Annotated in this window: 48 protein-coding genes (1 of these 48 running past the window's edge); 33 read left to right on the top strand and 15 right to left on the bottom strand. The window is 40.6% G+C overall.

The features are described 5' to 3' along the window. The 5 genes in view from H5162_RS14375 to H5162_RS14355 are tightly spaced (at most 31 nt apart) and all read left to right on the top strand, a layout consistent with a single transcriptional unit that may run on beyond the window. A protein-coding gene (locus tag H5162_RS14375; protein ID WP_182759594.1) for a sigma-54 dependent transcriptional regulator crosses the window boundary here: on the top strand, positions 1-1,067 show its 3' portion. 274 nt of this gene lie to the left of the window's left edge; only the last 1,067 of its 1,341 coding nucleotides appear in the window; its start codon lies beyond the left edge, outside the window; it ends in the stop codon at positions 1,065-1,067. A 31-nt stretch (positions 1,068-1,098) separates the two neighbouring features. Beyond that, positions 1,099-1,308, top strand: coding sequence for a histidine kinase (locus H5162_RS14370; protein WP_145241196.1), 210 nt, complete (start codon positions 1,099-1,101; stop codon positions 1,306-1,308). 21 nt (positions 1,309-1,329) lie between these two features. Beyond that, positions 1,330-2,814 (top strand): ATP-binding protein, encoded by a 1,485-nt coding sequence (locus H5162_RS14365; protein WP_182734618.1) that lies wholly within the window; start codon positions 1,330-1,332, stop codon positions 2,812-2,814. Continuing rightward, a complete protein-coding gene (locus H5162_RS14360) occupies positions 2,815-3,276 on the top strand; it encodes a response regulator (RefSeq protein ID WP_145241192.1) in 462 nt (153 codons plus the stop codon). It abuts the gene before it with no gap. A 19-nt stretch (positions 3,277-3,295) separates the two neighbouring features. Beyond that, positions 3,296-5,257 carry a hybrid sensor histidine kinase/response regulator gene (locus tag H5162_RS14355; RefSeq protein ID WP_182731821.1) on the top strand — a complete coding sequence of 654 codons (1,962 nt, stop codon included), beginning with the start codon at positions 3,296-3,298 and terminating at the stop codon, positions 5,255-5,257. Here H5162_RS14355 and H5162_RS14350 read toward each other — a convergent pair. From H5162_RS14350 to H5162_RS14340, 3 genes are read right to left on the bottom strand one after another with little or no spacing between them, the layout of a single operon-like run. Further along, positions 5,244-6,248 carry a LacI family DNA-binding transcriptional regulator gene (locus H5162_RS14350; protein ID WP_182778832.1) on the bottom strand — a complete coding sequence of 335 codons (1,005 nt, stop codon included), beginning with the start codon at positions 6,246-6,248 and terminating at the stop codon, positions 5,244-5,246. The two genes, H5162_RS14355 and H5162_RS14350, sit on opposite strands and share 14 nt — an antisense overlap. Before the next feature lie 11 nt (positions 6,249-6,259). Next, positions 6,260-7,591: a glycoside-pentoside-hexuronide (GPH):cation symporter gene (locus tag H5162_RS14345; RefSeq protein WP_182731822.1), complete on the bottom strand. Its 1,332-nt coding sequence runs from the start codon at positions 7,589-7,591 to the stop codon at positions 6,260-6,262. 20 nt (positions 7,592-7,611) lie between these two features. Next, positions 7,612-8,958, bottom strand: a complete 1,347-nt coding sequence (locus H5162_RS14340; protein WP_182731823.1) for a GH1 family beta-glucosidase — start codon at positions 8,956-8,958, stop codon at positions 7,612-7,614. A 278-nt stretch (positions 8,959-9,236) separates the two neighbouring features. Here H5162_RS14340 and H5162_RS14335 point away from each other — a divergent pair, with 278 nt between their 5' ends. The 3 genes from H5162_RS14335 (at position 9,237) to H5162_RS14325 (ending at position 13,693) form a co-directional block, all read left to right on the top strand. After that, positions 9,237-10,451 carry a sugar MFS transporter gene (locus H5162_RS14335; protein WP_259397251.1) on the top strand — a complete coding sequence of 405 codons (1,215 nt, stop codon included), beginning with the start codon at positions 9,237-9,239 and terminating at the stop codon, positions 10,449-10,451. Positions 10,452-10,467: 16 nt separating this feature from the next. Beyond that, a complete protein-coding gene (locus H5162_RS14330) occupies positions 10,468-12,975 on the top strand; it encodes an exo 1,3/1,4-beta-D-glucan glucohydrolase (protein ID WP_182734620.1) in 2,508 nt (835 codons plus the stop codon). Between the two features lie 121 nt (positions 12,976-13,096). After that, a complete protein-coding gene (locus H5162_RS14325; RefSeq protein ID WP_149981213.1) occupies positions 13,097-13,693 on the top strand; it encodes a fumarylacetoacetate hydrolase family protein in 597 nt (198 codons plus the stop codon). Here the strand turns inward: H5162_RS14325 and H5162_RS14320 are convergent. From H5162_RS14320 to H5162_RS14310, 3 genes are all read right to left on the bottom strand, one after another. Continuing rightward, complete coding sequence (locus H5162_RS14320; RefSeq protein ID WP_182734622.1) at positions 13,632-14,573, bottom strand: ABC transporter substrate-binding protein; 942 nt, start codon at positions 14,571-14,573, stop codon at positions 13,632-13,634. The two genes, H5162_RS14325 and H5162_RS14320, sit on opposite strands and share 62 nt — an antisense overlap. Positions 14,574-14,781: 208 nt before the next feature. Continuing rightward, the gene (locus tag H5162_RS14315) at positions 14,782-15,834 is read right to left on the bottom strand and encodes an aldo/keto reductase (protein WP_182778830.1); all 1,053 of its coding nucleotides are present in this window, start codon (positions 15,832-15,834) and stop codon (positions 14,782-14,784) included. Between the two features lie 15 nt (positions 15,835-15,849). Beyond that, positions 15,850-16,281: a thioesterase family protein gene (locus H5162_RS14310; RefSeq protein ID WP_145241172.1), complete on the bottom strand. Its 432-nt coding sequence runs from the start codon at positions 16,279-16,281 to the stop codon at positions 15,850-15,852. 146 nt (positions 16,282-16,427) lie between these two features. Here H5162_RS14310 and H5162_RS14305 point away from each other — a divergent pair, with 146 nt between their 5' ends. The 3 genes from H5162_RS14305 to H5162_RS14295 all read left to right on the top strand — a co-directional run bounded on the left by H5162_RS14305 (position 16,428) and on the right by H5162_RS14295 (position 19,449). Beyond that, positions 16,428-16,631 (top strand): hypothetical protein, encoded by a 204-nt coding sequence (locus H5162_RS14305; RefSeq protein ID WP_182778828.1) that lies wholly within the window; start codon positions 16,428-16,430, stop codon positions 16,629-16,631. A 66-nt stretch (positions 16,632-16,697) separates the two neighbouring features. Continuing rightward, positions 16,698-17,750, top strand: coding sequence for a DNA polymerase IV (gene dinB / locus H5162_RS14300; RefSeq protein ID WP_182778826.1), 1,053 nt, complete (start codon positions 16,698-16,700; stop codon positions 17,748-17,750). A 175-nt stretch (positions 17,751-17,925) separates the two neighbouring features. Continuing rightward, a complete protein-coding gene (locus H5162_RS14295; protein ID WP_182718306.1) occupies positions 17,926-19,449 on the top strand; it encodes a leucyl aminopeptidase family protein in 1,524 nt (507 codons plus the stop codon). Between the two features lie 70 nt (positions 19,450-19,519). On the opposite strand, the gene H5162_RS14290 is transcribed toward H5162_RS14295, so the two are convergent. Further along, entirely contained in the window at positions 19,520-21,157 is a 1,638-nt protein-coding gene (locus H5162_RS14290) for a methyl-accepting chemotaxis protein (protein WP_182734626.1), read from the bottom strand. Positions 21,158-21,334: 177 nt separating this feature from the next. Beyond that, the gene (locus H5162_RS14285) at positions 21,335-23,560 is read right to left on the bottom strand and encodes a S9 family peptidase (RefSeq protein WP_182759591.1); all 2,226 of its coding nucleotides are present in this window, start codon (positions 23,558-23,560) and stop codon (positions 21,335-21,337) included. A gap of 116 nt (positions 23,561-23,676) precedes the next feature. On the opposite strand from H5162_RS14285, the gene H5162_RS14280 reads away from it, so the two are divergent. Together H5162_RS14280 and H5162_RS14275 are read left to right on the top strand one after the other, a co-directional pair. After that, positions 23,677-24,072, top strand: a complete 396-nt coding sequence (locus tag H5162_RS14280; protein WP_145241160.1) for an HIT domain-containing protein — start codon at positions 23,677-23,679, stop codon at positions 24,070-24,072. Between the two features lie 135 nt (positions 24,073-24,207). Further along, positions 24,208-24,951, top strand: a complete 744-nt coding sequence (locus H5162_RS14275) for an ABC transporter substrate-binding protein (protein ID WP_182778824.1) — start codon at positions 24,208-24,210, stop codon at positions 24,949-24,951. Between the two features lie 67 nt (positions 24,952-25,018). Here H5162_RS14275 and H5162_RS14270 read toward each other — a convergent pair whose 3' ends face one another. Further along, positions 25,019-26,719 (bottom strand): dipeptidyl-peptidase 3 family protein, encoded by a 1,701-nt coding sequence (locus H5162_RS14270; protein ID WP_145241155.1) that lies wholly within the window; start codon positions 26,717-26,719, stop codon positions 25,019-25,021. A gap of 283 nt (positions 26,720-27,002) precedes the next feature. On the opposite strand from H5162_RS14270, the gene H5162_RS14265 reads away from it, so the two are divergent. Beyond that, a complete protein-coding gene (locus H5162_RS14265) occupies positions 27,003-27,842 on the top strand; it encodes an HDOD domain-containing protein (protein ID WP_145241153.1) in 840 nt (279 codons plus the stop codon). 74 nt (positions 27,843-27,916) lie between these two features. On the opposite strand, the gene rdgC is transcribed toward H5162_RS14265, so the two are convergent. Together rdgC and H5162_RS14255 are read right to left on the bottom strand one after the other, a co-directional pair. After that, entirely contained in the window at positions 27,917-28,828 is a 912-nt protein-coding gene (rdgC, locus tag H5162_RS14260; RefSeq protein WP_145241151.1) for a recombination-associated protein RdgC, read from the bottom strand. Positions 28,829-28,949: 121 nt separating this feature from the next. Beyond that, positions 28,950-30,713: a HAMP domain-containing sensor histidine kinase gene (locus tag H5162_RS14255; protein ID WP_145241149.1), complete on the bottom strand. Its 1,764-nt coding sequence runs from the start codon at positions 30,711-30,713 to the stop codon at positions 28,950-28,952. Positions 30,714-30,996: 283 nt separating this feature from the next. On the opposite strand from H5162_RS14255, the gene H5162_RS14250 reads away from it, so the two are divergent. The 14 genes from H5162_RS14250 (at position 30,997) to H5162_RS14185 (ending at position 47,353) form a co-directional block, all read left to right on the top strand. Next, the gene (locus tag H5162_RS14250; RefSeq protein WP_182731831.1) at positions 30,997-31,362 is read left to right on the top strand and encodes a response regulator; all 366 of its coding nucleotides are present in this window, start codon (positions 30,997-30,999) and stop codon (positions 31,360-31,362) included. 230 nt (positions 31,363-31,592) lie between these two features. Continuing rightward, positions 31,593-34,010, top strand: coding sequence for a bifunctional aspartate kinase/homoserine dehydrogenase I (gene thrA / locus H5162_RS14245; RefSeq protein ID WP_182778822.1), 2,418 nt, complete (start codon positions 31,593-31,595; stop codon positions 34,008-34,010). A 9-nt stretch (positions 34,011-34,019) separates the two neighbouring features. Continuing rightward, positions 34,020-34,946, top strand: coding sequence for a homoserine kinase (gene thrB, locus H5162_RS14240; protein ID WP_145241144.1), 927 nt, complete (start codon positions 34,020-34,022; stop codon positions 34,944-34,946). A gap of 18 nt (positions 34,947-34,964) precedes the next feature. Beyond that, the gene (gene thrC / locus H5162_RS14235) at positions 34,965-36,248 is read left to right on the top strand and encodes a threonine synthase (protein WP_182778820.1); all 1,284 of its coding nucleotides are present in this window, start codon (positions 34,965-34,967) and stop codon (positions 36,246-36,248) included. A 735-nt stretch (positions 36,249-36,983) separates the two neighbouring features. After that, positions 36,984-38,240: a serine hydroxymethyltransferase gene (glyA, locus tag H5162_RS14230; protein WP_145241140.1), complete on the top strand. Its 1,257-nt coding sequence runs from the start codon at positions 36,984-36,986 to the stop codon at positions 38,238-38,240. 102 nt (positions 38,241-38,342) lie between these two features. Next, complete coding sequence (gene nrdR, locus H5162_RS14225; RefSeq protein WP_016708083.1) at positions 38,343-38,792, top strand: transcriptional regulator NrdR; 450 nt, start codon at positions 38,343-38,345, stop codon at positions 38,790-38,792. A gap of 1 nt (position 38,793) precedes the next feature. Then, the gene (ribD, locus tag H5162_RS14220; protein WP_182759587.1) at positions 38,794-39,936 is read left to right on the top strand and encodes a bifunctional diaminohydroxyphosphoribosylaminopyrimidine deaminase/5-amino-6-(5-phosphoribosylamino)uracil reductase RibD; all 1,143 of its coding nucleotides are present in this window, start codon (positions 38,794-38,796) and stop codon (positions 39,934-39,936) included. Between the two features lie 12 nt (positions 39,937-39,948). Continuing rightward, positions 39,949-40,602 carry a riboflavin synthase gene (locus tag H5162_RS14215; RefSeq protein ID WP_145241136.1) on the top strand — a complete coding sequence of 218 codons (654 nt, stop codon included), beginning with the start codon at positions 39,949-39,951 and terminating at the stop codon, positions 40,600-40,602. A 29-nt stretch (positions 40,603-40,631) separates the two neighbouring features. After that, on the top strand, positions 40,632-41,744 hold the full coding sequence (gene ribBA, locus H5162_RS14210; protein WP_145241135.1) for a bifunctional 3,4-dihydroxy-2-butanone-4-phosphate synthase/GTP cyclohydrolase II: 1,113 nt from the start codon (positions 40,632-40,634) through the stop codon (positions 41,742-41,744). A gap of 101 nt (positions 41,745-41,845) precedes the next feature. Then, the gene (gene ribE / locus H5162_RS14205; protein WP_145241133.1) at positions 41,846-42,310 is read left to right on the top strand and encodes a 6,7-dimethyl-8-ribityllumazine synthase; all 465 of its coding nucleotides are present in this window, start codon (positions 41,846-41,848) and stop codon (positions 42,308-42,310) included. 15 nt (positions 42,311-42,325) lie between these two features. Further along, positions 42,326-42,736 carry a transcription antitermination factor NusB gene (gene nusB / locus H5162_RS14200; RefSeq protein WP_145241131.1) on the top strand — a complete coding sequence of 137 codons (411 nt, stop codon included), beginning with the start codon at positions 42,326-42,328 and terminating at the stop codon, positions 42,734-42,736. 44 nt (positions 42,737-42,780) lie between these two features. Then, positions 42,781-43,755 (top strand): thiamine-phosphate kinase, encoded by a 975-nt coding sequence (thiL, locus tag H5162_RS14195; protein ID WP_145241129.1) that lies wholly within the window; start codon positions 42,781-42,783, stop codon positions 43,753-43,755. Further along, positions 43,752-44,237, top strand: a complete 486-nt coding sequence (locus H5162_RS14190; RefSeq protein WP_145241127.1) for a phosphatidylglycerophosphatase A — start codon at positions 43,752-43,754, stop codon at positions 44,235-44,237. Before thiL ends, H5162_RS14190 begins: the two co-directional genes overlap by 4 nt. A 29-nt stretch (positions 44,238-44,266) precedes the next feature. After that, positions 44,267-47,353 carry a ligand-binding sensor domain-containing diguanylate cyclase gene (locus tag H5162_RS14185; RefSeq protein ID WP_182731835.1) on the top strand — a complete coding sequence of 1,029 codons (3,087 nt, stop codon included), beginning with the start codon at positions 44,267-44,269 and terminating at the stop codon, positions 47,351-47,353. A 59-nt stretch (positions 47,354-47,412) separates the two neighbouring features. Here H5162_RS14185 and dxs read toward each other — a convergent pair whose 3' ends face one another. From dxs to H5162_RS14170, 3 genes are all read right to left on the bottom strand, one after another. Beyond that, the gene (gene dxs / locus H5162_RS14180) at positions 47,413-49,275 is read right to left on the bottom strand and encodes a 1-deoxy-D-xylulose-5-phosphate synthase (RefSeq protein WP_182759586.1); all 1,863 of its coding nucleotides are present in this window, start codon (positions 49,273-49,275) and stop codon (positions 47,413-47,415) included. Between the two features lie 105 nt (positions 49,276-49,380). Then, on the bottom strand, positions 49,381-50,268 hold the full coding sequence (gene ispA / locus H5162_RS14175; RefSeq protein WP_145241121.1) for a (2E,6E)-farnesyl diphosphate synthase: 888 nt from the start codon (positions 50,266-50,268) through the stop codon (positions 49,381-49,383). Positions 50,269-50,271: 3 nt separating this feature from the next. After that, entirely contained in the window at positions 50,272-50,514 is a 243-nt protein-coding gene (locus H5162_RS14170) for an exodeoxyribonuclease VII small subunit (RefSeq protein WP_145241119.1), read from the bottom strand. Positions 50,515-50,815: 301 nt separating this feature from the next. Between H5162_RS14170 and pomA the strand changes: the two genes are divergently transcribed. The 4 genes from pomA (at position 50,816) to H5162_RS14150 (ending at position 55,111) form a co-directional block, all read left to right on the top strand. Beyond that, entirely contained in the window at positions 50,816-51,583 is a 768-nt protein-coding gene (gene pomA, locus H5162_RS14165) for a flagellar motor protein PomA (protein ID WP_145241117.1), read from the top strand. Between the two features lie 2 nt (positions 51,584-51,585). Next, a complete protein-coding gene (locus H5162_RS14160) occupies positions 51,586-52,506 on the top strand; it encodes a flagellar motor protein MotB (protein WP_145241115.1) in 921 nt (306 codons plus the stop codon). A 139-nt stretch (positions 52,507-52,645) separates the two neighbouring features. After that, positions 52,646-53,128 (top strand): hypothetical protein, encoded by a 483-nt coding sequence (locus H5162_RS14155; RefSeq protein ID WP_182734635.1) that lies wholly within the window; start codon positions 52,646-52,648, stop codon positions 53,126-53,128. Between the two features lie 72 nt (positions 53,129-53,200). Beyond that, positions 53,201-55,111, top strand: coding sequence for a DNA topoisomerase III (locus tag H5162_RS14150; RefSeq protein WP_145241111.1), 1,911 nt, complete (start codon positions 53,201-53,203; stop codon positions 55,109-55,111). A gap of 16 nt (positions 55,112-55,127) precedes the next feature. Here H5162_RS14150 and H5162_RS14145 read toward each other — a convergent pair whose 3' ends face one another. Continuing rightward, the gene (locus H5162_RS14145; RefSeq protein ID WP_182778818.1) at positions 55,128-56,438 is read right to left on the bottom strand and encodes a M20 family metallopeptidase; all 1,311 of its coding nucleotides are present in this window, start codon (positions 56,436-56,438) and stop codon (positions 55,128-55,130) included. A gap of 100 nt (positions 56,439-56,538) precedes the next feature. On the opposite strand from H5162_RS14145, the gene H5162_RS14140 reads away from it, so the two are divergent. Further along, on the top strand, positions 56,539-57,396 hold the full coding sequence (locus H5162_RS14140; protein ID WP_145241107.1) for a tetratricopeptide repeat protein: 858 nt from the start codon (positions 56,539-56,541) through the stop codon (positions 57,394-57,396). Positions 57,397-57,671 lie beyond the last annotated feature (275 nt).

Here is a 57,671-nt window from a genome sequence, read left to right as displayed (position 1 = left end):
TGTGTGAGCCTAACGTTGGTCATCTAGTTAAGCCCTTGCAGCGCGAAGATATTGAGCGCCTTCTCAACCCTAAAAAAACCACGGCTAAGAAAAAAGCCGAGCCAAGTATTAAAAAGCATTTTGGTACCTTAATAGGTGAGTCGCCGCAAATGCAGCACTTGTATACCATGATTGAGCGCGTCGCTAACACCAACGCCAACGTAATGTTAATGGGTGAAAGTGGTGCTGGTAAAGAAGTTGTCGCACAAGCGATTCATAATGCTAGCGCATGTACAGGACCTTTGGTGGCTACTAACTGCGGTGCGTTATCGAAAGAACTTATTGGTAGCGAATTATTTGGCCATGAGAAAGGCGCGTTTACTGGCGCTATTGTCCGTAAAGATGGGGTGTTTGAACAAGCAACCGGCGGAACATTATTTCTAGACGAAGTGACTGAAATGCCAATAGATATGCAGCCTAATCTATTGCGCGTGTTAGAAACTAAAAAAGTAACCCGAGTAGGTGGCAGTAAAGAAAGTGCGGTAGATTGCCGAGTTATTTCTGCGACTAACCGCTCATTAGAAGATTTAGCGCAAAATAATGTTATTCGTGAAGATATCTACTTTCGGTTAGCGGTATTTCCTATTGATATTCCACCATTGCGTGAAAGAAAAGAAGATATTGCCTTATTAGCCAATGCTTTTTTAAATCAATTAAACGAAGAAAACAACACTGACTTTCAATGGCAGACGGCACAATTAAAGTTACTTGAAAGCTATGATTGGCCAGGTAATGTTCGAGAACTGCGCCACGGTATTCACCGTGCTTTTATTATGAGTGATCCAAAAGGTAAAGCGATTACTTTGCCAGATAACTTAGAGTCACCATTTTCACGAGTGAATAAGCAAACTCAAGCAAATCAAGTGACTGCAGGGCAAACTATTGAAGAAGTTGAAAAAGAGCTGATCCACGCTACGTTGGAGAAAGTACAAGGCAATAAAACGCTTGCAGCACAAATGCTAGGTATAAGTACTAAAACTTTATACAACCGTCTAAATGCCTATGGTGGCATTGGCGAATATAGCTAAATTAAACTCAAGTAATCAACAAAGGGGTAGCATGGCTAATAACGATAAAATCAATAAGTTGATTCATGATGCACGCGGACCACTGAATCGTATATCGATGAATGCAGAATTGATCAAATTAGTGCTAGAAAATGATATGCCAAAAGAAAAAGCATTGGCAGCACTTGATAAAATAATAAGTAATTGTCAGCAATGCAGTGACAGCTTGGAACAAATATCGAATCTCGGCGTCGTTGAATAAGATAATATAAAAGGATTATAAATGAAGCTGCAAAAGCAACAAGGTAAGGTCAAGGTAACCTGGGCCAGTTTTATCGCGGTGCTGCTGTGTATTGTGGTGGGGAATGCGATTTTGGCAATGAATACCATTCAAAGCCTGACTCAAACCCAACAGCGTTTAGATGATACTAATATGTTAAACACCGCAATTGAGAAGCTTCACCTTTCAATTGTGCAGGCAGAATCAGGACAACGTGGTTACTTATTAACGGGCGATAAAGATTATTTAGCACCCTACAACGACGCTATTATGCAGCTCAATTCACAAGCTACACTGGTTAAAAATTTACGTACTGAAATTGCAGGCCAAGCAGATAAAGTAGCGCGTTTACTATTTTTGGTTGATGATAAAGTTGCGGTATTAACCAGAACCGTTGATTTAGCGTTAGCAGATAAAGAACGACGTGCCCATTATTTACTAGAGACGCATCAAGGCCGTAAGCTTTACGAACAAATTAGAGTGTTAGCTGATGAAATTCAAGATGCGGAATCTGCTTTTAAAACTGTGCAGTTTCGAAAGTTAGGGCAAATTAAAAAAGAAGCTAAACTCACTTTTGCAATTACTGCCGTAACCAGTGCTTTATTGATCCTTGGTATGTTTATGCTCACGCGTATTAACTTACATACAGCGGCAAAATATCAGCAGGAACTTGAATATCAAAACGAAACACTGGCTAGTAAAGTGACCGAGCGTACACAAGAGCTGACCTTGTACTCTGATGAACTAAGTCGCAGTAACCGTGAGCTTGAAGAGTTTGCCTTTGTAGCGAGTCATGATTTGCAAGAGCCACTGCGCAAAATTCAAGCATTTAGTGATCGCTTAGAAACCATGTTTAAAGACGAATTGGGTGAAAAAGGTGTTGATTATATCGCGCGTATGAAAAATGCAGCGCAAAGAATGTCTAATTTAATTAATGACTTGTTAGAGTTTTCGCGAGTGACAACACGTGGTAAAGACTTTGCCGATACGGATTTAAAGCAAGTACTTGATGATGTGCTAAGCGATTTAGAAATTGCGATTAAAGAGTCAAATGCGCAGGTCAACGTGGGTGAAATGCCAGTAATACAAGCTGATCTGAGCCAAATGCAGCAGCTATTTTTGAATTTGATTTCAAATGCGGTGAAATTTAGACGTCCAGATGTGGCACCAATTATCACTATTGAGTATCAGCATCATACTGAATTTAATGATGATTATAATACAGAGCTGGAATGGCAAATCATTACAGTGAAAGATAACGGTATTGGTTTTGCGCCAGAATATACCGACAAAATTTTTGTTCCGTTTCAACGTCTGCATGGGCGTTCGCAATATAAAGGCACGGGGATTGGTTTATCCGTGTGCCGACGTATTGTAGAGCGTCACGGCGGTACGATAGCGGCACAAAGTGAAACCGGTGAGGGAGCAACCTTCATCATAAAACTACCTGTGGAAAGCGAGCTTTTCACATTGCAAGGAGAGGCTTAAATGCCATTTTCTAAAGTAAAGCCAATCACCATTTTAATGGCTGATGATGATGAAGATGATCGTTTATTAACGCAAGACGCACTCGCTGAAAGCCGTGTATTAAACGAGTTATACTTTGTTGAAGATGGTGTGGAGCTTTTGGAGTACCTAGAGCGTAAAGGTAAGTTTGAAGACAAAAACTCATCGCCACGACCTGGGTTGATTTTATTGGATTTGAATATGCCACGCATGGATGGACGCGAAGCGTTGCAAGCGATTAAAGGCAATTCAAACTTAAAAGGTATTCCTGTAGTTATTTTAACCACGTCTAAGCAAGAGGAAGACATGGTTAAGGGTTACGATTTAGGCGCGGCTTCATACATTACTAAACCAGTTACGTTTGATGGCTTAGTTGAACTAATGAAAACGTTAGGTAAGTATTGGGTGGAGTTTGTAGAGTTACCTAGTACGTTTAATGACTAAATAAAAAACTGGAGACGCTATGTTAGATAAGGCAACCAGACTGTTACTTGTTGAAGACGATGAAGATGATTATATTTTAACCTGTGATTATCTAGAGCAGCTGAGTTCGCATACATTTGATATAGAGTGGATCAGTGATCCCAAGCAGGCAGTTAAGGTACTGAGTAAAAATCAGCACGATATTTGCCTGCTTGATTACCGCTTAGGGGCTTCAGACGGCTTAGCAGTTTTAAAGCAAGCTGTAGAAAATGGTTTTAATGGCCCTATCATTATGCTCACAGGGCAATCAAACGACGCCCTTGATTTAGCCGCTTTGGATGCCGGAGCTGTTGATTACCTCGTAAAAAGTGAAATGAGTTCAAGTCGCTTTGCCCGCTCTATTCGCTACGCATTAGCCCGACGCGATGTTGAAGATGAACGCCTTGAACGACTCAAAGCAGAAGCCGAAAATCGTTCTAAAGACCGCTTTTTAGCACATTTAAGCCATGAGCTACGCACTCCGTTATCGTCAATCTTGGGCTATACCGAGTTGCTTATGCAAAGTGAATTTAACAATCATGCCAATAATGAGTTAGGGGTTATTTATCGTAATGGTAAGCATCTACTTAGCTTGTTAAATGATGTTCTCGATTTATCAAAAATAGCTGCCGATAAACTGGAGCTCAGCTGCAGTGATGTCAACCTTGATAGTTTAATGGCTGATGTGTTTACCTTAATGCGAGTATCTGCGCTGGATAAAGGGCTGTCGCTGCGTTTTGAGTCATTACAACCTTTGCCCCTTGTAATTAGTATTGATGCGACACGGTTTCGGCAAATTTTAATTAATATCATCAATAATGCGATTAAGTTCACCGAGCAAGGCGATATCATTGTTCGCGCATGGACAAAAGTTATTGATGGCCGTGAAATGCTGTTTTTTAGTATTAAAGATTCTGGAATGGGTATTGCCCCTGAGAAACAAGCACTTATATTCAAACCATTTGAACAAATAGCCGATGTAGAATCGCGCTCAGTTGGCGGCGCGGGGTTAGGTTTAGCTATTTGCTCTGAATTGTTGAGTCGTATGCAGGGCGGGATCACATTAGAGTCTGCTATCGGTCATGGATCTGAATTTACTATTTCAGTGTATCCGGGCAATATTCAATATGTAGAGCGCAGTGTATTAAAGCTCGATTTGACACCTAATATGCAGCAAAAAATGGCCCCCTGTAAAGTCAGTGGCCGAGTATTGGTGGTGGATGATTTACGAGATTTACGGGTGTTAGTTGGGCATATGATTTCTTCTGCTGGTGCAAAGGTTGATTATGCTGAACACGGTAAGCAAGCACTTGATAAAGTAACTAAAGCACAACAGCAAGGTGATCCGTACGACATTATATTTTTAGATATTCATATGCCGGTGATGGGGGGCAAAGAAACCACGATTGAACTTAGAAAAATGGGTTTTAAGGGGGCGGTAATAGCGCTTACTGCTGCCACGATGAAAGGTATACATAGCGAGTTATTGGCGCTGGGTTTTAACGATGTGATAGGCAAACCTGTTGATTCAAGCTTACTTTATCAGTGCTTAACTAATTACTCTATGGCGGCTAATAAGCCCGTTGATAAATTAGCGCAACCAGCGCGAGTAAAAAGTTGTGCGCGTTTTTTATTGGTTGAAGATGATGCAGATGCGGCGCAAATCACCCAGTTATTACTGGAAAGTTTAGGGGTTGAAACCGTTGTTGCAACTAGTTATGAGCATACTTTAGCAATTCTAAAAAATGACTCTCAATTTGATAAAGTGTTATTAGATATGCATTTGCCTGATGGCAGTGGCTTGGATTTAGCTCGTTATACAAAGCAGTATTATCCAGATCTAAAGCGAGTAATCGTCAGTGGTATACAGCCAGATCCGAAGCAAATTGAACTCCTTGAGATAGAGCAAGTATTACTTAAACCGATTAATTTAGCATTACTAACCCAACTTATTGAGGGTTAGTAATAATTGATTGACGCACCACTAATTCAGGTTCAAAAAGAGTTTGTAAAGCTGGGGTGGTTTTTTTATACACCTCACTTAAAATCCAGTTAGCAGCCATTTGGCCCATTTCGTTGATTGGGTAATTGACGGTACTAAGTGGTGGATACACATGACGGGTAAAAAATACGTTATCGTAGCCCATAATAGAAAGTTGCTCAGGCAAGATTAATGATGACTCACGAGCACTGGCCATAGCGCCGGTTGCCATTTCATCATTGGCACAAATTAGCGCTGTAAATTTTGAATTACCGTTATATAAATGCTGAAAGCCTGCGGTGCCGCTGTCTTCCATAAAATCACCTTGATATAGTAATTGCTCATTAAAACTAATGTTGTGCTCTGCTAGAGCTTGTTTGTGCCCTGCAAGGCGATCTTGAGCATCTTGTTTCCACAGTGGGCCGCTGATATAAGCGATATTCGTATGGCCTTGCTCTAATACGTGTTTAGCCGCTAAATAACCGCCTTTTACGTTATTTAAAATAATGCAGCGCGATGCTAGTTCGCGAATGTATCGGTTGATCAGTACAAAAGGAGTTTTCCCTTTGCTCAACTCTATTAAGTAGTCATCACTAATTGCTTCAACATGCAAAATTAAGCCATCACAATTACGACTAATTAAAAACTCGATTGCTTGTTGTTCACGTTCTTCGTCACTGTGACCTGCAGCAATGATCACATGCTTGCTTTGTTTACGAAAAGCGGTCTCAATGCCGCTCATCATTGGGCCATAGAAAGGGCCTTGTAGTTCGGAAACTAATAAACCAACACTATTTGAACAGTTAGATGCGAGAGATTGTGCAATGGAATTAGGCCGGTAACCAAGCTGTGTCATCGCAACGGTTACCTTTTTTCGCGTTGCTTCACTGACATTAGTATTATTATTCATTACCCTTGAAACGGTCGCTAATGAGACCCCAGCAAGTTTTGACACCTCATAAATGGTCGCCATGATATTCCTTGTTAAGTACTACTTCTTTGGGCTAAATCAGCGTTTATTTTCTCTAAGGTATTATTATCAAGAATATACCTTTTCATGATCAACGCGACAAGTACACTACCAATTGCAGGAAACAGTGTAAACGAGGTTAAAATACCGGCTTTAGTTGCTTCATTAAGCTCAGTGTTAGCCTGATAGCCATAGTAAGCCAGTAACCAACCAGCAATAGCTCCGCCCAGTGCAAGGCCTAGTTTAATAAAGAACACCACGCTTGCATAGACCAAGCCAGTTAGCCGATGGCCATTTTGCCATTGTCCGTAGTCAATTGCATCTGCCATTTTTGCCCATAACAATGGAGTTGCCATTTGGGTGAAAAAACACCATAAAAAATAGACTGCAAACGCGAGCACTAATTGGTCGTCAGATAAGAAAAATGCAAAACAGCTTATGGCCGCAGAGATGTATTGGAGATATATATATGCTGCTTTTTTATCAACCCGTTTACTCAGTGGTTGTGCGCAGGCGCAGCCAAGGATATTACCGATCATTCCCAAGGTAACAAATTGCGTAACTAAGTCGGCTTCACCAAGAACATATTTTACGTAATAAATTGCTAAAGTCGTACGCAGCACCATACTCGTGAGCAGCATAATGGCAGCACCACAGAGTATTTTAAAAGGACCGTTTTGCCACAACGTTGCCATTTGTGCTTTAAGGCTAAGGGTTTGTTGCTGTGGTGCAACCACGCGTTCTTTAGTAAAGCGAAAGCAGGTCAAAAATAATATCACACCGAAACAGCTCATCAGTATCATAGTAAGCTGATAGCCAAGAGCATTATCGCCTTTACCAAACCAGCTTACTAATGGCAATGTGCAAGCACTGACGAGTAAGCCACCGAGCATACCAAATACAAAACGATAAGATTGAATGGATACGCGTTCACTCGGATCGCGACTTAGTACTCCACCCAAAGCTGAATAAGGAATATTAATTGCGGTATAAACCAGCATTAATAGCGTATAGGTGACAAACGCGTAGATGACTTTTCCTGTCGCGTTTAAATCTGGTGTGGTAAAAGTAATTACACTAACCAGCCCAAACGGGATCGCGAGCCACAATAGGTAAGGCCGGTAGCTACCATATTTGGTTCGGGTTGCATCGGTGAGCGCCCCCATTAACGGATCGGTGATTGCATCAATAACTCGCACCACTAGGAACAGAGTACCAACGATGGCCGGAGAAATACCAAATATATCGGTATAGAAAAAAGTTAAAAATAGCATCACGGTTTGAAAAATGATGTTACTTGCAGTATCACCTAAGCCATAGGCTATTTTTTCTTTTCTAGTTAGCATAATTGGCACTCATGTTGTTATTATTTTTTGCGCTGTGTGAGCAATGCGCGATATTGTATTGCGCTCTCTTTTAGTATGCGTTGCTGGTTTTCATAATCAACATAAACGAGACCAAAGCGTTTTTCATAGCCGTATGCCCATTCAAAGTTATCCATTAAGCTCCATGCAAAATAGCCTTGTATATCAACCCCTTGCTCAACTGCGTCATGCACTGCATTGAGGTGGGTATGATAATAACTAACGCGCTCTGTATCGAGTACTTGGCCATCTCGTAGTGTATCTGCCATGGCCGCACCATTTTCAGTTACATAAACTTTAGGTAGTTGGTATAGCTCATTTAATGATACTAACAACTCAGTTAAACCTTGTGGATAGACTTCCCAGCCCATGTCAGTCACAGCTATGTTGTTGATTTGTGCTTCGGCAAACCAGTTATCATCAGTGTTTTTGTAGTGTATGCGGGTATAGTAATTAACGCCAATAAAGTCGATTTTTTGACTGATTATCGCCATATCATTAGCAGCTATATGGGGTTGCACTTCACTACTGAGGCTATTTAAAAGCGCCGGATACTGACCTTCTAAAACTGCTTTGATATACCACTGATTGTGATATTGATCGGCTAATAATGCTGCTTGTGTATCGTTTTCTGTCATTGGATAAGCTGGGCTGAAGTTAAGAACAATACCAGCTTCTATATTAGGGCAATTGGCGCGCAGTACTTGCATGGCAAGACCATGGGCTAACAATAAATGATGAGCCGCCTGACGACCTGCTTGTTGGCTTTTAATACCGGGTGCATGTACACCCACTTCATAGCCTAAATAGGCACTGCAAAAAGGTTCATTTAAAGTCGCATAAGAGTCAACTAAACCTGTCAACTGCTTGGTAACTAAATCAGTATAGTGAGCAAATGCATAGGCGGTGTCACGGTTTAACCAGCCACCGTTATCTTCCAAGTGTTGGGGTAGATCCCAGTGATATAAGGTGACATAGGTCTTGATATTGCGTGCTTTTAAAGCCGTTAATAAATCACGATAAAAGCCAATGCCTTGCTGATTAATACTGCCATCTTGATGCAATACGCGCGGCCATGAAATTGATAATCGGTACGCATCAACGGCTAAGTCAGCAATCATTGCGATATCTTGTTGCCATAGTTCAACATGGTTACAGGCTGTATCGCCATTGCTATTGTCGGTGATAGCCCCTGGTTGGTCACAAAAAGTATCCCAAATAGATGTCAGGCGTGCGTTGCGAGCTCCCTCAATTTGAAATGAGGCTGTGGCTACACCAAAGGTAAACTGAGGTTTAAGTAGCGCAGAGCTAGGCGGCAGAGAAATAGTTTTAAACACGATTAGGTGCATCCTTTAACATTCAGTTTTGGCAATTACTTTTACATTAAGCGCAGCATAGTTATTAAAATGGAAGCGCTTACAGAATATTTGTAAATAAATTGCTAATTTCGATTTATATGATATAAATGTAAGCGCTTACATTTTATGTTGCAACTATTATTTGCTTTTTTTAAGTAATGAAAAAGTACTTTAATAAACGTAACGAACTGATAATTAAAATAATTAGAGAGTTTAATATGGCAAACGTCACACACAATTTGGCAACGAATGAACATAGCCTACAACCAATGGGCAAACAAACGTTTGCTTTAACGTCGTTGACCACCTTATTTTTTATGTGGGGGTTTATTACGTGTCTAAACGATATTCTGATCCCCTATTTAAAAGGGATGTTTTCACTCAATTATACCCAAGCGATGTTAATCCAATTTTGTTTCTTTGGGGCTTATTTTGTGATGTCGATACCCGCTGGTAAGTTGGTGAGTAAAATAGGTTATCAATTTGGTATTGTGGTGGGCTTGGTGGTGGCAGCGGTTGGTTGTGCATTATTCTATCCCGCAGCCGTAGCGCATGTTTATGAGCTGTTTTTATTGGCGCTATTTGTACTGGCCTCGGGGATTACCATCTTACAAGTGTCAGCCAATCCATACGTAAGCGTACTTGGCGCTGCAAAAACAGCGTCGTCGCGTTTAACCATGACCCAAGCATTTAATTCGTTAGGTACTACGGTTGCGCCAATCTTTGGTGGCTGGCTTATTCTAACCGAAGTCAGCCAAGCAACCGCAGAGCAAGTTAAACTTCCTTATCTAATGCTTTCAGCAAGCTTGCTGGTACTTGCGGTTATTTTTGCTTTTTTAAAATTACCTAAACTTGGCAAAGCAGCAGATGCTGAGAGTGAAAATCAATATGTTGAGAACTTTATTGATTTAGGTAGTGTTTGGCAGTATCGCCATTTAATTTTAGGAGCCATTGGCATTTTTGTTTATGTCGGTGCTGAAGTCGCAATCGGCAGCTTTTTAGTAGGCTTTTTAACCTTAGATCATATTGCGGGTTTTACTGAGCAGCAAGCAGCACATTATATTAGTTATTACTTCGCTGGCGCCATGATAGGTCGCTTTATTGGTGCTGCCATCATGCAAAAACTCAATGCAGGTAAGGTATTGGCATGTCATGCACTACTTGCCATGGTACTGGTGTTAATGGCGATGACAGGACAAGGGGCATTAGCAATGTGGGCTATTTTGTTGGTCGGATTATGTAACTCAATTATGTTCCCAACCATCTTCAGTTTAGCCCTACAAGGCCTTGGCAAATATACCTCTCAGGGTTCAGGTATTTTATGCTTAGCTATTGTCGGTGGTGCAATTATTCCATTATTACAAGGCGTCCTAGCTGACAATTTTGGTGTGCAATTAGCACTATTACTGCCGATCGGCTGCTATTTATATATTACTTACTTTGCGCTATTTGGCTCAAAAGTAACAACCTCAACTCGTCATTGATAACTAGGTGGACAACATGACAATAACAAAACCACGTACTCTTTTGGTAATGATGATTGCAGCAATGGCGATGAATGGCTGTTCGCAATCAGAACAAACAGCAGCGACCAATGATATTTGGCCGATGATCAAAAGCGGTGTTAAAGACGATGCCAATATGGAGAAAAAAATTGCTGACTTGCTCGGCTCAATGAGCTTAGAACAAAAAATAGCACAGATGATCCAACCTGAAATTCGCGATATTACAGTGGAAGATATGCGTCAATATGGTTTTGGTTCTTACCTTAATGGCGGTGGGGCTTTTCCTAATAATAATAAACATGCCACGGCTGCTGATTGGATTGAACTAGCCGAAAAAATGTACCAAGCATCAGTAGATGATTCCCTTGATGGTAGCCGTATCCCAACTATGTGGGGAACCGATGCAGTTCATGGTCATAATAATGTTATTGGTGCGACGTTATTTCCACACAATATCGGTTTAGGTGCGGCTAACAATCCACAATTGATTGAAAAAATTGCTGCAGCGACCGCGCAAGAAGTGATGGTAACCGGTATAGATTGGGTGTTTGCACCTACCGTTGCTGTGGTACGAGATGACCGCTGGGGCCGCACTTATGAAGGGTATTCAGAAGATCCACAAATTGTTAGAGATTATTCAGCCGCAATAGTAAAAGGCTTACAAGGCGCAGTTGATCAAGACTTTTTATCAGATAAACGGGTGATCAGTACGGTTAAGCATTTTATTGGTGATGGTGGTACACAAGGCGGTGATGACCAAGGTAATAATATTACCAGCGAAGCAGAGTTATTTACCATTCATGCGCAAGGTTATGTGGGAGGCTTAGGTGCTGGAGCACAAACAGTTATGGCGTCGTTTAATAGCTGGCATGGCGAAAAAATCCATGGCAGTAAATATCTCTTAACTGATGTGCTAAAAGGCAAAATGGGTTTTGATGGCTTTGTTGTGGGTGATTGGAATGGTCATGGACAAATTCCTGGTTGTACCAATGGAAACTGTGCACAAGCCGCTAATGCCGGCCTTGATGTATACATGGTGCCTACTGATGCATGGAAGCCACTTTATGAAAACCTTATCGCACAAGTTAACAATGGCACAATTGCGCAATCACGAATTGATGATGCGGTAACGCGTATTCTGAGAGTAAAAATGCGTGCGGGTTTATTTGATAAACCAAGTCCTGCAAATCGTCCACTTTCAGGAAAAACAGAGGTCATTGGTAGTGCTGAACATCGTAAAATCGCAAAACAAGCAGTTCGCGAATCTTTAGTACTCCTAAAAAACAAACAACAGTTACTGCCGCTTTCGCCAAAAGCAAATGTGTTAGTAGCCGGTCTAGGTGCTGATAATATCGGTATGCAATCTGGCGGTTGGAGCATTACTTGGCAAGGTACGGGGAATCAAAATAGCGATTTCCCAGGTGGCACGTCGATTTTGGATGGTATTGAACACACTGTTAAGCAAGCGGGCGGGCAAGTTCAGCATGACTTAAACGGTGAGTTCAATACTCGTCCAGATGTCGCTATTGTAGTATTTGGTGAGCAACCTTACGCAGAAGGCAATGGGGATTTAGATAATCTTGAATATCAGCGGGGTAATAAAACGGATTTAGCGCTACTGCGAAAATTAAAGCAAGCCGGTATTCCCGTTGTATCATTATTTATTAGCGGCCGCCCAATGTGGGTAAACGCAGAACTTAATGCCAGTGATGCGTTTGTCGCGACGTGGTTGCCAGGTAGCGAAGGGGATGCAATTAGCGATGTGTTATTTGCAAATGTAGATGGCTCAGTAAATCATGATTTTAAAGGCAAGCTGTCGTTTTCTTGGCCGAATAACCCAGTTGATAACGAAAATCGTGGTGATAAAGATTATTCGCCATTATTACCGTATGGTTTTGGCTTAACTTATTCAGATAAAAACACCTTGCAAGATGATCTTGTTAAGCAAACAGGAATATCACAGCAGCTTGATGATTTAGTATTGTTTGAGCGCGCGGTTAAAGCGCCATGGAGTCTGCATTTACAAAGTGGTGAGCAGCAAAAAGTGATGGCAAGTAGTCGCGAATCAATCGGAGCTGTTAGCGTTAAAACCTTTGATAAAGACGTTCAAGAAGATGCGCGTGCAATTACCTTCAGCGGCGATGAACTAGCAGCAGTGCGTTTAAGTGCGGCATTCCCATCTGATTTACGTTCGTTTGTTGAAAAAGCAGGGCAATTACAAATGCAAATTAAGGTTGAGCAAAGTGCCGATGCCCCGCTTTGGCTTGGTATGCAATGTGGTGATGATTGCCAAGGTAAATTGGATATTGCTAAGCAGCTAAATGCAACCAACGAATGGCAGACTTTAAACATTGATTTACGGTGTTTTGCACAGCAAGGTGTTAATTTAGGTCAAGTATTTTCACCTTGGCAGTTAAGTACAGCTGCGCCATGGCAGGTATCGATTGCGAAACTCAACATCACCAGCGAGCATGTATCTACTGAGGTTATTTCATGCCAGTAATGCCTTTGTTGATCTTAATACCAGTGACATCGATCTAGATAAATAGCAATACGAAGTTAATTGCCAATAAACGTCATAAAAAGTAGTCTAGGCTGCTTTTTATTGAATAGGAAAGATCGAAATGAAACCAGTGAATCCATCAAAAGTCATTTGTATTGGTCGTAACTATGCTGCGCATATTGCTGAGCTTGGTAATCAAGAGGCAGACGAAATGGTGGTGTTTTTAAAGCCGCCAAGCGCGATAACAAATACCTTAATGTGTACTCATAAGGATGAGCAATTACATTTTGAGACTGAAATTTGTTTTCAAGTTAACAATGGCTGTTTAGCTGCTGTGGCGGTGGGACTGGATTTAACTAAGCGAGATTTACAGAGTAAATTAAAAGCCAGCGGTTTACCGTGGGAACGCGCGAAAGCCTTTGATGGCTCTGCATTGTTTAGTGAGTTTGTACAAATAGACGAACAAGCAATTGAGCATTTAAGCTTAACCTTACTGATAGATAATAAGGTGCGACAACAAGGCGGCGTTGAGTTAATGCTTTATAAACCTGCGGTTATTTCAGCCCAAGTTAGTGAGTTTATGACTTTAATTGATGGCGATATTATTATGACTGGCACACCTGCAGGGGTAGGAGCTGTGAACGCAGGAAGTAAATTTATTGCTCAGTTACACTTGGGCTCAGACTTATTGGTTCAGCAAGAGTGGTTGGCTGAGTAAGTTTTAATATCTGTTGTTGATATTGTTGATCAAACTCTGCAAAGGTATTTTCAAGCAATACACGCTGTGTTTGCTGGTACTTTGCAGACGGCAGTATGCTATTTGTTAGCACTCGATTTATTTTTTTTAAAGCATTATTAGCAAAATTATTAGGGGCATTGGTTGAGCAGCCAATCGCACCTAAAACCAGCTTATCGGCGTGATCGGCAATAGGTAAGGTTACTACATTATCAAATTCGCTGAAGCGGTTGTAGTAATCGGCTAAAAAAGGATAGTCGATAGTGTAATCAATATACCCATGATTGAGCCGATTGATCACCGAGCTGCTTTCGTTTTCACTGTTCCAACTTAATGATGTATGTTGGTCGCTTTTAGTATTTCGAGCGATGGTATTTAACTCTGGAGTAAATTTACGCGCAGCGGATTGACCAAAAATAAATTTATTATCTGTCAGTAGTTTAACTAAATTTATCGGTGAACTGTGTTGTTGGCTAATTACTTTCGCTGTTTTAGCTGAGGCAATGATAGCAAATGGTGGGTACACCGTAGTTGGCACCGAGTAGAACACTCGCGGGGTGTTAACTTTACGATGGATCATACAAGGGAAACATGCTTGTTGACCTTCATCGAGGTACTTACCTATACGTTTTTGCGGCAACATGAGGCGGGTATGCTTTATATCGGGTAATTCACTGATGAGCTGTTCGACTAAGTAATCACATAAGCCACCATCGGGAGTTTGTGCTGTTTTGGCCAGATGAAAAGGGGCTGTATTGCTTTGTAGCCAAGTTATATGGGTTACTTCATCGGTAGTATTAGCAAGTACATAGACGCTTGAAAAAAAAGAGAATAATGCAACGATGTAATAGACAATACGCATAGCTATATTTACTTTATCCGCTAACAATTTAAATCGAGTATACAATAACTAATATTTTGCGCTACTAAAGACTGGTAAGTTATTACGGTAAGTTAATTTTTTAATACTTTAGTGGTGTTTTTTTGATTCACTATTTGTGAGAAGTCGTTTTTCAAGTATTTTAATCCGGTGGAAAGCCCAAGCATTGATAATGATTGGGCTTTATTGATTAAAATGGCATTGGGTATTGCTTAAATACATTACCGATATCAGTTAGAGCTTGTTCACTTAATTCGATGTTGAACGCGGCAATGTCATCTTTTAGTTGTACCAAGCTGGTTGCACCAATAATTGAAGAAGTAACGCCATCAACTTGGTCACACCATGCAAGCGCCAATTGTGCTGGGGTTATTTGGTATTGCTGGGCAATTTCAACATAGTGGCTGATTGCTTGTTGAGATTGCGCTGTGTCACGGAATAAACCATTACGCTGCACCAGTGTCCAGCGGCTACCATCGGGACGTGCGCTATTTAAATATTTACCACTTAACATACCGCCTGCTAAGGGTGACCAAGGTAAATAAGCAATATCTTCGTGAATACATTGCTCTATTAGATAAGGCCAATCTTTAGCGTGTAATAAACTAAATTCATTTTGAATAGAGACCATGCGCGGTAAATTATGTTGTTCACTTAACCGTAAAAATTGGCTAATACCCCATGGCGTGTCGTCAGAGAGACCACAATATTTAATTTTACCAGCTTTAACACAGTCGTTTAAACCTTCAAGAATATCGAGCATACCCGCTGTGTGTTGCTCTGTATTAGCGTCACTAAAACGGATCATACCTGGCCAATGTTTGCTAAAGTGCGGTGATTGACGATTCGGCCAATGCAGTTGGTATAAATCAATTACATCGGTTTGTAGGCGTTTTAATGACTCGTCAACGGCATGAACGACTGCTTGACGAGTAATATCGCCGCCATCGCGTATCCAAGCTAGGCCATTGCCAGCAATTTTAGTGGCGAGCACAATATCGTCTCGCTTACCTGGATTACGCGCTAACCAATTACCGATAATTTGCTCTGTCTTTCCGTAGGTATCAGGAGTGGGAGGTATGGCATACATTTCTGCAGTATCAATGAAGTTTACGCCATGCTCTAAGGCATAAGCAATTTGCTCATCAGCATCTGCTTGATTATTTTGTACGCCCCACGTCATGCTGCCTAAGCATACACGAGACACATTTAGACCACTGCTACCAAGTGGGTTGTAACGCATAATGATTCCTTACTTTTATGATTCTCGGCTGTACTTATGTAATGCAGCCAATAATGGCTCACTTAATTGTGCTTTTTTACCCGTTTTAAAATTAAACATCACCACTTGCGATGACCCTAATGTAGTCAAGGCATTTTGCGCTTGGCTAAATACGCTGTAGTGCATCATAAAACGGTCTTTTTGAATATCACTGATGGTAACGCCTACCAACACTGTATCAGGAAATGTGACTGGGCGTTTATAACGCGCGTTATTTTCACTAATCACAGGACCAATACCTGTTGTTTGTAAATCTTCGAGTAAATTTATTTGATTAAAAAAATCAATTCGAGCAGTTTCGAAATAACGAAAATACACCACATTATTTACATGTTGTAAGGCATCCATTTCTCCCCAAGCAACATTAATTGCTGTATGGATAGGATGTTGTTCTATAAATGATTGCATATTCTACAGCTCTTTAAAGTAAAAACGTAGATTAGCAATTGGTGCTGTTTAGCTCAAGAAAATTAGGAAAACAGTGAAAATGTGCTAGTTTTAGTAGTTCACGGTTACGTAAATGAATACTTTAATCTGATTTAAAGGAGCTAATTATGAATACAGTGACAGCAAAAATAATGAAACGCTTAGCGCTACTGGTGGTGATCTGTTTGGCATTCGTTTGTTATGTGATGGGCAATGCTTCTGGGATGGTGATACTAATCGTAGTTGGTTTTATTTTAGAAGGTGCTTTTTGGTTATTCGGTGCGAGGTTATTTAATCGTAAAAAGTCTTCACAGCAAGAATCATCGAGCTGATGACTTGCTAATAAATCAAACTTAATGAATAATAACTGTTCATTTGTACAGTGCTTGGTTTGAGGAATGAAAAAGTTTATTCATATTGACATGGATTGCTTTTACGCAGCGGTCGAAATGCGCGATAACCCCGCGCTTGCTAATGTACCTTTGGCAATTGGTGGCAATAGTCGCCGTGGAGTGCTCTCTACAGCAAATTACATCGCCCGCGAATACGGTGTGCGCTCTGCGATGTCTAACTACCGTGCTAAACAATTATGCCCAGATTTAGTGATTGTACCAGGGCGTATGCAAGTTTATAAACAAGCCTCTTCGCAAATTCGTGCTGTATTCCAGCGCTATACCGACCTTATAGAGCCTCTTTCTTTAGATGAAGCTTACCTTGATGTGACTGAAAGTAATGCATGCCATGGTAGTGCGACCTTAATGGCAGAGCAGATCCGCGCCGATATTTTTGCAGCCACCGGTTTAACTGCTTCGGCTGGAATTGCGCCGATAAAATTTATTGCCAAAATTGCCAGTGATGAAAATAAACCGAATGGTCAATTTGTAGTATTGCCTGAGCAAGTGGATGACTTTTTAGCGCAATTACCTTTGGGTAAAATACCCGGGGTCGGTAAGGTTACCCTTGAAAAACTCAATTTAAAAGGCTTATACACCGGTACTGATGTGCGCGCTAAAGGGGTTAATTGGATGCAGCAACACGTTGGTAACTTTGGGGTCTCGCTGTATCAAAAATGTGCCGGTTTACATATTGGTAAAGTATCCACAGAACGTACCCGTAAATCGCTCAGTGTTGAGCATACCTATGAATATAATAAAACCAGCTTACAAGCGTGTTTAGAACAATTGCCAATATTATTGGCTGAGCTTCAACGTCGATTAACAAAACAGCAATTAGAGCAACGTATAAATAAACTCAGTGTCAAAGTCAAGTTTGCTAATTTTGTGGTGACATCGGCCGATCAAACTTGCCACCGACTTGATGAAACTATCTTGGCTGAGCTGCTGAGCAAAGCATATCAACGTGGCTTGCAGCAGCCAGTGCGGTTACTCGGTGTAGGGGTCGGTGTTAAAAATGAACCGCAGCAACATGTACAGCTGAGTATATTAGATTAAGATACTGCGCGCTATTTGCTTCAACAAATGATAAGTGGGCAGTGAGTAACTGCTGTATTTTACACTGTAACTCCAAGTTGCCAGCGTTATGTTAGCTCGTCGTACATTGCTGGCAATAGCTATTTAAATCAATGATAATAAGTTCCTACGTATTTTGACAACAGGACCTTTTTTTATGGCATATCCTCACGCAGTTGCAGCCCCGCAATTAGATAACGCAAAACATGATGCGCTTATTATTATTGCCGATAACTTTTCTGAGTTAGACGACCCGAATCTAAGCCAAGCTATTAAAGCGCAAATGGCGGTTGATGCACGTATTGGTAAGCAAGTCACGCTGCTTGTTGTTGATTCTAAAAGGGTAATTTTAGCGCCGACAGGTCCATTAAATCGTGATTATGACGATGTACGTCGTTATTTTGATGCAGCTAAATTGGCTATCAATGAAGCTAAAGCATCAGGCAGTACAAAACCTGCTATTTACTTACCACAAGCAAGCCAAGATAGCCGTTATCAGTATGCCTTAGAAGTTGCTTATCTTGGTGCTTGCCAAGCGTTGTGGCAGCCGCTTGAGGCACGCGAGTTTCATGGTGAAAGCATTGAACCGATCACTCAAATAGCCTTGTTTGGTGCTAATGAGCAAACAATTAAAGCAGTGAATGCCATTGCCGCAGGGCAGTATGCTGCTCGTGATTTATGTGGCACTGAGCCTGAGCGTATGGCGCCACCACGTTTTGCTGATTACTGTGTAGATTTATTTAAAGGCAGCAAGGTCAATGTTGCAGTGATTGCAGATATTGCCACGATTGATAAAGAGTACCCGATGATGAGTACCGTGGCTCGCGCTTCATATGCGGTTGAGCGTCATCACCCTCGTGTTGTAAAACTTGAATATGTACCAGAGGGCGAAGTAACACGTACCTTAATGTTTGTCGGTAAAGGCTTAGTATATGACACCGGTGGTGCCGATTTAAAAGTGGGCGGGCATATGGCCGGTATGAGCCGTGATAAAGGCGGCGCAGCCTCTGTTGCTGGTTTTATGAAATCAGTGGCAGACTTTCAACCACAAGGCGTTAAAGTTATTGCTTACTTAGCGGTAGTTCGTAATTCAATTGGTTCTGATTGTTTTGTACCAGATGAAATTATTACTAGCCGTGAGGGCGTACGTGTTCGCATCGGTAATACGGATGCAGAAGGGCGCTTAGCTATGGGGGATTTACTCAGCGAGATGAAAGATTTAGCAAAAGGAGAAGTTAATCCTGAAATCTTTACGGTCGCAACGTTAACCGGACATGCAGCTCGTGCAATGGGACCTTACAGTGCATACGTTGAAAATGGCCCTGCACGTGCGGCTAATATTTCTCGTAAGCTGGCTGACAGTGGTGACTTATGGGCTGATGGTGCAGAAGTTTCTCGCAGCCGTCGCGAAGACTATGACTTTATTAAACCGCGTACTTTAGCTGATGACGTATTATCAAGTAACAATGCAGCATCAGCAGTTACCGCACGTGGTCATCAGTTCCCTATGGCATTTTTAGCTATTGTTGGTGGCCTTGATAAGCATGGTTGTGAGTCAGCACAGCCTTTACCTTATGTGCATATGGATATTGCCGGTAGTGGTGTTGAAGGTGGTGATTGGCAGCACGGTAAACCAACTGCAGCAGGCTTAAGCAGTTTATTTGCTCGTTACTGCTTATAATAAGCAGTATTAAATACAACAGCCCCGTCATATAAAATGACGGGGCTTTTTTGTAATTTGTTTTTGTTAATTAATCTAATTTAAAGCGATTAACCACATCAGTTAGCTGTTGGCTACTGTGTTTAAGATTATCGCTTGCACCAGAAAGTTGTGATGTATTGGCCAGAGATTGTTCGGTTGATTGCGATAGTTCATTAATTCGCAAATTGACTTCATCCGCAGCACTTGATTGTTGCTCAGTCGCACGGGCTATTTGACCATTCATATCGGTGATAACCGACACCAGACGTTCAATTTCAGTTAATGAGGTATTGGCAGAGCCAGCTTGTTGTACTGTGCTGGTGGATAATTGTTGGCTAGCTGTTACCGCCTCTACAGCCGCCTGTGCGCCTTTTTGTAATTTGGCTATCATCGCCTGAATTTCGTCTGTGCTCTTGCCTGTGCGACTTGCAAGAGTGCGTACTTCATCAGCTACAACGGCAAACCCTCGGCCTTGTTCGCCAGCACGTGCCGCTTCGATTGCAGCATTGAGTGCCAGTAAATTGGTTTGCTCCGCAATACCGCGGATCACGTCTAGTACCGATCCTATATTATTACTTTCTTGAGCTAAATCAGCGGTAACTTGACTCACAGTTTCAATGTTTTTGGACAGTGTTTCTATGGATTGAATTGTTTTAGCAACGACTTCTTTACCTTCAGATGCATTCACCGCGGCTTGGTTAGCGGCTTGTTCAGCCGCTTCGGCATTGCGACTTACATCATGAATTTGGTGGGTCATTTGCTCCATTGCTGCAGCGACTTGCGTTGAGCTATCGTTTTGCAGTTCAATAAAAGAATGATTGGTTTTACTCGCATCATCCACTGTTTGGGCATGCTGGTTAACATCATTGGCATTATTTGCCACTTGTTTAAGTGACTCACGCATTTTGGTAGTAAATAAATTAAAGTGGCGAGATAATCGTGATACCTCATCATTACCATTTTCATCTAAGGTTTGGGTTAAATCCCCTTCACCTTGAGAGATACTTTTCATCATATTTGCAGCAAGCCGAGTTGGCAGTAAAATACTTCTGGCGATTAAGTAACTTAAACTAATTAATAGCAAAATAATCACTGCGGCATTGAGAATAACTAAATTCCGTAAGCTGGCAAAAGCGTTATCAATAGTATCAATATAAACACCTGAACCGACTATCCATTGCCACGGGGTAAAACCTTTCACATAGGCTATTTTATCAACTGGTTGATCTTTACCTGGTTTAGGCCATTTGTAAGGGATAAAACCTTCACCACTTTGCTTAACTATTTTAACCATTTCAACAAATAACGGTACGCCATCTGGGTCTTTACTGTTGCTGAGTGATTTACCGTTTAATTCTGGTTTAAAAGGATGCATAACCATGGCTGGCTGAAAATTATTGATCCAGAAGTAATTGTCATTGTCATAGCGAATACTAGCTATTGTAGCTAGTGCACCTTGTTGGGCTTGTTGCTCGGTGAGTTCGCCGCTTTGTTGTAATGAATGATAATGGGTAATAACGCTATAAGCAGCTTCAACCAGATTTTTAGTTTTCGTATATTGGCCTGCTTTGAGTGAACCATATTGCTGAGTTAAACTAGTAATACTTAAAAAAAGTAAACCAACAACGACCAAACTTACCAAAATAGCTAAGCGCTGAAAAATAGTAAAACGGCGTAGGTACGACATAAAAAATCCTTTAGAAGTGCTCGCAGAAGGCGCGCATATATTAAGCGTAGTAAATATTACTTTAAAATCTAGTTAACTGTTCCTTGTTTTGGTCTAAAGTTTTTAAATAAATAGGATTATCATTAAGTCAAAAAAAAGGCTGATTTTTCAATCAGCCTTTATGCGGTCATTACTGATTTACTCTACATCAAAATGACGATTAAAGAAGTTAGTGATTGTTTGATGCAAGTGAGTTTGCACTTGTTTACCCCGTAAGCTGTGCTTGGAACCAGGATAAGTCATCATTTCAAATTGCTTTTCGTTATCTTGCAATTGTTTAAATAACTTAGTGGCATGGGTAAACAATACGTTATCGTCGGCCATACCATGGTAGATCATTAATGGCCCTTTCAAGCCATCTGCGTATGGAAATACCGCACTGTCTGCATAGCCTTTGGCATTTGTATCAGGATGTCCTAAATAACGCTCGGTATAGTGAGTATCATACAGTGCCCAATCAGTCACTGGCGCTCCAGATACGCCTGCTTGAAAATAATCACCAGCTTTAAACATGGTCATTAATGCCATATAGCCACCGTAACTGTGACCATAAATACCAATACGTTGTGGGTCAACATAATCAAGCGTACGTAAAAATTCGACGCCTTTTATTTGATCAGCCACTTCAACCACACCTAAATGTTTGTAAATGGCATCTTCAAACTTTTTACCACGATTATACGAACCACGGTTATCTAATTGGAACACTACATAACCTTGCTGTGCCATATATTGGAAATATAAGTTCTTGCTGCGCCAACTATTGGTTACGCGTTGTGCGTGTGGGCCGCCATAGACATTGACAAGAACAGGGTGTTTTTTACCATCATTTACCGTTGCAGGTTTAAATAAACGATAGTGCATCTCTTGACCATCATCAGCAGTCAAAGTGCCATATTCAGGCTCAGCTAGATCAGTAAGATAAGGAGTTAGTGGATGGTTTTCATCAAGCTTATTTTGTTCTAACCAAGTAACAAATTCACCGTTTACTTTACGCAGTGCAGCTGAGTTTGGCTTGTTGACCGATGAACTGTTATCAATAAAAGTTTTACTGTCTTTTGCCATTACCACATTGTGATAAGCACCTTGCTCAGTGATACGTTTAATATCGCCCTTTTTAAACAGTGGAACACTGTATAGCTGGCTTTCCAAAGGCGTGTCTTTGCGTCCGGCAAAGTAGACAATGCCTTTTTTCTCATCAATACCTTTTAAGCTATCAACCACCCAGTCACCATCGGTGATCTGACGCACTAACTTACCATTGGTACGATATAGATATAAATGCTTAAAGCCATTGCGCTCAGAGGCCCAAACAAAATGTTTTTTGTCTTTCAAAAACTGTAGATCAAAATGTAAGTTGATCCAGGTATCACTAGTTTCTGTTAAGGCGACTTTTTGCTCTGTTGTTTCGCTGTTATAAAAGCGCAATTCTAAGTTGTGCTGTGAGCGGTTTTGCCACTGATATGATAGGGTTTTGTCATCTTCTAACCATTTTGCACGGGCAATGTAAATGTCTTCGTCTTTACCTAAATCAACCCAATCAGTTTTTTGATTATCGAGCTTAACCACACCAAGTTGAATTTTTACATTATTAGTGCCGGTAAATGGGTAGCGTTGGTTAAACAGTTTCACTTCATCAGCGTAAATTTCATTGCGGATAGCTTCTTTAACTGGGCTTTCGTCAATGCGAGTGAAGGCTATTTTTGATTCATCACCAGACCACCAATAACCTGTCATTCGGCCCATTTCTTCTTGCGCGACAAACTCCGCCATGGCGTTTTTGATCACACCGCCGCCATCTTTACTCAGCTGAATTTCTTTACCTGATTTAAGATTTAGCGCATAAAGATTTTGCTCACGGACAAACGAGACAAAGTTTCCTTTTGGTGAAAAGCGTGCGTCGGTTTCAAATGCCTCAGTATCGGTCAGTTTACGGCTTTTTCCTGCTCCTAGCTCGTAATAATAGAGGTCACCATTAAGTGGAAATAACAAGGCTTTACCGTCTTTAGACCATTTGTATTCTAAAATACCTTTACCAAAAATACGTTGGCGCTCACGGCGTGCTTTTTCTTCGTCTGAGAGGTTTTCGGGGCCTGAAAAAAGTTTGGCAGAGTCGACTAAAATACGATTTTTGTTATCTTTTAAATTATATTCCCACAAATCATAACGGTTGTAATCGTCGCTTTTACCTTGCAGGTAGGTAACTCGGCTACCGTCTGGTGAAAACTTAAGCTGTACAGGTGCTTTACCCGCTAAACTTGGATCATCAAAAATACGTTCTAAAGTAAGAGGCTTAGCTTGCACTGTGATGGCTGTTGCCACCAAAGGTAGCAAGTATGAGAGGTGTTTAATTTTTTTTAACACGTGTTTACCTTCGCTCGAATAAAAACTGCAACGATGGTAAAGCCAAGCGTGGGCAACTGCAACTAAATGCTATAAAGTAGCGAAAATGTAATGCACTTAATTTGTAAGGAATAAAAATGACCGTTGAATTCTCTTTAGCCCCAGAACTTGCACGTGATTGTATTGAACTGGCCGATTGGCCATTATGCAAAGTGTTACTTATGAATGATAGTCAATACCCGTGGTTTATTTTAGTGCCTCGTAAAGCGAATTTAAAAGAGAGCATTGATCTAAGCGAGTCTGAACAGCTATTGCTAATGCAAGAGTCAGCGAAGTTAAGTCGGCTCCTCAAGGAGGTACTTAACCCAGATAAACTTAATGTCGCAGCGCTTGGTAACATGGTTCCACAGTTACATATTCATCATATTGCCCGCTATAAAACCGATGTCGCATGGCCTGCGCCAGTATGGGGGAAGTATCCCGCCGTGCCTTACAGTGAAGAGCAATTGGCACGTTTAAAAACACATTTTTAATCGTGGTTGAGTGTTTATATAACAGAATTTTATCATGGAATTATGACTTTTAGTTGGGTGAAAATAGACTATGCTTAGGGTCACTAAGTCGTGGCTGTTTATTACATTCAGTATATAAGGATTGCAAACTAACGGATGAAAGCTTTAGTATTGTTTACCTTGTTAATTGTATTTTCGCATCACAGTGCAGCAAATACATTTTACTTTGTTGGTACCACCTTTCCGTCGGTACTTGAAAAAAATGAACAAGGTCAAATAGAAGGCTTAGGCGCCGACATCGCAGGTGAGATTTGCCTGCGTTTAGGTTGCCAAATTAAAATTGATATTTTGCCATTTAAACGGGCGCTAAAAATGATTGAACTTGGCAAAGCTGATGCATTTATAGGCCCTTATAAGTCGGCTATTAGAGAGCAATATATGGTTTATAGTGAGGCTGCTTTCTATCAAGATCCGCTGGTTTTTTATGTCAAAAATAGTAATGAATTCCAGTGGCATAATAATTTAGAAACATTAAAAGAGTTATCGGTAGGATTAACAAGAGGTTGGAACTATGGTGACGATTTTGAGCAATATAAAAGTCAGTTGGAAGTTTCTGAAGTGGGTACTGTAGAAGCCAGTTTTTTGCAATTAATTCATGACCGTGTCGATATTATAGTGACTCATCCAAGAGCCGCACAGCCCGTTATTAAGCAGTTAAGTTTAGCTAATCAAGTTAAACAGTTACAACCGCCATTAATTGTTAATAAAGGCTATTTTGGTTTTTCAAAAAAACGTAATTTAAATGAGTTTATTACCTTATTCGATAAAGAATTAAATAATATGATTGCTAATGGTGAAGTAAAAAAAATGAGTGAAAAATATGGTTTAGCATTCCCGTAATAGCAATATTGAATTAAAAAAGGCGTTTTAGGTGAGCCCCTAAAACGCCTTTTTAGTATTAATTATATTATTCTAAACCTAACTCTTTCTTACCTTGTTTAAATGTGACATCTACAGGGATATTAGCTTGGCTTAGTTTTTCTAAATCTTTAGCAAGTTCCACTTTGATATCACCATGTGTGGCAATCAGTTGATCAACTTTCTCATAATCACCATCACCTTGTAAGGTTAAGATCAAACCAGATAGCTTGGCCATTGCTTGGCCCATTTTTTCCATATTTACGCTGTAAAGGCCTTGCTCATTTTTAGAGAATGCACCTTCTTCTGCGAAAAAGTTAAAGCGGATCATATTTGCTTTACCATGGGCACTTGATGCGCCAAAACGCACTGAGCGGAAAATACCGGCCATAAAAGTGATGTAATAATCTTCAAGTGTTCCCTCTGTTATCTCACCTTTTTTGAGTAACTGCTCAACCATGTATAAGCCTAAGATATCGGCTTTGCCTTCTTCTAAAGCACTGGCATGTTCTTGTAAAGACTGACGAACAGTGCCTTTACCTGTGATAGTATTTTTTATCCCTAAACCATGAGCGACTTCATGGAACATGGTATTGGCAAAAAATGCATCGAAAGTAATGTGTTTACGTTGCTCAGGAACAATTAACTGCTCAGCGATTGGCACCAATATTTTATCAAACTTAGCGCGCATAGCATTTTTCAGTTGTAAACGGCGAGTGCCTTTTTCAAGTTGTACTTGTTCGTCATTTGGTAAGTTAATAGCAATAGTTTTACTGCCAGCATTAGAATGGCCTGCGTAGTAAACAACATCATATGCATTTAAGTCCGCATCAGAGCCTGGCACTTCTTGTTTGTATTTGCCATCAACAGGGAGGCCTTTTTGTAGCTCTGGTAAAAATGCTGCAAATTTAGCAAGGCGCTCTGACCATGCTAAATCTTTCACTAATACATACGATTCGAAGGCTGCGCGAGAGCCGAACAATTGATCTTCATAGGTTTCGATTGGACCAATAACGATATCGATGGGGTTGTTCTTCATGTCCATCCAAGCAAAGTCTGATGCTTGATAATCATCGTTTTGTAGTGCATCTGCACGTAAATTCAGGTAACTAGCAAACTCTTTATCATCGGCAAGCTTGCTCGCCTCACGTAATAAGTTAGCCGCTTTTTCAAGGGCTTGAGCATATTCAACCGAATAGGCAACGCTATATAGCTTGCCTTGCTCATCTCGCTTAATGACTGAATACAGGCCATTTTTATCTGCTACGTCAGCCTTGTTTAGCTCTTCTTTAGTGATATCGGCTGGATAAAATTGAGCTCCGGCTGTTTTATCTTCATAGCCTGACAAAAAGACTTGATCGCCATTTAATCTATCCCATGGTCCATAGTTAATATCGGCAAATTTTTGTACTTTAGGATCATTGATTTTGGCTAAAAATGCCGCTTTATCTTCACCAAATGCTTGGCGCCAGAATAGATCATCCATAATTTTAGACGCATCAATAAGTTTTGCTATTAACGCTTTTTGGTTGTCGCTTAAATGTGATAAATCAGTCGTTAAACTAAAATCGGTATAGATATCAAGGCGACTAGTGTCAGCGTTAACAAGTTGTGGGCCGCTATCTTGTACTTGCTTAATTGAGGCTGCTGCGTCAGTTGACGCTTTAGGTGCGCTGGCTTGATCTGAACATGCACTAAGAAAAACGGCACCGGTGAGAATAAGTGCTTGGCTAATTTTATTGAGAGTCATTATATTGCCTGTTAAAAAGTAAGTTTAATTATAGATACCCTTGAGAGGGTATTTCGCTTCCTTGTTATGCCAGCATTAAAGCAAATCTTATGCGTAAATAGCAAGTTTCCTGTGTTGTGATGGTCTTAGCGAAGGGATATAAAGTGTAGTAGAAAAATAAACTAATATAATTTCTGTAATTTTCTTAACTTTAGCGGTAACTTAGACAATACTGTATTTATAAAAAATAAACATTCCATGGTTTGGGTGTATTAACAAATCAATACAAAAGGATGGCACATTTATGTCAACAGAAAACGCACTACTGACCATTTTGGTTGATCGTATAAATAATGACACGTTAGTTTTACCCACCTTGCCTGAGGTTGCGGTTCGTGTACGTCAAGCTGCCGATAATCCAGATGTAAACTTAGCGCAAATGGCTGATGTGATCTCTCATGATCCGGCATTAGCAGCACGGATGATAAAAGTCGCAAATAGTGCTTTTATGGGGCGAACAGTTAAAGTTTCTAATATAAATCAAGCGGTAACGCGTATTGGTCTGCGTCAAATCAAAAATATCGCAACAGCAATGGCGATGGAGCAACTGTTTGTTTCAAATAATGAGCTGATCAAAGGTTACATGGATAAGGCATGGCAGAAGACCTTAAAAGTAGCATGTCACTCAATTACTGTGATGGAGTTTTTCCTTAAGAAAAACAAGCAGACCTCATTGAATCGTGACACCATTACACTGGCATCACTAGTTTATAATATTGGTGTATTGCCTATTTTGACTGAAGCGGAACGTCACCCGGAAGTATTTGCCAATCCAAGCTTTTTAGCGCATGCGATTCAAAAGCTTAGCGGTAAAGTAGGGGGAGCCATCATGCGTGCTTGGGAGTTTACTGATGAATTTGTTGAAGTAGCAGAAAGCTGGGCCAATCCTAACTATCGCCCAGAGCATATTAGCTATGTTGATTTCATTCGTATTGGCGCGATTATGGAAGGTATTTTACAAGTTTCAGATAAGTCTGCAGCATTACAAACTTATATTGATAAAGGTGTGATCCCATCACTTGATATCTTCTCAAGTGATGAATATAACGATATGCTCGATGATGTGAAATCGGTATTTAGTTAAGTTAATTCGTCAGTTAAAAAAAGCGCCAATAGGGCGCTTTTTTAGTATTTAAAACTTAGTCAAAATTTAGGCTATTAGGCTAAATCTTCCACGTCACCTAAACCAGCCGTAAGTTCTTCTAGCATTAGTTTAATTTCTTCAGAGGCGAGAATAAAGTCAGCATCAAGTTTGACCAACATATCTTCTTTAGGGATGTCGGCGTTTTCTTCTTTTAATGTTTCAGAGTAGCTTAAGCGCTTAATAGAGCCATCATTTTGCAGCATGAACTTCAGGCGCTCTTGCCAATCTAGTGCAAGTTTTGTTACTCGCTTACCGCTTTCAAGGTGCGATTTAACTTCATCACAGGCTAAATCATGGCCTTTAAGCTTAACTTGAGCACCGCTATCGTCTGCTTCTTCAAGCTCTGCGTCAGAGCCAATAGCAAAGCCCTCAGGTGTACTGAAGTTAGTTAACCAGTCCGTTAAAAACACATCTAAGTCATAGTTTGCAAATGCAGGAACTACCGGCAATGTACCTAGTGATTTGCGAAGTAGTGCTAGTAACTCTTCTGCTTTATTAAAGCTACCACTGTTGACGACTACCCAGCCATTTTCTTGGTCAATAAAGGCAAACTGTAAACTCGACTTTTTAAAGGCTTGCGGTAATAAGCTATGGAGGATATTTTCTTTGAGCTCGTCTTTTTCTTTTTTCTTAACAGGGCGATTTTCTTCTGCTTCGATAAGTTCTATTTTTTCAGCAACCATATCGTTGATAACGGATGCAGGAAGTACTTTTTCTTCACGTTTAGCACAAACCAAAATACTCTTTTGCGAGAAATGGGAAAGGGTATCACCATGTTTACCAAAGGCTTTGGTCCAGCCAAATGTACTTAAATCTTGACTACCGCAAGGGCGAAATAAATCTTGCTCTAAGGCTTTCTCAAAGTCTTCTTGGGTGTACGACACGTCTTGCTTAAAGCGGTAACAAATAAGGTTACTAAACCACATAGGGAGATTGATCCATTCGGTAAATTTACCCAATCATAACAATAAAAAGCTGATGCGCAAATGACTGATTGGCCAAACGTTTAGCAATTAAGCAAAGTGTTAGGCAAACAGTCTCGGCGCATTAGTTATTAAATATAGACAAAGGTTTTGGCATGTCTTTAGGGAAACTAATATGATAATGCAAGCCGTTCCCCGGTGAGCTTGTCGCATCGATTTCGCCGCTCAAGGTTTGCTTGACCAAATTGAAAGTAATGTGTGTGCCCAGACCACTGCCGCCTTGATCGCGTTTAGTCGTAAAAAACGGATCAAACAGTTTTTCAAGTTGCTGTTCGGTAACGCCATTGCCATTATCTTTAAAGTCGATAATCACTTGGTCATCTTCATCTTTAATAGCAATGTCTATAATGCCATTGCTGACACCATCGAATCCGTGGATCAATGAATTCATAATCAAATTGGTAAAAATTTGACTGATAGCACCAGCAGGTAGATTTAAGGTTAAATCTACCGGGCAATCTAAATTAATATGATGACTGGTATTTTTTATCTTAGGGTGTAATGAGCGAATAATTTCACCTAGATATTCTTTTAGGTTGATAGTGCGCACAGCTTCACTGGCTTGATCAACCGCAATTTGCTTAAAGCTGGCAACCAGCTCTGAAGCACGGTCTAGGTTAGTGGTTAATAGGCTAGTACTTTGTTTGGCATCATTAATAAACTCCTCAAGTGCTTTAGGCGAGAGTGTTTTCTCTTTGTAAGCGTTTTCAATTTGTATTAAACGCTCTTGCAAAAAGGATGTGGCAGTAACCCCTATACCGACCGGGGTATTGATATCGTGGGTAATACCGGCAACTAAACCACCCAAAGCGGCCATTTTTTCTGAGCTGACTAAACGCTCTTGCGCCATATTGAGTTCATCAACATAACGTTGCATTTCAGTTTGTTTAGTTAGTAGCTCTTGCTCAGTATGGCGACGCAAATCAACTTCTTCGGTGAGCGTTAGTTTTTGTTTTTCCAACTCGTATTTTTGTTGCTGTAAATCCATCATAGCTTGACTTAAATTTGATGTTTTACGTGCCACTTCTTGTTCAAGTTGTAGATTTTGCTGATCGAGCTTTTCGTTACTTATTATCAATGCTTTTTGAGTTTGTTCAAGCTCTTTGCGGTATTGCACAACTTTATCGATCAACTTATTGAATGATTGTTCCATTACTTTTAATTCGTTGTGCTCAGTTGTTTCAATTTCGATATGTTGACCTTCGAGGTCATCTAATTGAAGATCTTCAATTTGCTCTGTTAGTTGTGCTAGAGGTTCAGTGAGTAGTTTTCTAAATGCCATTAAGAATAAGATGATTAAAAATGTAGTTTTGATCATCGCATTGCCAATTAAAAAATAAATTGAGATCATAATGCGACTAAATACCACTTCTCGGCTCGAAAATAGCGTGACATCACCAACTTGGGTGGCGCGGCCAGAAAATTCAAAGATCAATGGAAAGGTATAACCGAATAAGCCAGATGGAGTATCTTCGATAATCGCTTCTTCTTGTACTAATTGTTGGCTATATAGCTCGCGAATATCGAGTGAGCGACCTAATTGTGAGATTATCTCGCCGCTATCATCACGTACAATAATACCTTCAATCATTGGAATTGCTAATAAGCCTTCTGCTGTGGTGATGGTTTGTTTAGTGTTTAGCTCCCAAATAGCACGGGTTAAACTACGACTAAATGTTTTTTGTAAGGTCGTCAGTTCGTCACGTATATAATCTTTCGTGTTTACATATTCTGCAATAACTTGCCCGCACGTGACTACAAAAGTTAATAAAAAGTAGACGGATAACACGCTGGTAAGTAGCTTTTTTGATAGGCTTTTTTGTAGCATCGGTGGCCTATAGCTCCTTTATTTTTTTTACAAAGCTTAATTAATACCCTAGCAACGAGTACACTCAGTATTAAAGTTAGCTAATAAATGTTTAAAAATAAATAAAATAATCTTATTTAACAGTACAAACATTGTTAATTTTTCTTTTTTTAGCAAAAACTTAAGCTTATCGCTGTTAAATTTTTGTGTTATAAAATCACAACATTACTACAACATCGTTATTTATTGAGTGATAAGTTGTCTGCTCAGTAATCTATTATCCGTATTTTTAGTTGTCTATATTATGAATTTTTCCGTACTGGTGTGTGATGATTCAACAGTAGCACGCAAACAAGTTATACGCTGTTTAAATGAGTGTATCTCAGCAGATATTATGCAAGCAAAAAATGGCCGTGAAGCGTTAGAGTTAATGCATATACATAACTTCGATTTACTGTGTCTTGACTTAACTATGCCCGAAGTTGATGGAGTACAAGTTCTTGAAGGTATTAAAGCACAAAAAATTGAATGCTTTGTGCTGGTAATTTCGGCAGATATTCAACTTGAAATGAAACAACGCGTCGCTAAGTTGGGAGCTATAGCCTTCGTTGATAAGCCGATAGATAAAACAAGATTAAATGAAATACTGCATAAATTTGGCATTCATTAGATTTCTTTATAATCAAAAGGCATAATTTATCTTTTTATTTGGGGTTGACAGAATAGCCCTGTTTAAGGCAGTCTAAGGGCTATGAAAACAAATAATCACGCATTGACCATTATTATTACAACCACCATTCTTACTGGATAGTGGCATAGGTCGGTGCAACAAATTTAAAGGCCTGTGTTCACAACGAACACAGGCCTTTTTTCGTTTTATGGGATGAGGAAACATAAAAAATGCGAGTATTAAAATTTGGTGGGTCGTCACTTGCTGACTTTGCCTGCCTACAACAGGTAGCACAGTTAGTTAAAGCACAATTAAAAGACGAAATGTTATTGGTGCTATCGGCTCCAGGTGGCATGACCGATTCATTGGTTGCACTGGCAAGCGCTGCTGAACAAGGACTTGATTATGATACACAGTGGCACGCATTAATTGAGCGTTGCCAAAGCTTAAAAGCAGCCGTTGAAGCTGAATATGGTAGTGTTCAAAACTGGCCTGATTTAAACGAACTGCAAAATAAGCTAGCGGGTGTCAAACTCATCCAATGTTGTCCAGATCAAGTGCGTGCTTATGTTATTAGTTTTGGTGAGCGCATCAGTGTATCACTGATGCAGTGTCTATTAAGCTCACATAACGCCCACTACCTCGAAGCAACCGATTGTATTGCATCAACTAATGGTCATATTGATGCAGAAGCTGATCTAGTGGCGAGTAAAATTCGTTTTCAAACGGCTTTAAAAGCTAATCCTGCGACTATTTATATTATGCCTGGCTTTACAGCTAGCAACGAACAAGGCCAGCTAACTACACTGGGACGTAATGGCTCAGATTATTCAGCCGCAATTGCCGCAGCGTGTTTAGAAGCTGAAGTATGTCAAATTTGGACTGACGTTGATGGTGTGTACAGTGCTGATCCGCGTTATATCAAAAAAGCCACTAAAGTTGATTTTTTATCATATAAAGAAGCTATGGAGCTTTCTTACTTTGGTGCCAAAGTTCTCCATCCTAAAACAATTCTACCGTGCGCTAAAGCTGGCGTGCCGTGTGAAATTAAAAATACCCATAATCCGGATGCACAAGGATCACTGATCAGTAATGATAATGTGTCATCGGAGCCGGTAAAAGCGTTATCTAGTTTACAAAATCTTGCGATGCTAACGGTTTCAGGCCCCGGCATGAAAGGTAAAGTAGGCATGGCATCAAAAGTTTTTAATGCCCTTGCTCACGATAATGTTTCGATTGTACTGATCACTCAATCGTCATGTGAATTTAGTATCAGCTTCTGTGTCCATGAATCAGATTTGCCATTGGCTCTTGAGGCATTGCAAACTGCGTTTGAGCTTGAATCACAGGCGGGACTAATTGAACCTGTACAAGTGCAGCGTAATTTAGCAATCGTTACTTTAGTGGGTGATAATATGCGCGCTCATAAAGGCTTAGCTGCTAAATTTTTCGCATCACTTGCCCAAGCACAAGTTAACATTGTCGCTATTGCCCAGGATTCAACTGAAAGTGCAATTTCAGCAGTGATTGACGGCGAGCTGTGTAATGATGCTGTAAAAGTGTGTCACGAAAATTTCTTCACTCATATCCCATCAATTGATGTATTTTTATTAGGCTGTGGTTTAGTTGGCCAAGAACTTATTAAGCAGTTAGAGCGTCAGCAAGCATGGCTTGAAAAACGTAATATCAAACTAAACTTGTATGGTGTTGCTAATTCACGTCAATTACATCTTGATAGCGAAGGAATTGCTTTTGACGATTGGCAGCAAAAGTTGGCAGCATCAGAACAACCGTTTGACCTCAAACTGGTTGAACAATTTGTTAGGCAAAATCATTTAATCAATCCAGTGCTGGTTGATTGTACGTCTTCAGATGCTTTAGCGGCTCAGTATGTAGACTTTTTGAATGCCGGTTTCCACGTTGTGGCTGCAAATAAAAAAGCCAATACAAGTTCATATGCTTATTACCAAGATTTAATTACAGCAACGCAAAAAAATAATCGTAAGTTTTTATACGAAACAAATGTCGGTGCAGGTCTTCCAGTAATCGATAACTTACAGTCACTGTTTGGTGCTGGCGATGAGTTACTTGAATTTAGCGGAATTTTATCCGGTTCATTGTCATATATGTTTGGCGCATTGCAAGATGGTTTATCACTGTCTGAGGCAACCATTAAAGCAAAAGAGAGTGGTTTTACTGAGCCAGATCCACGTGATGATTTATCGGGCACTGATGTCGCGCGTAAGTTATTAATTATTGCCCGCGAAGCAGGTATGAAATTAGAGTTGAGCGATATCGAAGTTGAATCAGTGCTTCCTTTGTGTTTTGCCCAAGGTGATAACGTTGACGAATTTATGGCTAAATTGCCAAGTTTAGATGCTGCGTTTAATGACCGTATTCAAAGTGCTGCAAGTGAAGGCAAAGTGTTGCGTTATGTTGGTACTATCAAACAAGGCCACTGCAAAGTAGGTATTGAAGCGGTAGATGAAAAGCATGCTCTGGCTGTTATTCGTGACGGCGAAAATGCCTTAGCAATTTTGAGTGCATACTATCAACCACGTCCATTTGTTATTCGTGGTTATGGTGCCGGCTCAGCAGTGACTGCGGCCGGGGTATTTGCTGACATTTTAAAAACGTTATCGCGCTAGGAGAGTATAATGATCGAAGTATATGCTCCAGCCTCAATCGGTAATTTTGCAGTTGGTTTTGATGCCTTAGGTGCTGCGCTTGCTCCTATTGATGGCACGTTATTAGGTGATGTTGTTGCGGTAAGTTCTAGCGAGCTTGACGAATTTATATGCTCTGGCGATTACGCAGATAAACTACCAAGCGATGCCAGTGAAAATTTAGCGTATCAGTGTTTAGTGCATTTTCGTGAACATGTAGCGCCAACCATGCCAAGCGTTAAACTGGAATTAAAAAAGAACTTACCAATTGGCTCGGGTCTTGGTTCAAGTGCTTGCTCTGTAGTAGCCACATTTGCGGCGCTGGATCAGTTTGCAGGTACTGCACTGAGCCAAGTGCAGTTAATTGAATTAATGGCTGATTTTGAAGCGATTGTCAGTGGCGGTCGTCATTACGACAATATCACTCCGTGTTACTTGGGTGGTTTGCAGCTTACTGGTGATTTAATTCCAAATAAATCAATTGCTTTACCGGTTGATGAGCGTTGGTATTACGTAGCGGCTTTTCCTGGTTTTTCACTTAATACCGCTAAAGCGCGTTCAGTGTTACCAAAACAGCTAAGTATGCATGCGAGCGTTGAATTTGCGCAGCGCTTATCAGCGTTTAGTACTTTATTGTTAACTAGCCGATTTGATGAAGCACTCTCCATCATGAGTGATGAAATAGCGGAGCCGCATCGTGCGCCACTGATCAATGGTTTTAGTGAAGCTAAAGCGGCGCTGCCAGAGTTTGGTGCTGAGATTGTCAGTATCTCAGGTGCTGGTCCTACATTATTTACCGTGTGCAAAACGCTTGAAGCTGCACAGCAATGCGCACAGTGGCTTGAACAAAACTATATTAATGAGCAAGGCTTCTGCCACATTTGTAAACTCGATAACGCCGGCACGCGTCAGCTATAAGAATTTAAGGAACTAATAATGCAATTACATAATTTAAAAGATGATTCTCAAAAAGTGTCGTTTGTTGAAGCGGTTAAAACAGGTTTAGGACGTAATCAAGGAGTATTTTTCCCTGAATCGCTCGCGCCTTTAGCTGATGTTGATAGTTTACTCGATATGGACTTTGTTACTCGTAGCAGTAAGATTTTATCGCATTTGATTGGTGATGAATTACCTGCTGATACGGTTGCTAAAATGGTGCAAAATGCCTTTAACTTTCCTGTTAAATTAGTTGAAGTTGAAGACAATATTTATTGTTTAGAGTTGTTCCATGGGCCAACGCTTGCATTCAAAGACTTTGGCGGTCGCTTTATGGCTGAGTGCTTGGCACAATTTAGCCAAGGTGAAAAAACCACAATACTCACAGCAACCTCAGGGGACACTGGGGCAGCTGTTGCGCATGCGTTCTATAACAAGCCAAATATTGATGTGGTTATCCTGTATCCAAAAGGTAAAATCTCATTAGCACAGCAAAAATTGTTTACTACTTTGGGTAATAATATCCATTGCTACGCTGTAGATGGTAGCTTTGATGATTGCCAAGCGATGGTTAAAAATGCCTTTTTAGATGATGAAGTTAAATCTCGCTTAGGTTTAAATTCAGCTAATTCTATCAATATAAGTCGCCTTGTTGCACAAGTATGTTATTACTTTGAAGCAATAGCGCAATTACCAAAAGAGCAGCGCGCCAAAGCACATATCTCAATACCTAGTGGTAACTTTGGTAATGTATGTGCGGCGATGATCGGTGCGGTGATTGGTTTACCGGTCGCTAAACTTAGCGCTACAACCAATCAAAATGACACTGTACCGCGCTTTATCCTTGATAAAAACTGGGCGCCTAATGCCACAATCGAGTCATTGTCTAATGCCATGGATGTGAGTAAACCTAATAATTGGCCACGTGTACAAACCATGCTTGATAACAAATGGTTTAGTTATGATGATTTTTATTCAACTAGTGTTGATGAAAATGATACCCAAGCAGTGATGAAAAAAATTCATCAAACAGGCTATGTTGCTGAACCACATACAGCGATTGCTTATCAGGGCCTAAAAGCTAACTTAGCAACTGATTCTGCTGGTATTTTTCTGGCAACAGCGCATCCGGCTAAGTTTAAAGAAAGTGTTGAAGAGATTTTAAATATTGAACTTGAAATGCCAAAACCACTAGCTGATGCATTAGCTAAACCATGCTTAGCCGAAGATATCGCAGATGATTACGATATCCTGCGTGAAATATTATTAGCTAAACTAGGTTAGTTTTTACCCGCTCAGTAAAACTAAAAATAAACGGCATATGTGAAAGCAATGTCGTTTTTTATTGCTTTAAATTGTACTTAATAGCAGTAATGGAAAATTAAACTATTGAACGTGAACGGCGGTTTAGCACTCGTAAACAAAAAATTAAAATGGCTATAAGGCAGATCATAATCCCTGCAAGTATAACTAATTCATTCGCTACCCAATGGATTAGGAGTAATCCGCACATAAATAAAATAAATGGTTTAAATTCATAATAATAAAAGTGTTTGTTAACTTTAATGCGATTTACTTTATGATCTTTACGCCGTGAATTTGAGCGTAATCGCCAAATATTGGCACCATTGAAGAATAAAAAAATACCAATGGCTGTTGGTAAAACAGTGCTGAAAAGTAAAATGCAAAGTCCGCCAACAATGACATAACAATAAGGAATTGATTCGTAGATAGGTTTAGATAGCATAGTAAATTAGTTCATCATCCATGATTACATTGGTATCATAATAGTGTAAACAATCGCGAATGCAACAGATTAAGGTATAAATAATGTAAATGTTATTTGCTTTTATTCATTAAAATTACTGATGCTTTAATAAAAAAATATCATTACAAAAACACTGTGAATTAAATTCAATCCCTGTTTAAATATGTTCATCTTTACACCATAGGCAAATTGACGTTTTCAGCGTATAATTCAGCCTTCAAAATACCATACACGTTGCCCTAGGAGCCCCCATGTTAGAACGTAGCATGAATATTTCGGATTTCGATCCAGAGTTATTTGAAGCAATCACTAAAGAGACTGCTCGCCAAGAAGAACACATCGAGCTTATCGCATCTGAGAACTACTGTAGCCCACGCGTACTAGAAGCGCAGGGTTCACAGCTAACAAACAAATATGCTGAAGGTTATCCGGGCAAGCGTTACTACGGTGGTTGTGAGCATGTTGACGTGGTTGAACAACTAGCGATTGACCGTGCAAACGAATTGTTTGGTTCAGATTATGCTAACGTTCAGCCTCACGCAGGTTCACAAGCAAATGCTGCTGTGTTCTTAGCTTTATTAGATGCTGGCGATACAGTGTTAGGTATGAGCTTAGCTCATGGTGGTCACTTAACGCATGGATCACATGTAAGCTTCTCTGGTAAGCTTTATAACGCAATCCAATACGGACTTGACGAAGCGACTGGCGAGATTGATTACGCACAAGTTGAAGCACTTGCACTTGAGCACAAACCAAAAATGATCATCGGTGGTTTCTCAGCATACTCAGGTATTGTTGATTGGGCTAAATTCCGTGAAATCGCTGACAAAGTAGGCGCTTACTTGTTTGTTGATATGGCTCACGTTGCAGGTCTTATTGCTGCTGGTGTTTACCCAAGCCCAGTACCACATGCACACGTTGTTACTACAACTACGCATAAGACATTAGCCGGCCCTCGTGGTGGTTTGATTATTTCTGCTTGTGGCGACGAAGCTATTTATAAAAAGCTTAACAGTGCAGTATTCCCTGGTGGTCAAGGTGGTCCTTTATGTCACATTATCGCTGCCAAAGCAGTGGCATTTAAAGAAGCATTACAACCAGAGTTTAAAGTATACCAAACTCAAGTTGTGAAAAATGCTAAAGCTATGGTTGCAGTAATGCAAGAGCGCGGTTATAAGATCGTATCTGATAAAACAGAAAACCACTTGTTCTTACTTGATCTAATTGATAAAGACATCACTGGTAAAGACGCGGATGCGGCTTTAGGTAATGCTAATATCACCGTAAATAAAAACTCAGTACCAAATGACCCACGTTCACCGTTTGTAACGTCTGGTTTACGTATTGGTTCACCGGCAATCACACGCCGTGGTTTTAAAGAAGCTGAGTCTAAAGAGCTTGCTGGCTGGATCTGTGACGTACTAGACAACATCAACGATGAGTCAGTACAAGCACAAGTAAAAGAGAAAGTTAAAGCAATCTGTAAAAAATTACCTGTTTACGCTTAATTGAGTTACAAACAGTAATTTAGATCACAATAGCTTAGTTTTTTGCTATTATAAAGGCCGCCTAAAAGCGGCCTTTTTTGTTTTTAACGGAAGCTGATACCTATGCATTGTCCATTTTGCACCGCAAAAGATACCAAAGTGATTGACTCGCGTTTAGTGGGAGGTGGCCACCAAGTAAGGCGACGCCGTGAATGCAATGAATGTCATGAACGCTTTACTACCTTTGAAGGCGCAGAACTTGTAATGCCTCGGGTGATCAAACAAGACGGTAGCCGTGAACCTTTCAATGAAGATAAACTTCTTAATGGTCTACACCGCGCATTAGAAAAACGCCCCGTCAGTACCGAGCAAGTTGATGAAGTGGTCAATATTATTAAATCGCAATTACGTGCCACCGGCGAGCGTGAGATTTCCAGTCACCTGATTGGCGAATGCATTATGGAAGCGTTGAAAAAACTCGATAAAGTCGCTTACGTCAGATTTGCATCGGTATACCGTTCATTCGAAGATATTCGTGAATTTGGTGAAGAAATTGCCCGTTTGGGAGAGTGATATGAACCAATATCAGTTTAGCGAACAAGATTTCTCTTATATGACCCGAGCGATTGAGCTTGCCAAACAAGGACGCTTTACTACCACCCCAAACCCAAACGTTGGCTGTGTATTAGTAAAAAATGACGTTATTGTTGGTGAAGGTTTTCATCAAGTTGCCGGCCAAGGCCATGCTGAAGTGAATGCATTAGCAATGGCGGGTAGCCAAGCCTTTGGTGCAACTGCTTATGTCACGCTTGAACCTTGTAGCCATTTTGGTCGCACACCGCCGTGTGCCGAAGGTTTAAAAGCTGCTGGCGTGGTAAAAGTAATTGCTGCTATGGTTGATCCAAACCCGCAGGTAGCCGGTAAAGGTTTAGCTATTTTAGCGGACGCGGGCATTGAGGTTGCGTCAGGTTTGTTAGAACAACAAGCAAGGCTGTTAAACCGTGGCTTTTTAAAGCGCATGGAGCAAGGTATGCCATTTATTACCTGCAAAATGGCCGCAAGCCTTGATGGTAAAACGGCACTTAAAAACGGTCAAAGTAAGTGGATATCGGGCCCTAAGGCTCGCCAAGATGTGCAACTACAGCGCGCACAAAGCTGCGCTATTTTAACCGGCGCGGACACAGTATTAGTTGATAATGCAAAACTCAATGTTCGTGTTGATGAGCTGCCAGAGCCGTTACCAACGCAATTACCTGTACGCCAACCTGTACGTATTATTATTGATTCACAAAATCGTTTAACACCTGAGCTAGCATTATTTAGCATTGCCAGTGAAGTAATTATTCTTACCACTGAACTTGATAAATCACAGCAATGGCCTCATTACGTAAGCCATATTGTAGTACCAGAAAAAAATAATAAAGTTGATTTAGTGGCTGCCATGAAACTTTTAGCGCAGCAACAGTTTAATCATATTTGGTTAGAGGCAGGGGCAACCTTAGCGGGCCAAATGACTGAATGTAATTTAATTGATGAATATATTGTTTATCTGGCGCCGAAATTGTTAGGGAATGACGGCAAAAGCTTACTAAACTTTACAGAGCTGACAAGTATGCAGGACGTTGTTAATTTATCAATTAATGAGTGTGTGTGTATCGGTGACGATATTCGTATCACGGCGACACCACGCAAAGCCTCATCTAAACCAAATAACTAAAGAGTAACCACTATGTTTACTGGGATCATCGAAGCAACGGGCACTATTAGCGAGTTACAACAAAAGCAAGGCGATTTAGCTATCCGCATTAAAAGTAATAACCTTGATATGGCCGATGTAAATTTAGGCGATAGCATTGCAACTAATGGGGTTTGCTTAACGGTTGTGGCCAAGCACAGTGATGGATTTAGCGCTGACTTATCAAATGAGACTATTAGTTTAACGGGATTTGCTCACTATAAACAAGGGCAAACTGTAAACCTTGAGAAAGCCATGCAGCCAGTATCTCGTTTAGGTGGTCACTTAGTTTCAGGACATGTTGATGGCATCGCGACTATTACCGCAATTACGCCTAATGCGCGTGCCGTTGAGTACTGGTTAAGCACCGATGTACAACTAATGAAATATATTCCTTATAAAGGCTCGGTATGCATTGATGGTATTAGCCTAACAGTAAATGCAGTAGCAGATAATAAATTTAAACTGACAATTGTGCCGCACACTAGTGAGCAAACAACTATTGCTGATTTTAAAGTAGGCACGCAAGTGAACTTAGAAGTAGATCAAATCGCGCGTTATTTAGAGCGTTTGATCAAAGGGGCAGAGCAGCCAGCTAGTTCAGATATTTCAATGAGTTTACTCGCCCAAGCCGGTTTTATTAAATAAACGCACTCCACAACTTACACGAGCAGATTATGAATTTACACAGCGCACAAGAAATTATTGATGACATTAAAGCCGGTAAAATGGTTATTTTAATGGATGATGAAGACAGAGAAAATGAAGGCGATTTAATTATCGCAGCCGAGCACATTAGTGCTGAAGCGATCAATTTTATGGCCACTCATGGTCGTGGTTTAATTTGCCTAACAATGACTCAAGAGCGCTGTGAGCAACTTGATTTACCATTAATGGTAAAAAACAATGGTGCGGCATTTTCGACTAACTTTACGATGTCGATTGAAGCATCGAAAGGTGTGACTACGGGGATTTCTGCTGCTGATCGCGCTCGTACTGTGCAAGCTGCGATTGCCAAAGGTGCTGTACCAAGTGATATCGTTCAACCTGGGCATATCTTTCCTATTATGGCACAACCAGGTGGCGTATTAACGCGTGCCGGTCACACTGAAGCCGGTTGTGATTTAGCCCGCTTAGCCGGTTTAGAGCCTTCATCAGTAATTGTGGAAATTCTTAATGCTGATGGCACCATGGCGCGTCGTCCTGATTTAGAAGTATTTGCTGAGCAACATAATATCAAAATTGGCACTATTGCTGATTTAATTGAATACCGTAACATGAATGAAACCACCATTGAGCAAGTGGCAAAATGTAAGTTGCCAACCGTACATGGTGAGTTTGATTTAGTTACTTATAAAGATACCATTGACGGCCAGTTACATTATGCGCTGTTAAATGGTGAGGTTAAAACTAATGAACCAACCTTAGTACGGGTTCATTTAAAAAGTACCTTCAATGATATTTTGTTATCTGATCGCAGTGCCGATAGAAGCTGGGGCTTGTCAGATGCCATGGCTTATATTGCAAAGCATCAAGGTGTGTTAGTTATTCTAGGTAAGCAAGAATGCACCGAAGAACTAGAAGCGACAGTCAAAGCGTTTGCTGCAGAAGATGCTGGTGAGACGGTAGCGCATCGTAAATTCCAAGGTACTTCACGCACCGTAGGCGTAGGGTCACAAATTTTAGCTGACTTGGGCATTGAAAAAATGCGTTTGATGAGCTTGCCTAAAAAGTATCATGCGTTATCGGGCTTTCACTTAGAAGTGGTTGACTACGTAGAGCCACAATAAGCACAACGCTTAAACTAGGCTATTATTTTATTTATATGGTATGATGCGCAGCAATTTTTGCGCAATCGCAACCGCTTGAACTTATTTTTTAGGGTTATCGAATGAAAATTATTGAAGGTAATAAATACGCTCCTGGCAAGAAATTCGCTATCGTTATTTCTCGTTTTAATGACTTTATTGGTAGCAGCCTATTAGCTGGTGCTGTTGATGAATTAAAACGTACTGGTGGTGTATCTGATGATGATATTACCGTAGTTTATGTACCAGGTGCGGTAGAATTACCTTTAGCGGCGAAACGCGTTGCAGCAAAAAAAGAGTATGATGCAATCATCGCTTTAGGCGTTGTGATCAGAGGTGGTACACCACATTTTGATCTTGTCGCTGGCGAATCAAATAAAGGCTTAGCGCAAGTGTCGCTTGAGTATGATATCCCGATTGCATTTGGCGTATTAACCACTGAAAGCATTGAGCAAGCGATTGAACGCGCTGGCACTAAGATGGGCAACAAAGGCGGCGAAGCTGCTTTAGGCGCACTTGAAATGGTTAATGTGTTAGATAAAATTTAAGTTTAAGGAATTTTTGTGAAACCAGCAGCAAGACGTAAAGCACGTATCTTAGCACTTCAAGCCGTTTATTCTTGGCAATTAAGTGGCAATGCCATTGCCGATATCGAACAACAAATGTTGATCGAAAACGATGTGACTAAAATTGATGTTGAATACTTTAAAGATCTTTCGCGTGGTGTTGCTATAAATCATAAGCAACTAGACGAAGCAGTATCGCCACATTTAACTCGTCCATTTAACGAGTTAGACCAAGTTGAACGCGCTATTTTACGTTTAAGCAGCTATGAGCTGAAATTCCGTGAAGATGTACCTTATAAGGTTGCTATCAACGAAGGTATTGAGCTTGCTAAGATATTTGGCGCTGAAGACAGCCATAAATTTGTTAATGGTGTACTTGATAAAGCGGTAAAGCATTTACGTAAGTAATGCGACCGTAAAAGGAGAGCCGGCATAGGCCGGCTTTTTTGTGTATGAAGGAATTTGAATTAATAAATCGCTACTTTAAAGGTCGTGGCATAACTCGTCGCGATGTTAATTTAGGGATTGGTGACGATTGTGCATTGGTTACTGTTCCTGAAAATTGTCAGTTAGCGATTACCACCGATACACTGGTAGCAGGCGTACATTTTTTTGATGACATCGATCCGCGTGCATTAGGCCATCGTGCTCTTGCCGTAAACTTAAGTGATTTAGCTGCTATGGGGGCTGAGCCTACGTGGGTTTCGGTTGCTTTAACATTGCCAAATATTGATGTTGAGTGGCTGGAAGAATTCACCGAAGGCATGCATGAAATCGCAGAGTATTTTAATGTGCAAATCATTGGTGGCGATACTACGCAAGGGCCGTTAACAATTACTATTTGTGCTAAAGGTACAGTGCCTGCAGGTAAAGCACTGCGCCGAAGCGGTGCTAAAGTAGGTGACTGGGTTTATGTTACAGGGCCGCTAGGTGATGCCGGGCTTGCGATTGAAGCTCGTAAGCAAGATATTAAGATTGCTCCAGAGCACTTAAGGTACGTTAATCAACGATTTGATTACCCAACTCCGCGTGTTGCTGCGGGGCAAGTATTACGCGGTTTAGCATCATCAGCGATTGATATCTCAGATGGTCTATTGGCAGATCTTGGACATATTTTAGCTCTGTCGCAAGTTAGCGCTTGTATTGATGTGAATAAAATACCAACCTCGGATGCATTGCGTGCTACTTTAGAACGAGATCAACAACTGCCGTTTATCCTCAATTATGGCGATGACTATGAGTTGTTATTTACGGTACCTGATAGCAATAAAAGTATGCTGGAAATGAAATTGCGCCAGTATGGTGTAGATGCAGCCTGCATTGGACAAATAAAAAGTGGTGAAGGCGAAGTTGAGCTGATGCTCGATGGCGAAAAATTAGCATATGATGATGCTGGTTTTGAACACTTCACCAAGGAGTCGGTTTGAATAAACCTGCATTATTTAATTTAAAGCGCCCTCATCAATTTTTTGGTTTGGGCTTTGGTTTAGGGTTAGCGCCTAAAGCGCCGGGTACGTTTGGTACCTTTGCTGCGCTACCGTTTATTTTTACTACTATGTATTTCCCGCTGTGGTTACAAATTGTATTTGCGGTGGTTATTAGTATTTTTGGTATATGGGCATGTGGCAAAACCGCTGATGATCTGGGAGTACATGATCATCCCGCGATTGTATGGGATGAAGTTGCCGGATTTTACATTACCATGATCGGAGCTGCATTAAGTTGGCAGTCTTTGTTAGTGGGTTTTTTGTTATTTCGTTTTTTTGATATCGCTAAACCAGGTCCTATTCGCTTTCTTGATAAGCGGGTTCATGGTGGTGTAGGTATTATGGCGGATGATGTTTTAGCTGGTATATTTTCTTTAATTTGTGTTCAGGCATTGTTTAAAATGGGTTATTTGCCCTTTTAACCTTAGTTTTGCAACGAGGTATTGACGTTATGATGCGATTTTTATTGGTTATTATTGTGCTGTTCTGCAGTATGCCAAGTAAGGCGTCAATTACCGACTATGTTGTAAAACAATGGAATATGCAAAATGGCTTACCATCGCAGTCACTTAAAAGTGTCGTGCAAGATAAGCAAGGCTATATGTGGCTGGGAACTCAGTTTGGCCTCAGTCGCTTTGATGGCAATACATTCACTAATTACAATACCTTAAATAGTAATTTTTTACCCAGTAACGGCATTAATAAATTACTTGTCGATAGCGAAGGCTATTTATGGATTGGTACTAAAGATGGTATTGTGGTCATCGATCCCACCACTATGGCAGCGCAAGAGTTTAGTGTAAAAGGCCCTGTACGCGATGTTATCGAAGATGCGAAAGGCAGTATTTGGATAGCAGCGAATGGCCTGTACTTTGTATCTCGCAATCAGATCAATGTCAGCGCAGTGCATGACTTACTAGTCCCTGTGATGAGTGCCAGTTCAGTAAAGCAGATTGTTGGTACTGTCAGTCAGCTGGCATTATCGCCAGAAGGGATCTGGCTGGTGAATGAACGATACTTGCTACGGTTAACTAATTCCTCCTCTGATTTTGCAAAGTTACGCTTAGAACTAACTGCTAAGGTATCGATACCTGAGCGTTTAGCACAAACGATTATTCACGATTTAGCATGGCTGGAAGGAAACTTATATTTAGCGTCAGAGCTCGGTGCTTACTTTTTAGATTTAGATGACGAGTTAAGGCCTTTTCCACTTCCCAATGCGAATAACTCAGCGGTTTATAAATTTATGAGTGACTCAAATGGAGCACTGTGGATTTCGACCTATGGGCGCTTACTGTTTCGAGACAACTCCGGCGATTGGCAATGGGTTGAACCGAGCCAACTTGACCAAAGTATTTGGTTTGCTGATTTATATCGCGATAATGATAATAATATTTGGCTTGCGAGTTTTAGTGAAGGATTATGGCTTGCGCACGAAGGCAGAATAGAACGTCACTCAGCTATATCACAAATGACCGAAGCGGTTATGGCCATTAGCCAAGCGCCCGATGGGAGATTGTGGGTCGCTAACCGCAGTGGTGTAGGCTACTTTGATTTAGATAAAAACTTTATCAATCAAATCCCAAGTAATCAATACGGACGTGCAGCCGTGCATGATTTACAGTTTGATGGCTCACGGTTATATATCGCCACTGGACGTGGTGTGTATATTTATGAAAACAACACCTTGTTCACTGTCCCTGGACGCGCTTTAAAAGATAACCCGGTGTTTGCGATTAGTCGCTCCAGCAAAGGAGGCTTTTGGCTTGGTACTGGCCGGGGTATGTATCGGCTTAGTTACGGTGGTTTAACCCCATTTGCTTATAACGCATTTTTAGGCAGTAAGTTTATTACTTATGTCGTTGATGAAGCTAATTTTGGTTTAATTGGCACTAGCAAAGGCGCTTACTACTTTACTGATCGTGGTATTGAAAAAATTGGCGATCAAACGAGTCTTGAAAGTGCTTATGTTACAAGCATCTTAAACATTGATGGAGTTGGTATATTAATCGGCTCATTAAATGATGGTTTATTTTATCGAAGCACACAAGGGCATTGGCGTCAGTTAGATGCTACCAATGGCTTACCTTACGGTTCTATTTTTAGTTTACGTTATGATGAAAAGCTCAAGCGCATATGGGTTAGTACCATGAAAGGTGTCTACCGAATGCCGGTTGAGCAGTTTAGTAACGATATTGAAAGCTTAAAAGTAGAGCAGGTTATTTCGTCATACGATCGTCAACTAGACGGTAAGGCCAGCCAGTGTTGTACCGGCCTTGGCCATGATGCTGTGGCGGAGTTAGGCAATTCAATGTGGTATCCGAGCCTACAGGGGGTCGTGGAGATCCCTAAAGATATTGAGCTGTTTGGCGTTAAACCATTACAGCCAAAGGTTGAGAGTTTAAATACTGGGATACGTAAACTTGCAACAGCTGCATTAGGGCGTAATCCTGAATTAGAAATCGATGAGCGTGATATCACCCTTAAATACACTGCGATAGACTATTATGCACCGACCAGTATTGAGTTTCGCTATCGTTTAACTGGTTTAGACAGCGATTGGCGTTATGCTAATACCCGCCGTGAAGCTATTTATACCAATTTACCGCCTGGTGCATTTTTGTTTCAACTTGAGGCTAAACGACAAGGTGAAGGTTGGCAAAAAGCGCAAAGTACGGAATATTCATTTGTAGTACCAAGACGGTTTGATGAAACAATTTATTTTCGGCTGTTGATCACTGGTAGTTTTATTTTATTATTTTATTTAGTGTTTTGGGTATTTAGAAAGCAAGAACGCCGTAAGCAAACCGCGCTTGAAAGTTTAATCACAGAACGCACCGGGGAGCTGCGCCAAGCTAATGATAAGCTTAATCAAGTTAACTCTCAGCTAAAGCTTATGAGTCACTCTGATGAACTTACTGGGCTGAGAAGCCGCCGCTTCTTATTTGATCAACTACCAAAAGATATAGAGCACTTCCAGCGTAACTCACAATCATTACAAGCGCAGGGGAAATCCTTGGTGTTGCTAATCATTAATTTTGATAATTTTAGCCGCATTAATGACGCTTATGGACCGATTGGTGGTGATAGTTGTTTGCAGCAAATGGCTGCATTGCTTAACTCTCGTACGCAAGGATCCGATTATGTTGCCCGTTGGAGTGGTGATGAATTCTTGTTACTGCTACGTGACTTTAAACGCACTGCAATCGACAGTTATGTTGCACAGCTGTGTAAAGTAATTGCTGATCACACATTTAAGTTGCCCAGTGGTGACAGTATAAACTTGACTGCATCGATTGGCTTTTCATTTTACCCATTACCATTATTAGGTGGTCAGGTTATTGGTTGGGAAACCTCTGTCAACTTAGCGGATATCGCGCTACATCAAGTTAAAAAGCGCGGTGGCGATGGTATTGCAAACATCACCTTTGATGAACAGTTAGATGCCTTTGAATTTGAGCAAACCAATAATGTTGAGCAACAACTGAGCGTATTACAAGCCAATGGTTTAGCAGATATCAAAGTGTGGATGCGCTAGCTCTAATCACGTGAGAATAAAAAAGGAGCCAGCGGCTCCTTTTTTTATTAAATAGGATGTTAGCTTATAAAGGCTTTGATTGAGGTTAAGATACCTTGTTCACCTAAGCCCATTTCATCATGCATTTGTTCTTGTGTTCCATGCTTGATGAACTCATCAGGAATACCTAAATTAAGGATGCTTACTTTTGCTTTTATAGCTGCTAAATATTCATTAACAGCAGAGCCTGCACCACCAACAATCGCGTTATCTTCAAGGGTTACAATGACGTCATGATCGGCTAATAAAGTGTCGATTAGTGCGCTATCAAGAGGTTTAACAAAACGCATATCAACGAGGCTGGCATTTAATTCATTGACTGCCAGTTGAGCGTTTTCAAGTAAAGTACCAAAGGATAAAACTGCGATTTTAGCGCCTTGTTTAATCACACGACCTTTACCAATTTCAAGCTCGGTCATTTGCTCGCAGATTTCAGTTGTGCCAGCACTACCACGAGGATAACGAACTGCAACAGGGCTGTTACAACGATAACCAGTGTACAGCATTTGACGACATTCATTAGTATCACTCGGTGCCATGATAATCATATTGGGGATACAACGGATAAAGCTTAAATCGTATGCGCCTTGATGAGTTTCGCCATCAGCACCAACAATACCAGCACGGTCAATTGCAAATAACACGGGTAAGTTTTGCAGAGCAACATCGTGAATAAGCTGATCGTAGGCACGTTGTAAAAAGCTTGAATAAATAGCGACAACTGGTTTTAAGCCTTCGCAGGCAAAACCTGCGGCTAAAGTAACCGCGTGTTGCTCGGCAATGGCAACATCAAAATATTGCTCAGGGTATTCTTTTGAAAAACGCACCATGCCTGAGCCTTCACGCATAGCCGGGGTGATTGCCATAAGCTTTTCATCTTGACTTGCCATGTCACACAACCAATCGCCAAATACTTTAGAAAAAGTCGCAGCGCCTGGTTTTGATTTTGGTAGGCTGGAAATCGCAGGGTCGAACTTAGGTACGCCGTGATAGCCTATTGGATCTGCTTCTGCTGGTTTATAGCCTTTACCTTTCTGGGTTTTGATATGCAGTAACTGCGGCCCTTTTAGGTTACGCATATTGCGCAGTGTATCAACCAACATGTTTACATCATGACCATCAATTGGGCCAATGTAATTTAAGCCTAACTCTTCAAAAAAGGTGCCTGGGATAACCATGCCTTTTAAGTGCTCTTCCATGCGGCTGGCTAATTCTTTTACTGGTGGCACGCCAGATAGCAGCTTTTTACTACCTTCACGAATGTTAGTGTAAAAACTGCCTGATAAGATACGAGCGAAATGATTAGTTAGTGCACCGACATTTTCAGAAATCGACATTTCGTTATCGTTTAATATGATCAGCATGTCAGATTTAACATCACCTAAGTGATTCATTGCTTCAAACGCCATACCCGCGGTAATCGCACCATCACCAATAACCGCTACTGTTTTTCGTCCTTTGCCTTCTTTTTGCGCCGCAATTGACATGCCTAAAGCAGCAGAGATCGAGGTGCTTGAATGGCCAACACTAAAAGTGTCGTAGTGGCTTTCTTCACGAAATGGAAACGGATGTAAACCGTCTTTTTGGCGGATCGTGTGCATTTGATCACGGCGCCCTGTGAGAATTTTATGTGGGTATGCTTGATGGCCTACATCCCATACTAAGCGATCTTCAGGGGTGTTATATACATAATGAAGCGCTACAGTAAGCTCAACTGTGCCTAAACCTGATGCTAAGTGACCACTACTTTGCGAGACTGAGTTTAGTAAGTAATCACGTAACTCATTACTAAAAGCAGGTAATTTGTCTTGCGCTAAATCACGCAACTGGGCTGGTTCGTCAACCAAACCTAATAATGGATACTTGCTACTATCAAGTGTCATGATTTTTAATACATCCTTCGCTAACCAGAGGTCATTATAGCGTAATATTACTCTGATTCTTTAGTTATTTTGTACATCATTACTTGCTCAAGCTAGAGCCTAGAATTAATAATCGCGTTCAACAATGTATTTTGCCAAGTTTTCTAGCTCAGAAGTGTCAGCATCTATTGCTGCTAACGCATCGAGTGCGCATTTTAGTAATGATTGTGCTTTTTGTTTTGCACCTGTAAGCCCAAGTAGAGCAGGGTAGGTCGCTTTATTTGCTGCAACATCGGAGCCTTGTGGTTTACCTAAGACTTGGGTATCACCTTCGATGTCAAGAATATCGTCTTGCACCTGAAAAGCCAGTCCAATTGCATCACCAAACTGTTTTAATTGTAATAATGTTTGTTGATTTGTATCAGCTGCGCATAATGCACCTAAAGTAATTGCACAATTTAACAAAGCACCTGTTTTTAATTTATGGATACGTTCGAGCTCAGCTAAATTGACTAATTTGTCAGTCGCTGCAATATCCAGTGCTTGACCACCGACCATACCTTCAATACCCGATGCTTTGGCAAGTGCTGCAATCATTTTTAACTGTTGCTGTGCAGGAACGTTAAATGAATGGTTAGCAATTAAATCAAACGCTAATGTTTGCAGCGCATCACCAGCTAAAATAGCATGAGCTTCGCCATAGACAATATGGCAAGTCGGTCTACCACGTCGCAGGTCGTCGTCATCCATCGCGGGTAAATCATCATGAACTAACGAATAACTATGAATACATTCAATAGCAGCAGCCAACACGTCTAAATCTTGTTTATTTGCGCCAAGCATTTTTCCCGTGGCATACACTAAAAATGGCCGTAATCGTTTACCGCCATTTAAAACGCTGTAGTGGGTGGCTTGTTTGATGCTTTGCTCGGTATCGAGCGGTTGCTCAAAATACCGATTGAGAGTGGCTTCAACATCTTGTTGAGCACATTTTATTTGCTCTGTTATTAACACCCGTTATTCCAAATCATTATCAAAGTTAGTAAGTGGTGACTGACTATCACTACCCATTAAAATCGCCACTTTTTGTTCAGCTTGTTGTAACTTACTTGAAGATGCGCCAGCTAAAGCAATACCGCGTTCAAACTGTTTTAACGATTGCTCAAGGGAAAGCTCTCCTTGCTCCATTTCTGTGACGATTAAGGATAATTCATCAAGCGCTTGCTCGAAGCTTAGGTTCTCTGGTTTTTTCGTCGCCATACTGATTTAACTTAGATGATAGAAATGTGAGGCCAATTTTAGGGGGAATGCTAAACTAGGTCAAAGGGTGATGCATTTTTTTTGAATAATTAATTGTTTTCTTGCCACTTTTAATTATTTATACCTTTGCTTAAACCTTGCAGGTTATCAATGGTAGCTTAAAATGCCAAATAGGGTTGAAAACTTTCATTTCATTTTTTTCATTAAATGGTTTAAGTAATTCAATAGATTGCCGATAAGCTGTTAATAATAAAAATTTGTTGCTGGTAGCAACAAAGCATCGATTCCTCTGGAGGGGTAAGTGGATTTAGCAACCATTATAGGTATTCTCGGAGCTATTGGTCTTATTGCTATGTCAATGGTACTAAGTAGTGGCGGCGAAGTGGCTATGTTTTATAACACGCCATCGGTGGTTATTGTTTTCGGTGGTTCGATTTTTATAGTGTTATCAAACTATACGATGAGTCAATTCCTCGGTATCGGTAAAGTCGCAGCTAAAGCCTTCATGTTCAAAATAGAGTCACCTGAAGAGCTTATCGAAAAAGCAGTTGAACTTGCAGACTCGGCCCGTAAAGGCGGATTTTTAGCACTAGAGGAAGCAGAAATACCCAATGCGTTTATGCGTAAAGGGGTTGATATGCTTGTTGACGGTCATGACGCTGATGTTGTTCGTGCCACCTTGCAAAAAGATATTTCTCTTACTTCTACTCGTCATGAATCTGGGGCCGGTTTGTTTAAAGCGCTTGCCGATATTGCGCCTGCGATGGGTATGATCGGTACTTTGATTGGTCTAGTTGCGATGTTGTCGAATATGGATGACCCTAAAGCGATTGGTCCTGCGATGGCGGTAGCGCTTTTAACAACATTATATGGTGCGTTTTTAGCAAACGTGGTGGCAATTCCTATCCAAGTAAAATTGGAATTGCGTAAAGACGAAGAAGCAATGAATCAGCGGCTAATTTTAGATGCGGTATTAGGTATACAAGATGGCCAAAACCCAAAAGTCATCGAAGGTATTTTGAAAAACTACCTAGCTGAATCAAAACGAAAAGTGGATACTGAGGAGTAAGCATGTCAGATCAAGAGTGCAAGTGTCCACCACCCGGGTTACCAGCATGGATGGGTACCTTCGCGGATTTGATGTCACTATTGATGTGCTTCTTTGTACTTTTACTCGCGTTTTCAGAAATGGATGTACTTAAATTTAAACAAATCGCAGGCTCAATGAAGTTTGCCTTTGGTGTACAAAATAAAATAGAAGTAAAAGATATTCCCAAAGGAACATCCGTTATCGCGATGGAGTTCACCCCAGGTAAACCTGAACCTACTCCAATCGAAACCATTCAACAGCAAACTGTCGAAATGACCCAGCAAATGCTTGAGTTTCAGGCTGGTGATGAAAGCTCAGCTGGCGGTCGTCAAGAGCAACGCGGTAATAAGCGTGGCGGTGAGTCACAAAGTACGGCGCAACAACAAGCATCAGAACAATCTATTTCTGCAGCTGATCAAGAGCAGGTTAATGAGTTAGTTAAAAAGATAGCCCAGCAATTGGAACAACAAATCATGGATGGTGCTGTTGAGTTGGAATCATTAGGTCAGCAAATTATTATTCGTATTCGTGAAAATGGTTCATTTCCATCTGGGAGTGCATTTTTACAACCTAAGTTTAAACCAATTATTCGTGATATAGCTGCGTTACTAAAAGATGTGCCAGGTGAAATTACGGTGTCTGGTCATACTGATGATTTTCAAGTTTCGAATGAGCTGTATACCAATAACTGGGATTTATCATCGAAGCGTGCAGTTGCGGTTGCAACTGAAATGCAAAAAGCACAAGGCTTTGATAAAACCAGAATGGTTGTTGTCGGTCATGCCGAAACTCGACCACTTGTTCCAAATGATTCTGATGCGGATAGACGACGAAATCGTCGCGTGGAAATTTCAATAATGCAAGGCAAGGCTAAGGAATCAGATCCGATAGATGTGCGTTAAGATGCTTGGCAAAGTACCTAATTTAGCTTAAAGTAGTTTTTTAACAAGTGTAACGGAGTGTCTGATGAAAAACGTTGATAAATATAGCTATATGCCGGGCAATGGTGATGGTGACGATGATAAAAAGCCAGACTAGCTAATGCCTGATTGGTTTATAAGTGCTATATCAATACTAACTAAAAGCTGGGTGTTTATTTTAAGCCCAGCTATTTTTGTTTTTTATCTTCGCAAAGATTGGCTTGCTTTGCGTTTTACCTTAACGACTGCATTATTTTTTTTATATGGAACCTTGATACATAATAGCCTTAGAGAGTTAGATGACCCTTATATTTGGCGTTATGTAGTTTGGGCTTTTAATGATATTGCTTGGATGGCTTTGATTGCTTACTGGGCTATTAAAGATAAAGTGTATCTTTGGCAAAGTGTGATTGGTCAGTTGGTTGTAATTAGTGCGCCTATCTTACAATTATTTAGATTAGTGGATCGCCACCTTTGGGATTTATCGTATAGCACTATGCTATATAAAACGTTATTACCGTTAATCAATATTGGCACTGTCGTAGTGTGCTACCTTCCTCTGTTGTATTTATTTATGCGAAAAAATCGCAGTCTAAAGAGCTAATCATTAACTATTTGTAGATTAAATTACGTGTGCTAAACTACTGTGTAAATAACCAGTTGTTGATAGTGCCCTATGAAACTTTATATAGCCGAGAAGCCATCTTTAGGTCGTGCCATTGCTGATGCGCTACCAAAGCCTCATAAAAAACATGATGGCTATATTGAAGTGGCTAATGGCGATTGTGTTTCTTGGTGTATAGGTCACTTGCTCGAGCAAGCAGAGCCTGATGATTATAATGAGCAATATAAAAAATGGCGCTTTGATGACTTACCGATTATCCCACAGCAATGGCAGTTAAAAGCAAAATCTAAAACTCGTAAGCAACTTACGGTACTTAAAAAGTTAATCAAACAAGCTGATCAACTTGTTCATGCTGGTGATCCAGACAGAGAAGGGCAATTACTTGTTGATGAGGTGATTGAGCAAGTTAAACTTAGCCAAGCCAAAAAACAGCAAATTCAACGTTTATTGATCAGTGATTTGAATGTTAGCGCGGTTAAAAAGTCGCTGCAAAACGTTCGCTCTAACCGTGAATTTATTCCACTTAGTGTATCTGCTTTGGCGCGTTCGCGAGCTGATTGGCTGTTTGGTATGAATTTAACGCGCGCCTATACGCTTGCAGGTCAAAAAGCAGGGTTTGGTAATGTATTATCAGTAGGGCGTGTACAAACACCGATATTAGGATTGGTTGTCCAGCGTGATAACGAGATTGCTAATTTTGTGCCAAAACCTTTTTATGAAGTATTAGCTCATTTAAGTACCGAAAATAAAGAGCCGTTTACAGCAAAGTGGCAACCAAGCAAAGCGTGTGAACCTTATCAAGATGAAGAGGGGCGAGTGCTCCATCGAGGCCTTGCTGAGAATGTTGCGTCGCGAATTTCTAATCAATCAGGTGAAGTTACTGCGCTTGAACAAAAGCAGAAAAAGCAACAAGCACCTTTGCCGTATAATTTGTCAGCGTTACAAATTGATGCTGCGAAAGCTTTTTCAATGCCTGCACAAAAGGTATTGGATATTTGTCAAAATTTATATGAGCGTCACAAGCTAATTACCTATCCACGTTCAGACAATCGTTACTTGCCCAAAGATCATCACCAAGAAGCAGCCAGTATAATAAAGGCAATTGCCATCAATGGCGGGCAAAATGACACTCATTGCCAAGGCGCAGATGTGAGTAAACGCAGTAAGTGTTTTAACGATGCTAAGGTGGCTGCGCATCACGCCATTATTCCTACCGCTAAGCAGCAAAAGTCAGCAAGTTTGAGCGTTGAAGAAGGTAAAGTGTATGGTCTTATTAGCCGTCATTATCTGATCCAGTTTTATCCAGACTACATTTACAATGAAACAAAGGCTGAAATAACAATTAATGGTGGTATCTTTAAAGCCAACGCAAAACAAGATGTAAGTTTAGGCTTTAAAGCGTTAATGGGAAAAACCGCATTAAAAGATGAGCAGATATTGCCGCCATTAATTAAAGGGCAACAGTTGCAGTGTGAACGCGGTGAAGTAATTGATAAAATGACCAGCCCGCCAGCTCATTTCAATGATGCAACGCTGCTTAGTGCAATGACAGGTATTAGTCGGTACGTTAAAGATCCAGAAATCAAAAAAATACTCAAAGAAACAGACGGCTTAGGAACCGAAGCAACCAGAGCGGGTATTTTAGAGTTATTATTTAGAAGACAATTTTTAAGACGTCAAGGTAAACTCATTTTAGCAACCGATACAGGTAAAGCATTGATCAGTGCGTTACCGCATGGTTTAGCCAGCCCAGACCTAACCGCAAAATGGGAAGCATCGTTGGGCGACATAGCAGAACAACAAATGAGTTATCAACAATTTTTAAATCCTTTATTAGTGGATTTAGCGGCTTTTGTGGAACTTGCCAAAAATTGTGATAGCAACGTATTTGCACAATTACCAAAAACGCCGCAAAAGCGGCGTTTTACAAGAAAAACTAAACCAAAAACAAAATCGGCTTAGTCATCCATTGCTAAGATTATTGATTAAACAAAGCCACCGCAGCGTTACTCATCGCAGTGATACCTGTGGGGATTGCAACTTTATAGTCAGGTGCAAATTTACTTGAATGTAGTGAAGGTAAAGTTGCCCCTGATGTTTGTGCCGCTTGATATTGAGCTTGCTCTACACCACCTAACCAAAATAAGGTGATAGGGATGTTTTTATCTGTGCGGCCATATAAACCAAAATCTTCCCCTGCCATAACCGCTTCGGTTTCAAGCACATTACTTTGTCCAATCGCCGAGCTAATCGCACTACGTACAATATTAGTTTGTGCAGGGTCGTTATATGTAGATGGGATTGACTCATCTTCATGTACATAAACCACTGGTATTAAGCTTTCATCCAATCCTGCACTTAATGCAATGCCTTTAGTTATACGTTTTATAGCTGCAATTTGTTGCTCGCGAATTTTAGGATTATAACTTCTAAGTGTCAGCTGTAGCTTTACTTCATTCGAAATTACATTATGTTTAGCTCCACCGTGAATTGAACCCACTGTGATTACTGAGGGTTCAAGAGGTGATAATTCGCGACTGGTAATTGTTTGCAGTGCCAACACGATCCGTGATGCGATAACAACAGGGTCAATAGTCATATGCGGGTAAGCACCATGACCACCTTTACCTTTAACCGTAATATCTACTGAATCCACACTGGCCATGGTGTAATCATTTTTCATACTGACTTGTCCTGCAGGAACACTCGCACTAACATGCAAAGCGATAACGTGATCAGGAGTCGGATATTTACTAAATAAACCTTCTTTGAGCATCGCTTTTGCACCGCCTCCCACCTCTTCTGCAGGTTGTGCCACCATCATTAAGGTTCCTTGCCATGCATCTTTATGTAGCATTAATTGTTGCGCAGTACCAATAAATGAACTCATATGAATATCATGACCACATCCGTGCATCACACCAACGTTTGCTCCTTCATCATTCATAACAGTGACTGTTGAAGCATATGATTTACCAGTTTGTTCTATGATTGGTAAGCCGTCTGTATCAGTACGGATCATTATTGTCGGGCCATCACCATTTTTATATAAGGCTACTACACCAAAGCCACCCACATTGTCGGTCACCTCATAGCCAAGCGCACGTAATTTGGTGGCAAGCTTTTCTCCCGTTTCTTGCTCATGGTATGAAAGTTCTGGGGACTGGTGTAAATCTAAGTAAAACTTTTCAATGGCAGGCATCGTTTTATCTAACTTCAGCTCCAAGGTTGTTGAGCTTGCTAATGGACTAAGCAGTATAAGTGCAGCGTATAGACTATGAAATTTCATAAAAGACCTTTTTGATTTATGGCTTGTGATTCTGGGCTTGTAATTATTATGTTTGCCTCCATATAAAACCCTAAATAGTCTGATATGGCAATCAATAGCAATGAATAATATGGTAAATGTTAATCCGCAAAACCTTCAACAAGTGCTGGGTGAAACATCACAACAAAAACTAGTCCTGTTAAGTTTCTTTTCAGCACAAAGTCCAGAGTGTCAATCTCAAGCAGCTATTTTACAGACAATAGCCAAAGATTATGGTGACTATATATTAGTTGCCACATTAGATTGTGATTTAGAGCAAGCACTCGCAGCACAACTAGCACAGCAAGTTGGACTACAAACATTACCAACCTTAGTGCTATTAAAAGATTCAGCACCTGTTGATGTATTAGCCGGTGCACAAGCTGAAACTCAAATCAGAGAAGCGTTAAGTAAACATTTACCGCAGCCTCATGAAATGTTGTTAGAACAAGCCAAGCAAGCACTGATCGCTCAGGATTTAAATCAAGCGTTTAATTTTGCCAAGCAGGCTTACGAATTAGACAATACAAATGCGCGTATAAAATTAGTATTGGCAGATATATGCATTCAAATTCATAAACTGGATGACGCGCAAGCTTTGTTAGCTTCAGTAAATGAAAATGAGCAAGATGCATACTTTACAAATATTCAAGCAAAGTGCGCACAAGCACTTCAAGCACAAGAATCGCCAGAGCTAAAAGCATTACAAGCGAAAGTTGAAAAGTATCCTAACGATCTTGAATTAAAAGTTGAACTAAGTGCAGCATACGACCAAGCAGGCAAAAAAGAGCAAGCGTTAGAGTTACTATTTACAGTGTTGAAAAAAGATTTGAATTTTGCCGATGCCAAGGTAAGTTATTTAGCTATTATTGCCTCTTTACCGGATGGTGATAGTTTAGCGGCTAAATATAGAAGAAAGCTTTACAGTATCCTCTATTAACAAGTTTTTATTTTGTTTTATGGAAAGCGCCGAAGTTAATGGCGCTTTTTTTATGCCAAAAACTTGCGAAATATCGATAATAGATAATACTGAAGATCCTTTCAGGGAAAAGTCGTTGTTATTTTGTACAGTTGACTAGGGGTTTTAGTGTGTTTAGCGCGTAAATTGAACGAACAGCACTTTATTTCAAGTTTTCTTTAAAAAACGCTTGCGTAAAATTCGCCGCGCCCTATAATGCGACCCCACTGAGACGGCAGACAGCAACGCTTAGCGAG

The organism is Pseudoalteromonas sp. SR41-8, assembly GCF_014163915.1.
GTDB classification, from domain to species: Bacteria; Pseudomonadota; Gammaproteobacteria; order Enterobacterales; family Alteromonadaceae; genus Pseudoalteromonas; species Pseudoalteromonas rhizosphaerae.
This window is presented reverse-complemented; position numbering and strand designations above follow the sequence as displayed.

What these genes read in the sequence shown, in the direction of transcription:
- thrC (WP_182778820.1), top strand. Translation starts at nt 34,965, where the DNA reads ATGCAATTACATAATTTAAAAGATGATTCTCAAAAAGTGTCGTTTGTT.
- glyA (WP_145241140.1), top strand. Translation starts at nt 36,984, where the DNA reads ATGTTAGAACGTAGCATGAATATTTCGGATTTCGATCCAGAGTTATTT.
- thrB (WP_145241144.1), top strand. Translation starts at nt 34,020, where the DNA reads ATGATCGAAGTATATGCTCCAGCCTCAATCGGTAATTTTGCAGTTGGT.
- H5162_RS14250 (WP_182731831.1), top strand. Translation starts at nt 30,997, where the DNA reads ATGAATTTTTCCGTACTGGTGTGTGATGATTCAACAGTAGCACGCAAA.
- H5162_RS14310 (WP_145241172.1), bottom strand. Translation starts at nt 16,281, where the DNA reads ATGCAATCATTTATAGAACAACATCCTATCCATACAGCAATTAATGTT.
- H5162_RS14280 (WP_145241160.1), top strand. Translation starts at nt 23,677, where the DNA reads ATGACCGTTGAATTCTCTTTAGCCCCAGAACTTGCACGTGATTGTATT.
- H5162_RS14335 (WP_259397251.1), top strand. Translation starts at nt 9,237, where the DNA reads ATGGGCAAACAAACGTTTGCTTTAACGTCGTTGACCACCTTATTTTTT.
- H5162_RS14360 (WP_145241192.1), top strand. Translation starts at nt 2,815, where the DNA reads ATGCCATTTTCTAAAGTAAAGCCAATCACCATTTTAATGGCTGATGAT.
- H5162_RS14290 (WP_182734626.1), bottom strand. Translation starts at nt 21,157, where the DNA reads ATGTCGTACCTACGCCGTTTTACTATTTTTCAGCGCTTAGCTATTTTG.
- ribD (WP_182759587.1), top strand. Translation starts at nt 38,794, where the DNA reads ATGAACCAATATCAGTTTAGCGAACAAGATTTCTCTTATATGACCCGA.
- H5162_RS14155 (WP_182734635.1), top strand. Translation starts at nt 52,646, where the DNA reads ATGCCTGATTGGTTTATAAGTGCTATATCAATACTAACTAAAAGCTGG.
- H5162_RS14150 (WP_145241111.1), top strand. Translation starts at nt 53,201, where the DNA reads ATGAAACTTTATATAGCCGAGAAGCCATCTTTAGGTCGTGCCATTGCT.
- H5162_RS14295 (WP_182718306.1), top strand. Translation starts at nt 17,926, where the DNA reads ATGGCATATCCTCACGCAGTTGCAGCCCCGCAATTAGATAACGCAAAA.
- ribBA (WP_145241135.1), top strand. Translation starts at nt 40,632, where the DNA reads ATGAATTTACACAGCGCACAAGAAATTATTGATGACATTAAAGCCGGT.
- H5162_RS14145 (WP_182778818.1), bottom strand. Translation starts at nt 56,438, where the DNA reads ATGAAATTTCATAGTCTATACGCTGCACTTATACTGCTTAGTCCATTA.
- thiL (WP_145241129.1), top strand. Translation starts at nt 42,781, where the DNA reads ATGAAGGAATTTGAATTAATAAATCGCTACTTTAAAGGTCGTGGCATA.
- H5162_RS14275 (WP_182778824.1), top strand. Translation starts at nt 24,208, where the DNA reads ATGAAAGCTTTAGTATTGTTTACCTTGTTAATTGTATTTTCGCATCAC.
- H5162_RS14370 (WP_145241196.1), top strand. Translation starts at nt 1,099, where the DNA reads ATGGCTAATAACGATAAAATCAATAAGTTGATTCATGATGCACGCGGA.
- H5162_RS14265 (WP_145241153.1), top strand. Translation starts at nt 27,003, where the DNA reads ATGTCAACAGAAAACGCACTACTGACCATTTTGGTTGATCGTATAAAT.
- H5162_RS14325 (WP_149981213.1), top strand. Translation starts at nt 13,097, where the DNA reads ATGAAACCAGTGAATCCATCAAAAGTCATTTGTATTGGTCGTAACTAT.
- H5162_RS14255 (WP_145241149.1), bottom strand. Translation starts at nt 30,713, where the DNA reads ATGCTACAAAAAAGCCTATCAAAAAAGCTACTTACCAGCGTGTTATCC.
- H5162_RS14160 (WP_145241115.1), top strand. Translation starts at nt 51,586, where the DNA reads ATGTCAGATCAAGAGTGCAAGTGTCCACCACCCGGGTTACCAGCATGG.
- H5162_RS14315 (WP_182778830.1), bottom strand. Translation starts at nt 15,834, where the DNA reads ATGCGTTACAACCCACTTGGTAGCAGTGGTCTAAATGTGTCTCGTGTA.
- H5162_RS14345 (WP_182731822.1), bottom strand. Translation starts at nt 7,591, where the DNA reads ATGCTAACTAGAAAAGAAAAAATAGCCTATGGCTTAGGTGATACTGCA.
- H5162_RS14350 (WP_182778832.1), bottom strand. Translation starts at nt 6,248, where the DNA reads ATGGCGACCATTTATGAGGTGTCAAAACTTGCTGGGGTCTCATTAGCG.
- H5162_RS14140 (WP_145241107.1), top strand. Translation starts at nt 56,539, where the DNA reads ATGAATAATATGGTAAATGTTAATCCGCAAAACCTTCAACAAGTGCTG.
- H5162_RS14270 (WP_145241155.1), bottom strand. Translation starts at nt 26,719, where the DNA reads ATGACTCTCAATAAAATTAGCCAAGCACTTATTCTCACCGGTGCCGTT.
- nrdR (WP_016708083.1), top strand. Translation starts at nt 38,343, where the DNA reads ATGCATTGTCCATTTTGCACCGCAAAAGATACCAAAGTGATTGACTCG.
- H5162_RS14320 (WP_182734622.1), bottom strand. Translation starts at nt 14,573, where the DNA reads ATGCGTATTGTCTATTACATCGTTGCATTATTCTCTTTTTTTTCAAGC.
- thrA (WP_182778822.1), top strand. Translation starts at nt 31,593, where the DNA reads ATGCGAGTATTAAAATTTGGTGGGTCGTCACTTGCTGACTTTGCCTGC.
- dxs (WP_182759586.1), bottom strand. Translation starts at nt 49,275, where the DNA reads ATGACACTTGATAGTAGCAAGTATCCATTATTAGGTTTGGTTGACGAA.
- H5162_RS14170 (WP_145241119.1), bottom strand. Translation starts at nt 50,514, where the DNA reads ATGGCGACGAAAAAACCAGAGAACCTAAGCTTCGAGCAAGCGCTTGAT.
- dinB (WP_182778826.1), top strand. Translation starts at nt 16,698, where the DNA reads ATGAAAAAGTTTATTCATATTGACATGGATTGCTTTTACGCAGCGGTC.
- H5162_RS14355 (WP_182731821.1), top strand. Translation starts at nt 3,296, where the DNA reads ATGTTAGATAAGGCAACCAGACTGTTACTTGTTGAAGACGATGAAGAT.
- H5162_RS14215 (WP_145241136.1), top strand. Translation starts at nt 39,949, where the DNA reads ATGTTTACTGGGATCATCGAAGCAACGGGCACTATTAGCGAGTTACAA.
- ribE (WP_145241133.1), top strand. Translation starts at nt 41,846, where the DNA reads ATGAAAATTATTGAAGGTAATAAATACGCTCCTGGCAAGAAATTCGCT.
- H5162_RS14330 (WP_182734620.1), top strand. Translation starts at nt 10,468, where the DNA reads ATGACAATAACAAAACCACGTACTCTTTTGGTAATGATGATTGCAGCA.
- H5162_RS14365 (WP_182734618.1), top strand. Translation starts at nt 1,330, where the DNA reads ATGAAGCTGCAAAAGCAACAAGGTAAGGTCAAGGTAACCTGGGCCAGT.
- H5162_RS14305 (WP_182778828.1), top strand. Translation starts at nt 16,428, where the DNA reads ATGAATACAGTGACAGCAAAAATAATGAAACGCTTAGCGCTACTGGTG.
- rdgC (WP_145241151.1), bottom strand. Translation starts at nt 28,828, where the DNA reads ATGTGGTTTAGTAACCTTATTTGTTACCGCTTTAAGCAAGACGTGTCG.
- H5162_RS14340 (WP_182731823.1), bottom strand. Translation starts at nt 8,958, where the DNA reads ATGCACCTAATCGTGTTTAAAACTATTTCTCTGCCGCCTAGCTCTGCG.
- H5162_RS14185 (WP_182731835.1), top strand. Translation starts at nt 44,267, where the DNA reads ATGATGCGATTTTTATTGGTTATTATTGTGCTGTTCTGCAGTATGCCA.